Raw genomic sequence first — 41,596 nt, forward strand, 5'->3', positions numbered from 1 at the left:
CTGGAGCGGCGGCGGGATCCCCGGTGGGGGAGTGGACCGGAGGAAGGGCGGCGACCGGCGCAGGAACGCCGGCCGGGACCGGAGCGGTGCCTGGAGCGGCGAGGGTGCCGGGGGCGGCGACGGCGGCGACGGTGGCAGGACCAGGTCCGACGACGGGGACCGGGCCGGGGACGGCGGTTGGAGCGCCGGCCGGGTCTGGAGCGACGACCGGAACGGGAGCGGCGGCCGCGACGGGAGCGATGGGAGCGGCGGCCGCGACGGGAGCGATGGCCGGGACGGCGGTGCCGACCAGGGCGGAAACGTCGGTCGGGGCGGGAACGTCGGTCCCGACGGTGACGGCGGGGCGGAGGAGCCGGCGGACGGCGCCGCCCGCGGTGGACAGGAGATCGCCTCCCCGCCCCGGCCTGCCCAACTTCCGCCGCCCCCGGCCCACTTCACCGGACGCGAGGACGTCCGCGACCGACTGTTCCAGCTCCTGGACCCGGAACGCTCCGTGCGCCTCCCGCGCCCGGAGGAAGAGGCGTACCCGGACGCCGACGCCGACGGCCGGGCATCCGCACATGCGTCCGCCGGTGCGTCCGGAGACGGGCCCGGTGGCGCGACGACCGCCGGGGAGCCCGAGGGGGCGCGGAGGGACGCGCGCGGCCGGTCCTCCGCCGGGGACTTCGCCACCGGGATGCCCCGCGTCGCGGTGATCAGCGGAATGGCGGGCGTCGGCAAGAGCGCGCTCGCGCTGCATGTGGCGCACGGGCTGAGGGAACGATTCACCGACGGCCAGCTGTACATCAACCTGCACGGCGCCACCCCTGGCATGACCCCGCTCACCGCCGGTCAGGCGCTCGCCGCGCTCCTGCGCGACCTGGGGACCGAACCCCGCCGCATCCCCGAACACCCCGACGCGGCGGCGGCGTTGCTCCGGTCGATGCTCGCGCCCACCCGCACCCTCATGGTGCTGGACGACGCGGCGCACGCCGCCCAGGTCCGGCCGCTGCTGCCGGCCGGCGCGGGCTGCGCGGTGATCGTGACGAGCCGCTCGCCGCTCACCGTCCTGGACGGAGCCGACCGTTTCCCGCTCGCGCCGCTGACGGACGAGGACAGCGCGGCCCTGCTCCGCGCGGTCTCCGGCCGCCGGGACGGACTCGACGGCGGTCACCCCCTGGTCGAACTCACCGGCCGGCTACCGCTCGCCCTTCGGGTCGTCGCGGCCCGCCTCGCTGCCCGCCGCGCCCTGACCCCCGATGTTCTCGCCGGTCAACTGGCCGCAACGGAAGGGCGGTTGCACCATCTGGAGTACGACGACCTGAGCGTGCGCCGCTCGCTGGCCGTCGCGCACGACGCGCTGCGCGCCTCCGAGCGCGAGGCCGACCGGGACGCGGCGCTCGCCCTGTGCCGTATCGGCGCGCTCGACCTGCCCGCCTACGGAGCCGCCCTCGTCGCCCACCTCACCGGCACCGACGAACGCCGCGCCGAGGCCGCGCTCGACCGCCTCGTCGACGTCGCCCTCCTGGAGGAGACCGCCTACGGGCGGTACGCGCCGCACGACCTCGTGCGGGATTTCGCCCGGGAGATCGCGGGCGCGGCGGAGTGCGTCCTCGCGACGGCGGGCACGGGCGCCGGTGCGGCCGCCGGGTACGCCGGGGCCGTCCCCGTGGGCGAGGCTGCTCCCGTGGGTGAGACCGTCGCTGTCCTCGGTGGTGCCGGTCCGGTCCTTCCGGGAGGTGTCGGCGGTGCCGTGCCTCCCGGTCGTGACGCGGCCGTCGCCGAGCGGGCCCTGCGCTGGTACGCCGGTGTCGCGGCCCGCTCCCTGGAGGCGATCCTCGAACCCGGTCTCGACAAGGAGGACCGCATCAGGCCGACCACCTCGCAGCCGGCCGGGCACGCGGCGGACGCGGCGGCCACGCCCCCGTTCCGTTCCGGGCGGGAGGCCTTCGCCTGGGGCGACACGGAACTGGCGAACGTCGTCGCGCTGGCGGAGCGGTACGCGCACAGCTCGCCGTACTTTCCCCTGCTGGCCCGCATGCTCAACCCGTACGTCCAGCGCAGTGGCCGCGTGGCCGAGTTGGAGGTCCTCCAGCGGGCCGCGCTCACGGCGGCGCGGCTGCTCGGCGACGAGGCCGCGGAGGCGTACGCGCTCGGCGACCTCGGAGGCCTGCACTTCATGACGGGCCGGGTGGGTGAGGCCCTCACCCTGAACGACGAGGCGCTCGCGATCTGGCGCCGCCTCGGGGCGCGTTCCTGTCTGCGGCGGGCCCTGAACAACCGGGGCATGCTCCTCGAATCCCTCGGCCGTCATGCCGAGTCCAGTGAGGCGCTGCTCCAGAGCCTGGAGTTCTCGCGGGAGTTGGGCGACCCGCACATGGAGGCCATCACCTACAGCCACCTCGGCAACCTGTACGAGCACACCGACCCGCGGGCCGCCATCGATCACCACAAGCGCAGTCTCGCCATCGGTGACGCCGTGCAGGACGTGATCATCCGGCACTCCGCGCACTGCAACATCGGCTACGCCCATCTCACGCTCGGCGAACCGGCCGCCGCCGTACCGCACTTCGAGGAGAGCCTGCGCATCCTGGGCGGCCACGGCGACTGGCACGGCGAGTCACAGACCAGGCTGGGCCTGGTGCGGGCCCTGCGCGGTGTCGGCCACTGGGAACGGGCCGCGCGCGAGTGCGATCTGCTGCGGTGCCGCGCCGACCGTCGCGCCGACCGCTACACCGGAGGCCTGGCCCGTCATCAGAGCGGCCTGCTGCTGCGGGAACGCGGCGACGTCGAAGCGGCCCACCGGGAGTGGGCGTCGGCGCTGGAGGCCCTGGAGGAGACGGACAGCCCGGTGGTGGGCGAACTGCGGAAGCTGCTGACACGGTGATCGCCGGGGCGGCGAACCGGGAAGGCCGCCGGGGCGATGGGCCGCTGGTGACGGGCGGAGCGGGAATCTGCCGGCGTGGCGAACGCCGGGGACGGCGAACCGGGAACACCGCCGGGGCGATGGGCCGCCGGGAGCAGCGAGCTGCGGAAGCTGCCGGGGGCGGGCGAACCGCGGAAGCTGCCGGGGGCGGGCGAACCGCGGAAGCCGCGGTGCGACGGGTCGCCTGGTGCCGGGCGGGCAGCGGAAGCCGTCAGCGTGGCGGACTGACCGGTGACGGGCGGAGGCCAAGGCCGCTTCGGCCCGGGGAGCACCTCATTTGGCGTCCGCGTAGCACCGTACGACCGCCGTCGTGAAGGGGAAGCGCACCGGTGTCCGCCCGAAGGTGAGGCGGCCCGCGAGTTCGGCCGCGTCGCGGATGGCGGCCACCACGGTGTCGGCCTCCTCGGCGGGGCAGTGCACGATCACCTCGTCGTGCTGGAAGAAGACCAGCTCGGCGGCGAGGTCGGAGCAGGTGCGGCGCAGTGCCGCCAGCATCAGCAGGGCCCAGTCGGCGGCACTGCCCTGGACGACGAAGTTGCGGGCGAACCGGCCGCGGGCGCGGGAGTCGGAGGACGAGTGGCCCGGCACCCAGCCCTGGTCGGCGGCGTCGGCGGGGTCGTCCTGCGGGATGCCCGCCTCCTCCCCGCCGCCCTCGCCCGCCCCGGCCGCCGGAGGGCAGGTCCGCCCCAGCCAGGTCCGCACGAGACGCCCCTCCTCTCCCGCGCGGGCCGCGTCGTCGACATAGGCCACCGCCTTGGGGAAACGGCGGCGGAGCAGGGCGAGGTTCTTCAGTCCGTCGCCGGACGTCTGGCCGTAGACGGCGCCGAGCACGGCGAGCTTGGCCTGCGCCCGGTCGCCGGAGAAGGCCTGGTCCGACACCGACTGGTAGAGGTCGCTCTCCCGGCCCGCGACCTCCATGAGACCGGGATCGCGGGAGACGGCCGCGAGGACGCGCGGTTCCATCTGGGAGGCGTCGGCGACGACCAGCCGCCAGCCGGGGTCGGCGACGACGGCGCGCCGAATCACCTTGGGGATCTGGAGCGCGCCACCGCCGTTCGTCACCCAGCGTCCGGTGACGGTCCCGCCCGGCAGGTACTCGGGCCGGAACCGCCCGTCACGCACCCAGTCCTGGAGCCAGGACCAGCCGTGGGCGACCCAGATGCGGTACAGCTTCTTGTACTCGAGCAGCGGTTTCACGGCCGGGTGGTCGATCGACTCGATCTCCCACCGCCGGGTGGACCTGACCTTGATCCCGGCCTGCGCGAACGCCTTGACGACGTCGGCCGGCAGGTCGGGTCTGACCCGCCGCCCGAACGCGGCGGACACCTCCTCGGTGAGCTCGGCCAGGCGCCGGGGCTCACCGCCCCCGGCGTACCGCTCGCCGAGCAGTTCGTGCAGCACGTCCCGGTGGACGTCCGCGCTCCACGGCAGCCCCGCCCGGTTCATCTCGGCGGCGACCAGCATCCCCGCGGACTCGGCGGCCGTCAGCAGCCGCATCCGTTCCGGGTGCGCGGTCGCGTCATGGCGGCGTTGCTGGTCGGCGTAGACCGTGAGGAGATCCGTCAGCGGCACGTGCACCGGGCGGGGTTCGAAGAGGGAGGACTGCGAACCGGGCTCGGCGGCACGCTGCGGCGGGTCCGGCGGCACGGGGCCGCCGCGCAGTCTCGCCAGCGCGGCGGCCGCCGACCGGGGCTCGCCGAGCCGCCCCTCGTGTCCGAGCAACAGGGTCTCGGCGGCCTCCATGTCGTAGCACCGCTCCACTCGCACCCCCGTGGCGAGCAGTCTCGGATAGACATCGGCCGTCGACCGCCACACCCACCGGCTCACGTCCGGCCGGGTCCGTACGGCCTCCGCGAGGTCCGCCTCCCGGCGGACCCCTCCCGTGGGCAGCCCGTCCGGGCCGAGGGCGGCGATCTCCACGCCACCGTCCTCGGCCGGAGCGAGAGCCCAGCGCCCGGTCATGATTCCGAGTCTCGCAGGGGGGTCTGACAATGCCCTCCGGCGGCGCGTCCGGCGGCCGCGCCGCCGGACGGGGACTCCTACGCCTGCTTCTCCGCCTTCTCGTTCACGAGTTCCGTGATCATGCGCGCGATGTGGCCCTCGGCCGCCGCCTTGTCGACGCCCGCGCCGCTGAGGACGCCCTCGCCGTTCTCGAACTCCAGCAGGGCGAGCAGGATGTGCTCGGTGCCGACGTAGTTGTGGCCGAGCCGGAGGGCCTCGCGGAAGGTGAGTTCCAGGACCTTCTTGGCGGCCGGTCCGTACGGGACCAGTTCGGGGACCTCGTCGGCGGCCGGCGGGAGCGCGGCGACGGCCGCCTCGCGGACGGTGTCCAGGGAGACCCCCTGCGCGGTGACGGCCCGCGCGCCGATCGAGTCGGGCTCGCCGAGCAGGCCGAGGACGAGGTGCTCGGGCAGCCCCTCGGTCCCGCCCAGTGCCTTGCACTGTTCGTGCGCGACCATGACGGCCTTCCGGGCCCGCTCGGTGTAACGGCCGAACCCCTGGCTCGGGTCGAGGTCCGCCTCCGCCTTCGGCACGAACCGCTTCTGCGCGGCCTGCCGGGTGACGCCCATGCTCCTGCCGATGTCCGTCCAGGACGCTCCCGAACGCCGGGCCTGGTCCACGAAGTGTCCGATCAGGTGGTCGGCCACGTCACCCAGGTGGTCCGCCGCGATCACCGCGTCCTGGAGCTGGTCGAGCGCGTCGCTGTGGGTCTTCTTGATCGCCTCGATGAGGTCGTCGAGACGCACGGATGCCTTGCCGGGGGAGTTCGTCGTCATGTGTCAACGGTAGGTTGACAGTCCAAGGGTGTCAACCCGGAGTTGACAGTCGGCGCTCGTCGTCGTGCGGGGCGTCGGCGGGGCGCCCGGCATCCTTGAGGCGAGGGCGAGGGCGAGGGCGAGGGCGAGGGCGAGGGCGGGCCCGTGGTCCGGCCCGAGGGCGAGGGCGGCAGGGCGGTAGGGCGAGGGCGGCAGGGTGTCCGGCGTCCCGGATCCGGAGGGCGGGGCACTGTCCACAGGGTGTGGACGGGGCGAGGGCTTCCGCACCGGCCGCGCGCCGGCCCTCCGGTCCGCCCGTGACACGATCGGGGGATGAGTACGTCCAGCACCGTGGAGCGCGCCTTCGCGGCCGCCCTCTACTCCGACTCCGACACGGCCCTCGACACCGGAGCCTCCCTGCTCGCCGCCGACCCGGCCTCCGACGCCGAACTCGCGCGGCGCGGCGAGGAGTTCGTCGCGGCGGCCTGGCGGCGCGGCTGGCAGCCCGCCGATGTCGTACGGATCGCGCGCCGCGACCTGGAGGACGTGCACGTACGCCTGCTGATCTCGTCGATCCTCGACGAGCACAAGGGCGACCGCGCGTCCCGGGGCGCGCGCTGGGCCGCCCAGCTCGACGAACTGGAGGCGGAACCCCACGACCTGCGGGCCGACCGCTTCTCACGCGCCACCGCGGCCCTGGAGCTCTGCCGCCTGCTCCTGCGCCTGCCCTCCATCGAGCCGCTGGACCCGCCCGCGGCGCCGGTCACGGCCGTCGCCCCGCAGGAGACGCGCATGCTCACCCGCATCCGCGCCCTGCTCGCGAAGGCGGAGGCGACCGGGTTCCCGGAGGAGGCGGAGGCGCTCAGCGCCAAGGCCCAGGAGCTGATGGCGCGGCACAGCATCGACGAGGCGCTGCTCGCGGCCCGGAGTCGTGCGAAGGACGCGCCCGGCGCCTGCCGCATCGGTGTCGAGCCGCCGTACGAGACGGCCAAGGCGGTGCTCCTGGACGCGGTCGCGGGGGCGAACCGCTGCCGGGCCGTGTGGAACGAGGCCCTCTGCTTCTCGACCGTCGTCGGCTTCGAACCCGACCTGGAAGCGGTCGAACTGCTCTACACCTCGCTCCTCGTGCAGGCCACGGCGGCGATGGCGAAGGCGGAGGCGGCGCAGCGGGCGGGCGGGCGCAAGCGCACGAAGACCTTCCGGCAGTCGTTCCTGGCCGCGTACGCGCACCGGATCGGCGATCGGCTCGCGTCGGTCGCCGAGGGCCAGGTGAGAGCCACGGAAGGAGAGCTGCTGCCGGTTCTGGCGGCCCGTGACGTGGCGGTCGCGGACCACCTGGACCGGATGTTCCCGGAAACGGTGACGACCCGGATGCGCGGGATCACCGACGAGGCCGGATGGCACGAGGGCGCCGCGGCGGCGGACCGGGCGCAGGTCCGGGGCGGGCGCCCTCTTCCCTAGGGCCGCGGTCGCCGCCTGAGCGCCCGCTCCGGCGGGGCCGGGGGTCCCGGCTCCCGCGGGACCGCGGCGCTCGTCAGTCGCCCGCGTGCTGGAACGGCGTCACGGAGACGTTCGGCTCGCTCGCCGATCCCTTGCCCGCGACCGGACCGTACGACCAGGGGAAGCTCTGCGCGGTGTCGGCGCCGGGCAGGGCGATCTTCAGCGTCTTCACGGCGAGGGTCTTCGCGTCGCCCTCCGCGCCCCGTACGTAGGTGATGGTGAAGGACGCGGTGTCGCCCTCGGCGAGGGTCAGCTCCTCCGGCGCCGCGGACTCGTCCGCCGGGATCTTCGCGGAGGTGCCGCCCGCCTCCACGGAGAGTCCGGGGAAGCCCTTCAGGGTGCACCGGTCGCCCTTGTTGGTGAGGGTGACCGGGATGTTGCCCGTGTCCCCGGCGGCCGTGGCGGCGTTCGCGGGGCCGACCTGGAACCCGGTGTCACCGATCGCACAGGCCGCGACGGCGGCCTTCTTCGCCGAGCCGGCCGTGTCACCGGATTTCCCGGGACTGCCGGAGTCGCCGGAGCCGCCGTCGCAGGAGGTCAGGGCGAGGGCCGCCGCGAGGACGGTGACGGCGATGGGCAGAGCGCGCATGGGTTCCCCTGGGAGTCGTGACGATGTGCATGGATCATCACGCACACCGGTCCACCGGGGTCGCGCGCCCCTGGCCGTTCACCCGCACGGGGCCGATATCGCCTGATATTGTCCGCAGCCCCTCCCGTCCTGTCGCAGGATTGCTCCAGCACTGCTGGAGCACTGCTGGAGCGCTGCCGGAGCAGAGACGGAGCGGACCGCGCGATCTCGCGGGGGCGTGCCGCTCAGGAGCCCAGGCTCGCCGTGGGCAGCCCCGTGGGCAGCTTCCCGCCCTCGCTCTTGGTGTACGTCTCCTTGCCGAGGCCACCCTCCCAGGTGATCTTCAGCGTCGTACCGCTGACGGAGTCGACCATGCCGACGGCGCGCTTCTTGCTGCCGTCCGTGCAGACGAGCCGGATCATCTGCATGCCCGCCTCGTCGGAGGAGGTGCCGCTGCACACGGTGCCGCCCGTCGCGAAGAGGCCCGCCTGCTTGCCGTTGACCATGAGCACCACGGCCTTGCCGCCCGCGGTGGTGAGCCAGCTGCCCTGGAGCTTGCCGCCCGCCGCGGACGTGGCGCCGGAGCCGCCGCCCGTGCCGGCGCCGTCCGTGGCGGACGCGCTCGGGCTCGCCGACGGGTCGCCGGAGTCGTCGCTCCCGCTGCTACAGCCGGTCAGCACGAGCGCGGCCGCCAGTCCGGCGGTCGCGGCCGCTGTGCGCGCGTGGCGGGACGGGAAGGTCGCCGTGGTCACTGAAGCCCCCAAGGGTGGGATGGATGCGGGTCGCCCGAACGATCGCAGCAAGCTATCAGGAGGGCCGCGGGACCCCTCGCGGGAATCCGGCGTGCGGTCGTTCGCGGACGGACGGACGGACGGACGGACGGACGGACGGACGGGCAGGCAGGCAGGCGAGCGGACGGGCAGGCGGGCGGACAGGTGGGCGGGCGAGCGGGCAGGCCAGGGTCGGGCACCTATAGGTAGGAGATTCCCTACGGTTGACGCGTAGGGAATCTCCTACCTATTCTCCTCGTCATGAACATCACCCACGCCTCCTTCGTCACGCTTCCCGTCGCCGACCAGGACCGGGCCCTTCGCTTCTACCGGGACGTCCTCGGGTTCGAGGTCACCGCGGACCTGGACATGCCGCCCGGCCGGTGGCTCCAGGTGGCGCCCGGAGGGGCGCAGACCGTCTTCACCCTCTCGGGCCCGGGGATGGGGGGTTTCACGCCCGGCGAGGCCCGGGGGATCATGTTGGTGACGACCGACGTCGACGCCGACTGCGCGCGGCTCGCCGCCGCGGGTGTCGCGGTGGAGGGTCCCGACGATCTTCCCTGGGGCCGCATGGCCTCGTTCCGCGACCTCGACGGCAACGGTCTGATGCTGATCACGGAGAGGGCCCTGGAGTCGGCCCCGCAGTAGGAGCGAAGGGTGCTGAGCGTGCCATGACGGGGACCGGGGCAGGACCGGAGGCCGCAGCCGGAGTGCGTGCCGGAGCCGGATCTTCCTCCGGTGGCCCCGCCGGGGCGTCCGCCGTGGCCGGCGTTTCCGCCGAAGCCCCCGCGGCCCACGAGGACCGGCTCTTCGCCGCGCTCGCCAACGCCACCCGCCGTGAGGTGCTCCGGCTGCTGCGCGAGCGGGGGCCCCAGCCCGTTCAGGCGCTGGCCGACCACTTCGCCATGCGGCGCCCCAGCCTCTCGGAACACCTCAAGGTGCTCCGAGAGGCCGGCCTCGTGTCCGAGGAGCGCGCGGGCCGGCAGCGCATCTACCGCCTGGAGGCGGCCCCGCTCGCCGACGTCCAGGACTGGCTCCATCCGTACGAGCGGTTCTGGCGCGACAGGCTGAAGGGCCTCGGCGACCTCCTGGACCGCATGCCCGACGATGCCGAGACATGAATTCCGATCCGCAGGACGCGAACCCCGATCCGCAGGACGCGAACCCCGATCCACGGGGCGCGAACCCCGGCCCGGGAAGTCCGGTCCCCGCTTCCGACGGGGACCTCACCACCATCCGCGTCGCCCAGTTCCTGCCGCATCCGCCCGCCAAGGTCTGGCGTGCGCTCACCGAGCCCGAACTGCTCGCGCAGTGGCAGATGCCGGGGTCAGAGGACTTCCGGCTCGAGGTCGGTCACCGGTACACGCTGACCGCGGTCCCGCGCCCCAACGCGAACTTCTCCGGCATCGTCGACGTGCGTGTTCTCGCCTACGAGCCGGAGCGGATGCTGAGCGTCCGGTGGGCCGACGCGAACGCGCCGCGGTCTGCGGACTGGACCATTACCTGGAGGCTGGAACAGGAAGGGCGCGGTACGCGTCTCTTCCTAGTACACGAGGGATTCGATCCGGACGATCCCACACAGATGATGGCGCGGAAGATCATGGACGGGGGCTGGAGGTCGCATGTGATGCGGTCTCTGGGGAATGCGCTGGACCGGATGTAGTGCGTACCGCATTCCGGTGAGCCGCAGGACGTAGTCGGACGGACGACAGCCGGTAGTCAAGGGCCGGTAAAAGCTGTAACCGCAGGACCACCCCGCGTGCACGTGCATCTGCCCATGCATCTGCACATGAACAGAGCTATGATCCGAGTCAGTTGACTACTGCATCTATGGCCACCTCAGCCACTGCACGACCGGGGAGTGACCTGTGGACCACGACGTGTTCGACGTGGATGACGTGTACAACGGTATGGCTGAATTTGTGTACAACGGCATGGCTGCGACCGAGCTCGACGGCGTCGCCTGGCAGAAGAGCCGGCACAGCAACTCACAGGGTTCCTGCGTGGAGTTCGCGCGGCTGCCCGGCGGTGACGTGGCCGTGCGGAACTCGCGGTTCCCCGAGGGGCCCGCGCTCGTCTACACGCGCGCCGAGATCGAGGCCATGCTCCTGGGTATCAAGGACGGCGAGTTCGATCATCTGATCGCGGGCTGACGGCCGTGATCGTCAACCGTCCCGAACCGGCCGGTCACGGAAGGGCCGGTCGCGGAAGGACCGGTCACGGAAGAGCCCGTCGCGCAAGGACCGGCCGCGGGGCGGACGGTGCCGATCTGGGGTGAACTTCACCCAGCGTTCCGTAACGCGCGTAGAACCGCGGCGCCAAAAGGCGCCGCGGTTCGTCATTCGGGGGAGAGCGCGGCCGTCTCCGGCTGCGGTCCCAGCCGGAACAGCGCCCACACGACCTTGCCGCTGAGCGTTCCGGCGAGCGGGTGCCAGCCCCAGCTGTCCGAGAACGAGTCGACCAGGAAGAGGCCGCGTCCCGACTCCGCCGAGAAGTCCTCCGAGTCGCCGGCGACCGGACTGTCGTGGCTGGGGTCGCGCACCGCGCACACCAGGCGCGAGGTCCACCTCATCAAGTGCAGCCTCACGGGCGGCCCTTGGTCGTCCTTGCGGGGGATGTCCGAGGGCAGTGCGTGCCGCAGGGCGTTGGTGACGAGTTCGGAGACCACCAGACAGACGTCGTCGAAACGGTCGCCGATCTCCCACTGGTCCAATGTCGCGCGGGTGAACCGCCGGGCCTCGCGCACCGCTTCGTAGCGGGCGGGCAGGGCGCACGAGGCGGCGCCGGACACGGCCGCGGGATCGAGAGGCGGAAGTCCCTGCCGTAAGGGTTCGAGCATGGTCGATCCATTCGTCCCCATGCGAGGCACTCCCGGGTGTTCGCGGTCGTTGCGATGCAGCGGTGGCGCGGGGACCATGGTTCCGAATGCGTACAGCAGATGCAAGGGCAGATGCACGTGCACGCGCCCGAATTGGACCTTCCTCTGCTACTTCTTGCTCATTTCTTCCTTCACCTTATTCTCAGTTGTTGACGATCCACTGATCCTTTCCTGTGTTCCGGCTTTGGCCGCTTTCCGTTTCCGTAACTGAACGAGTACTGCTTGAAGTGTTTTAGTGGCAGACTGCGGCGTCTGGAAGACGGTTGGGGAGGCTGACGAACGTGAGCGCTGGTGAGTCGAGCGGCTCGGTGGTGCGGCGCATGCTGCTGGGGTCACATCTGCGGCGCCTGCGTGAGGCGCGCAGCATCACCCGTGAAGCGGCCGGCTACTCGATCCGTGCCTCCGAATCGAAGATCAGCCGTATGGAGTTGGGAAGGGTGAGCTTCAAGACCCGCGACGTAGAGGACCTGCTGACGCTCTACGGCATCACCGACGAGGCCGAGCGCGCGTCCCTGGTCTCGCTCGCCAAGGAGGCCAACGTCGCGGGCTGGTGGCACAGTTACTCCGACGTCCTGCCCAGCTGGTTCCCCACCTACGTCGGCCTGGAGGGCGCGGCCCACCTGATCCGGGTGTACGAGGTGCAGTTCGTGCACGGCCTGCTGCAGACCGAGGCGTACGCGCACGCCGTCGTCCGGCGCGGGATGAAGGGAGCCTCCGCCGCCGACATCGACCGGCGCGTGGCCCTGCGCCTGGAGCGGCAGAAGTACCTCGTCTCCGAGAACGCCCCCGAGTTCCACATCGTCCTCGACGAGGCCGCGCTGCGCCGCCCGTACGGCGACCGCGAGGTGATGCGCGGACAGCTCCAGCATCTGATCGACGTCTCCGAACGGCCCAACGTACGACTTCAGGTCATGCCGTTCAGCTTCGGAGGCCACTCCGGCGAGAGCGGTTCCTTCACCATCCTGAGCTTCTCCGAGTCCGATCTGTCGGACGTCGTCTACCTGGAGCAGCTCACCAGCGCGCTCTATCTGGACAAGCGCGAGGACGTCAACCAGTACGAGGGCGCGCTCAAGCAGCTGCAGCAGGACAGCCCCGGTCCGGACGAGAGCCGCGATCTGCTGCGGGGGCTGCTCCAGCTCTCCTGAGGGGCGACTCTCCCGGGAACGGTGACGGACTTCTCTGCTCTCCCTCAACTCCCTTGAAACACAAGTACGATGACATGTGATCAGACCGTGATCGGATGTCTGCTGACCCGGGCCAAGGACTGCCTCGGCAGCACAGGGATTGAGGGAGAACATGTCGTCCTACTTCACCGACCTGGCCCAGCAGTACATCGACGGCGAGTGGCGCCCGGGAACGGGTTCCTGGGACATCATCGATTTCAACCCGTACGACGGCGAGAAGCTGGCGTCGATCACGATAGCCACCGTCGATGAGGTCGACGACGCCTACCGCGCCGCCGAACGCGCCCAGAAGGAGTGGGGCGCGACGAACGCGTACGCCCGCCGCGCGGTCTTCGAGAAGGCCCTCGCCGTCATCGACGAGCGCGAGGAGGAGATCACCGAGGTGATCATCGCCGAGCTCGGTGGCACCCGCCTCAAGGCGGCCTTCGAGCTCCACCTCGTCCGGGAGTTCCTGCGCGAGTCGGTCCAGCTCGCGCTGCGTCCCGAGGGGAAGATCATCCCTTCGCCGGTCGACGGCAAGGAGAACCGCCTCTACCGCGTCCCGGTCGGTGTCGTCGGTGTCATCAGCCCCTTCAACTTCCCCTTCCTGCTGTCGGTCAAGTCCGTCGCCCCGGCCCTCGCGCTCGGCAACGGCGTGGTCCTCAAGCCGCACCAGAACACCCCGATCGCCGGCGGTTCCCTGGTCGCGAAGGTCTTCGAGGAGGCGGGGCTGCCCGGCGGTCTCCTCAACGTCGTCATCACCGACATCGCCGAGATCGGCGACGCCTTCATCGAGCACCCGGTCCCGAAGGTCATCTCCTTCACCGGCTCCGACAAGGTCGGCCGGCACGTCGCCACGGTCTGCGCCGCGAACTTCAAGCGCTCGGTGCTCGAACTGGGCGGCAACAGCGCCCTGGTGGTCCTGGACGACGCGGACGTCGACTACGCGGTCGACGCTGCGGTCTTCAGCCGTTTCGTGCACCAGGGGCAGGTCTGCATGGCCGCCAACCGGGTCCTCGTGGACCGGTCGGTCCAGGCCGAGTTCACCGAGAAGTTCGTCGCCAAGGTCAGGACGCTGAAGACCGGTGACCCGAGGGACCCGCAGACGGTCATCGGCCCGGTCATCAACTCCTCCCAGGCGGACGCGCTGTCGGGCGTCGTCGAGCAGGCGATCGCCGAGGGCGCCACCGCCCTGCTGCGCGGCACGGCCACGGACAACCTGGTCGAGCCCTCCGTCCTGACCGGCGTCCCCGCCGGCTCGGACCTGCTGCGCCAGGAGGTCTTCGGCCCGGTCGTCTTCCTCGTCCCGTTCGACGGGGAGGCGGAGGCCGTCGAGATCGTCAACGACACCCCGTACGGTCTCTCGGGCGCCGTCCACACGGGCGACATCGAGCGCGGGGTGAACTTCGCCAAGCAGATCGACACCGGCATGTTCCACGTCAACGACGGCACCGTCCACGACGAGCCCCTCGTCCCCTTCGGCGGCGAGAAGCACTCCGGCATCGGCCGCCTGAACGGCGAGACGACGGTCGACTCCTTCACCACCACCAAGTGGATCTCGGTGCAGCACGGACGGAGCCGCTTCCCCTTCTGAGGACGTTCCGAGACGTTCCGAGGACGTTGCCCAGAGCGTCCCGAGGACGCCTTCACGTGACCGTTCAGCGCGCCCGGACCCTTGCGGACAGAACCTGACCGCAAGGGTCCGTAGCGTCTTCCTCGTCAGCCAGGAGGACCCGACGGAAGGCGGCCGGTCATGGTCACGCACGTGCGAGCGGAAGAGCAGGGCGACGAGCGCGGGGCGCTGCTCGCCTTCATCGAGGAGCAGCGCGGCGGCATCCGCCGGTCGCTGCTCGGACTGACCGAGGAGCAGGCGGCGAGCCGGCCGAGCGCCAGTGAGCTCTCCCTGTCCGGGCTGCTCAAGCATGTCGCGGAGGTCGAGCAGGGCTGGATCGCGCGGGCCAAGGGCGAGCCGCCCGCCGTGAAGCGGGACGAGTCGAACTGGCACGAGTGCTTCGTCCTCGCCGAGGGCGAGACGGTCGCCTCGCAGCTCGCCCACTGGGAGAAGGTGGCCGCCGAGACGGAGGCCTTCCTGCGCTCGGTGCCGAGCCTGGACGACACCTTCGCCCTTCCGAACGACCCCTGGTTCCCGCCCGAGGGCCGTGTCTCGATGCGCTGGCTGGCGCTCCACCTGATCCGCGAGACGGCCCGGCACGCCGGTCACGCCGACATCATCCGCGAGTCCCTGGACGGGAAGACGGCCTTCGAACTGGTCGCGCAGGAGCAGGGCTCCTCCTGGGGCTGAGCGGGACACCCCTAGGCTGAGCGGTATGTCAGCGATCCGTCTCCTCGTGCTCGGCGCGGTGCGCCAGCACGGGCGGGCCCACGGCTACCAGGTGCGCAACGACCTGGAGTACTGGGGCGCACACGAGTGGTCCAACGCCAAACCCGGCTCGATCTACCACGCGCTCAAGCAGATGGCCAAGCAGGGACTGCTGCACGCCCACGAGATCGCGCCCTCCACGGCCGGCGGACCGCCGCGCACCGAGTACGAGATCACGGCCGCCGGGACCGAGGAGTATCTGGCGCTGCTGCGTGAGTCGCTGACCTCGTACGACCAGAAGATGGACGTCCGCTCGGCGGGCATCGGCTTCATCGTCGACCTGCCGAGAGGCGAGGCGGTGGCGCTCCTGGAGGAGCGGATCCGCGGGATCGAGCAGTGGCGGGCGTCCGTCACCGAGCACTACGTGCCGGAGGACGGCCCCGCCCAGCTCGGCCACATCGGCGAGATCATGGACCTCTGGGTCCACTCCGCCGACGCCGACGCGGCGTGGACCCGCGGCCTGATCGCCCGGATCGAGGGCGGCGCCTACACCTTCGCAGGGGAGGGCGAGCCGTTCGTCGGGGTCCTCCGGGACGGCCAGGAGAACCCCTACGCGACGGGGGAGCGGCACCCGCAGGACGCGCGCTGACCGCGCCGGCCTTCCCACTCATCAAGTTTGACTAATTCCGGGGCCCGGCTTACCCTCCATCGTCATGCCAGTAGTCAAGTTTGATTACTGGCCCTGGCGACCGGCCCGGGAGCGGGCCGGAACGGAGGGAGCGCGATGACCGGGGCGATCGTCGTCGAAGGCGTACGCAAGCGGTACGGGGACAGGCACGCGCTGGACGGACTGGACCTGCTGGTCGGGCGCGGCACGGTGCACGCGGTGCTCGGCCCCAACGGCGCGGGCAAGACGACCCTGGTCCGGGTCCTGTCGACGCTGCTGCGGCCGGACGCCGGCCGGGTGGAGGTCGCGGGGCACGACGTGGTGCGCGAGGCCCGCCGGGTGCGCTCGCGCATCGGTCTGCTCGGCCAGCACGCCGCGCTCGACGAGGAGCTCGGCGGCCGGCAGAACCTGGAGATGTTCGGGCGCCTCCACCACCTGGGCGCCCGCGGGGCACGGGTGCGGGCCGACGAGCTCCTGGAGCGCTTCGGCCTCGCCGACACCGGCCGCAAGGCGGTCCGCGCGTACAGCGGCGGCATGCGGCGGCGCCTGGACCTGGCCGCGTCGCTCATCACCGAACCCGAGGTCCTGTTCCTGGACGAGCCGACGACCGGACTCGACCCGCGCGGCCGGGCGGAGGTGTGGGCGGCGGTGCGCTCGCTGGTCGGCAGCGGCACGACGGTGCTGCTCACCACCCAGTACCTGGAGGAGGCGGACCAGCTCGCCGACCGCATCTCGGTCGTCGACCGCGGACGGGTCATCGCGGACGGCACGGCCGACGAACTGAAGTCCCGGACGGGCGGCGACCGCATCGACGTGGTGCTGCGCGACGCGGGCCTGCTGGGCGCCGCCGTGGCCCTGCTGCCGTTCGCGGGGGACGGGGTCTCGGTCGAGGCCGACCGCCGGCTGCTCAGCGCTCCGGTCACCGACCGCATGGCGGCCCTCGCCGCGGTCGTACGCGTTCTGGAGGAGGCCGGGATCGAGGCGGAGGACATCGCGCTGCGGCGTCCGACGCTGGACGAGGTGTTCCTGCACCTCACCGGGGGCGAGGCGCGAGCGCACCTCGCCGGGGACGAGCGGCGAGCCGAGGAGGCCGTGTGAGCACGACGTACGACACCGTCCACGCAGGGGACCGGGGAACGCGGTGGCCGGGGGAACCCGGTGGGCCGCGCGAACTCCGCGCGGGAACCCGCCTGTTCTCCGACTGCTGGACCATGACCCGCCGCGAGTTCGCCCGCTGGGCACGGCAGCCCGTCCAGGCGGTGGTCGGCCTGGTCTTCCCCGTGATGCTGCTCCTGATGTTCGGCTATCTGGTCGGCGGCGGCCGGGGCGTCGAGGGCGACTACGTCGACTACCTGGTGCCGGGCATGCTCGCCCTGACCATGACGTTCGGCCTGGAGGGCACGATGCTGGCCGTCACCCAGGACCTCGGCAAGGGCGTGATCGACCGCTTCCGCTCCCTGCCGATGGCCAACGGCGCCGTCCTGATGGGCCGTTCGGCCGCCGACATGTTCCAGTCGGCGGTGGGCCTGGCCGTGCTGACCGGGGTCGGGTACGCCCTCGGCTGGCGCGCCGACAGCACCCCCGGCGCGTTCCTCGGGGCGATGGGACTGCTCCTGCTCCTCCGTTTCGCCATGCTGTGGATCGGCATCCATCTGGCGATGGTGGCCGGGAAGCCGGAGCTGGTGCAGGCCGTGCAGATCCTGGTCTGGCCCGTCGGCTTCCTGTCCAACGTCTTCGCCGCCCCCGACTCCATGCCCGGCTGGCTGGGCACGGCGGTCGAGTGGAACCCCATGTCACAGACCGCGACGGCCGTCCGTGACCTGCTCGGCGGACCGGGCGGGGAGCCGGGCCACGTCGCCGCGGCGGTCCTGTGGCCGCTGGCCCTGCTCGCGGTCTTCTTCCCGCTGGCGGTACGGCGATTCGCCCGCCTGAGCCGCTGAACCGGCGGAGCGCCCCCGGGTGAGGCCGCTTCGGAGGCCGGGGCGTTCCGGACCCGGGGCCGCCTGCCTGGCTCCCGGGCGGTCCGTCCCGGAGGCGGCCCGGCCTGGAGGAGGTCCGTCCCGGAGGCGGCCCGACCCCTCGCCGGGACCGGCTGCCCCGGGAGGGCGAGCCGGGTGGGCGGTCAGTGGTGGAAGCTCGTGGCCGCATCCTTGTCGTGGGTCAACGGATGCGGCTGGCGGCGCAGTTCGGGCAGCAGCCGGGTCAGGTCCTCGATGAAGAGGTCGGCGAGGTCGGACGAGAAGCCGTTGCGGCAGACCACGCGCAGCACGGACAGGTCCTCGCGGTTCTCGGGGAAGGTGTACGCGGGCAGCAGCCAGCCGCTCTCGCGCATTCTCCGGGACACGTCGAACACGTCGTACGTGGTCACCTCGGGTGCCGTCGTGAAGGCGAACACCGGCAGTTCGTCGCCCCGGGTGATGAGCCGGAAGTCGCCCATGCAGTCGACGCGTTCGGCGAGTGCGCGTGCCACGTCTCTGGTCGTCTGCTGCACGGCGCGGTAGCCCTCCCGGCCCAGCCGCAGGAACGTGTAGTACTGCGCGACGACCTGGGCCCCGGGGCGGGAGAAGTTGAGGGCGAAGGTCGGCATGTCGCCGCCCAGGTAGTTCACCCGGAAGACCAGCTCCTCCGGGAGTTCCTCCGCCGTCCGCCACAGCGCCCAGCCGACGCCCGGGTAGACCAGGCCGTACTTGTGGCCGGAGGTGTTGATCGACGACACCCTGGGCAGCCGGAAGTCCCAGACCAGGTCCTCGTCGATGAAGGGCGCGACCATCGCGCCGGACGCGCCGTCGACGTGGACCGGGATGTCGAGCCCCGTGCGCTCCTGGAGCCGGTCCAGCGCCGCGCACAGCTCCTGGATCGGTTCGTAGGACCCGTCGAAGGTGGAGCCCAGGATGCCGACGACACCGATCGTGTTCTCGTCGCACAGCTCGGCCGCCGCCTCGGGGTCGAGGTGGAACCGGTCGCCCTCCATGGGGATCTGGCGGGCCTCGACCTCCCAGAAGTTGCAGAACTTCTCCCAGCACACCTGGACGTTCACGCCCATGATCAGGTTCGGCCGGGCGCCCGGGTAGCGGTCCGCGTTGCGCTTGGCCCAGCGCCGCTTCAGCGCCATGCCGGCGAGCATGCAGGCCTCGCTCGACCCGGTCGTGGAACAGCCCACCGCGGCCGACGGGTCCGGTGCGTTCCACAGGTCGGCGAGCATCGACACACAGCGCCGCTCCAGTTCGGCCGTGCGGGGGTACTCGTCCTTGTCGATCATGTTCTTGTCCCGGCACTCCGCCATCAGGAGGCCCGCCTGCGGTTCCATCCAGGTGGTGACGAAGGTGGCCAGGTTCAGCCGGGAGTTCCCGTCCAGCATGAGCTCGTCGTGGACGAGCTGGGCCGCGATCGTCGGCGGCAGCGGACCGTCCGGGAGACGGTGCTTGGGCGGAGCCTCGATCATGCCGCTGACCGGGTTGGCCTCGCCGTAGAAGGGGTTGACGCGGTGCGAGTGGGCATCGGGCTTCTGCTGGCCCTGGTGGAGCGGCATGGGCTTTCTCCCAACGGTTCGGCGGGACGGGTGTCCCATTTGTTCATCGGACGAGGGTGCCCCGGCGGTTCACCGGACGGAGCTCCCGTCCTCGTGCAGTTGCATCTGCGGCCGTCCGGTCACCAGCAGCCAGGCCGGCAGGGAGGCGATGCAGAGCAGGGCGATGATCGTCGGCGAGCTGACCAGGACGGCGGCCGTGAACAGGCTCACCCAGCCCTGCCGGGTGACCGCGAGGAGCGTGCCCAGGACTCCCGCGGCCAGTGCCAGCGACGGAGGGACCGACGGCACCAGTGCGTGGGCGCACAGGCCGAACGAGGCACCCACGAAGACGGAGGGGAAGATCCGGCCGCCCCGGAACCCGCAGCACGTGGCGACGACGAGCGCGGCCAGCTTCACCACGGCCATCAGGGCGAACCGGCCCGCCGACCAGTTGTCCGGGTGCCGGGCGATCTCGGCGACCTGGTCCAGGCCCTTGAACAGCGTCAGCGGCCCGCCCAGACAGCCCAGCAGACCGAGGACGAGCCCGCCGACGGGCAGGGCCGCCATCGGATGACGCAGGAGGGCGAACGCCTTGTGGACGTAGGGGAGGGCGCGGACACCGGCCATGCCGAGCACCGCCGCGGCGGAGGCGATCACCACCGCGGCCAGGACATCGGCCCAGCCGGGACTGCCGAGCGGGGGCAGACCCAGGTCGAAACTCGCGTGTCCCAGCAGCGACGTGACGATCGAGCCCACCGCGGCGGCCGTCAGCGGCCCGAAGAGGTTGTCCCACAGCAGACCCCTCATCTGCCGCCCGGCGAGCGCCTCGGAGACGACCAGCGCCGCCGCGACCGGGGTGCCGAACAGCGCCCCGATCGTCCCCGCCTGGGCCAGGACCACCCACAGCTCGCCGGGCGCGGCGGGCGCGAACCGGCGTCCCGCCCAGAAGGCCAGCGCGACGTTGGTGGCGATGATCGGGTTCTCGGGGCCGAGACTCGGACCGCCCGCCAGCATCAGCACGGTGGCCACCAGCAGTCCGGGCAGGATGTAGGGGGCCATCGGCTTCTCCTGGAGCCCCAGGGTGGCCGGATCGGGGCCCGCGTGCCCGGGCACCTTCCACACCACCAGGCCGACCAGGACGCCGGTGGTGGTGAGCATGACGATCATCCAGAGCGAGGAGTACCCGCCGATGCCGAGCGCGTCCGGCAGGTCCGTCCACAGCACGTCCTTGAGCTGTTCGGCGAGCCTGCTCACGCCCACGTACAGAAGGCTCGCGACCGCGCCCACGACCACGGCGGGGAGGAACAGCGGCAGCAGCGTCCGCGCGGGCGTCGCCCGGGCGGTGGCCGGTCCCGGGGTAGCCGCTTCTTGGGTCACGGGCTCACATTAAGCGCGCCATTCGGACATAACATCCCGAGCGGCGCCGCCGGAGCGGCCCGGGGCTCCGGGCTTGCACCTCACGTCACGTCAGGGCTCATCGTGAAGGGCGTACCGAGGAAGGAGCGGAAGTGAGCTACTCAGTGGGCCAGGTCGCCGGGTTCGCCGGGGTCACGGTGCGCACGCTGCACCACTACGACGAGATCGGTCTGCTCGCGCCCGGCGAACGCAGCCACGCGGGTCACCGGCGCTACGGCGACGCCGACCTCGACCGGTTGCAGCAGATCCTGTTCTACCGGGAGCTCGGCTTCCCGCTCGACGAGGTCGCCGCCCTGCTCGACGACCCGGAAGCGGACCCGCGCGCGCACCTGCGCCGCCAGCACGAGCTGCTGACCGCCCGGATCGAGAAGCTGCAGAAGATGGCCGCGGCCGTGGAGCACGCCATGGAGGCACGCACGATGGGCATCAACCTCACGCCCGAGGAGAAGTTCGAGGTCTTCGGGGACAAGGACCCCGAGGAGCACGCGGAGGAGGCCGAACGCCGCTGGGGCGGCACGGACACGTACGCCGAGTCGCAGCGCCGCACGGCCCGCTACACCAAGGACGACTGGAAGCGCATGCAGGCCGAGGTGGCCTCCTGGGGCGAACGGTACGACGCCCTGATGGAGGCCGGGGAGCGGCCGGACGGCGAGCGGGCCATGGACATGGCCGAGGAGCACCGGCAGCACATCACCAAGTGGTTCTACACGTGCACGTACGAGATCCACCGGGGACTCGGCGACATGTACGTCGCCGACGAACGGTTCAAGGAGTTCTACGACTCCATGAGGCCGGGGCTGGCCGAGCACCTGAGGGACGCGATCACGGCGAACGCCGCCCGGCGTTCCGGGGAGGCCTGACCCGGTCCGGTGCCCGTCCGTGACGGGCGCCGGACCGGTGGGACGCCGTCGGCACCGGTGAGGGGCGCCCGCGAGGACGGATCCCCCTCACCGGTGCCCGGTGTCCGCCGGCGGGCCCGAGGGCCCACCGGCGGGGCCTACTCCTTCACCAGGACGACCGCCGTGCCGTAGGCGCACACCTCCGTGCCCACGTCCGCCGCCTCCGACACGTCGAAGCGGAACATGAGCACGCCGTTGGCACCACGCGCGCGTGCCTGCTCGACGAGCCGCTCCATGGCCTGGTTGCGGGTCTCCACCAGCGTCTTCGTGAGCCCCTTGAGCTCACCGCCGATCATCGACTTCAGGCCCGCGCCGATCTGGCTGCCCAGATGGCGCGAGCGCACCGTGAGGCCGAAGACCTCGCCGATGACCTGCTCGACGCGATGGCCGGGAACGTCGTTCGTCGTCACGACCAGGACGTCCGCGTGCGGACCCTGGCCACCGCCGTATTCATCGATGCCCATGGCCCACAGCTTTGTCCCAGTCGCCGCACAGTGCATCCTGGAGTCACGGGTGGAACCTGGCGTCGGCACACCGCGTTGATAGCTTTGGTCGGCCGTACAAGGACCGCCGTACCTCCCTTCACCCCTCAGGAGCCCGGACCCGTGATGACGCTCGCCCTCGGTCCCAGCTGGCTGGATCCGAACACGCTCCTGGACAACTTCGGCATATGGGGCCTGCTGCTGGTGGTCTTCGCCGAGTCCGGCCTGCTCATCGGCTTCTTCCTGCCGGGTGACTCGCTGCTGTTCACCTGCGGTCTGCTGATCGCCACGGGTGCCATGGACTTTCCGCTGTGGGCGGCGATCCCGCTGATCTGTCTCGCCGCAGTCCTCGGCGACCAGGCGGGCTACCTCTTCGGCAAGAAGGTCGGCCCCTCGCTCTTCACCCGCCCGGACTCCCGCCTGTTCAAGCAGGAGAACGTGGTCAAGGCCAACGAGTTCTTCGAGAAGTACGGCCCCAAGTCCCTGGTGCTGGCCCGCTTCGTGCCCATCGTGCGCACGTTCACGCCGATCATCGCGGGCGTCAGCGGCATGAGGTACCGCCCCTTCCTCACCTTCAACATCATCGGCGGCGTCCTGTGGGGCGCGGGCGTCACGCTGCTCGGCTCCTGGCTCGGCAAGATCGAGTTCGTCAACAAGCACATCGAGCTGATCCTGATCCTCATCGTGCTCGTCTCGGTGGTCCCGATCATGATCGAGTTCCTGCGCGCCCGCTCCCAGGCCAAGAAGAACCCGCCCCAGGAGCCCCACGGGGCCGACGAGCCGGAGGGGGCCCAGGACTTCCCGGACTTCCCCGACTTCCGGGACCGCCCCGCCGCGCCGGTCATGGACGACGCCACCAGGCCGCTGCGCGTGCCGCCGGTCCACGAGGGCCGGGACGCGTCGTACGGCCGCCAGGACAGCGACCGGCCCTACGGTGACCAGGGCCACGGTCAGCAGTACGGGAACCAGGGCGGCCACGGCGGGCCGTACGGGAACCAGAACCAGGGCCGGCCGTACGCGGACCAGGGCCACGGCCAGCCGTACGGCGACCAGGGCCAGAGCCGGTCCTACGGGAACCAGGGCCAGGGCTACGGCCACCAGGGCGACGCCTACCCGTCCCGGCAGCAGCCTCAGCAGCAGTACCAGCAGCCCCAGCAGCAGTACCAGCAGCCGTACGGCTCGGACCAGGGCTACGGCTACGACCAGCAGCAGTACGACCAGGGGTACCAGCAGGGCTACGACCAGGGCCAGGCCCAGCCGCGGCGCGACCCCCGGCAGCAGGACCGGCAGCACCCCCAGGGCCACCCCCGGCGTGAGTACGGCGCCGAGCAGTACCCCTACGGCCAGGGCCCCGCGCAGAACTGAGCCGGCCGCCCGGTTCTCCCGGGCCCGGTCCTTCCGGGGACCGGCCCGCGGGACCGGAGGTCAGAACCCGCGCGTCCGCTTGGCGGCCCGCCGCCCGGCGGCGGAGCCGCCCGGCAGGCGCAGGAACAGCCGCGAGATCTCCGACCCCAGGTTCACCCCGATCGCGATGGCCATGGCGAGGGCCGCGGCCTTGGTGAGCGACACCAGGCCCTTGTCGACGTTGTTCTGGGCGATCGACAGCAGTCCGAAGTAGGTCGCCGAACCGGGCAGCAGCGGCCCGATCGCGGCCGTCGTGTACGGCAGCGCGGAGGCGAACCGGTAGCGCGAGAGCAGTTGCCCGAAGAGGCCCACCAGACCCGCGGCGACGGCCGTGGAGGCCACCGGCGATATCCCGCCCGCGTAGTGCATCGCCCCGTACACCGACCAGGCCACGCCCCCGTTGAGGGTCACGGCGAGGACCGTGGAGCGTTCCTGCTGGAGCAGGATCGCGAAGGTGAGCGACAGCGCCATCGACGCGGCGATCTGGAGCAGCGGCCGTTCGGAGATGTTCAGCGCCGCGTCGGGGTCGAGCTGCGCGCCCAGCTTCACGCCGAAATAGAGCACCACCAGGACGCCGACGACGATCCCCACGAAGAAGTACATGACTTCGAGCAGCCGCGCGGACGCCGTGATGTAGAAGCCGGTCAGTCCGTCCTGCACCCCCGCCACGAGCGCCCGTCCCGGCAGCAGCGCGAAGAGCCCACCGGTGATCACCGCGGACGCCTTCACGTCGACGTGCGCCACCGTGAGCGCCACCCCTATCGCGGCGGGCGGCATCGCGGCCGCCGTGAACTGGTAGAACTCCGGCAGTCCGCGCCCGGCGCACAGCCAGGCGAGCCGGTCGCCCAGCATCGCGCCGAGCGCGGCGGCGACGAACACGATCGCGTCACCGCCGACGAGCACGGAGGCCGCGCCGGCCAGCAGCCCGCCGGAGGCCGTCAGCGCCCAGCCGGGATAGGGATGCCGGTTGCGCCGCATCACCGCGAGGCGCCTGTAGGCCTCCTCCAGGGGGATCGCGGTCTCCGGGTCGCTCAGGTCGTCGACGAGCCGGTAGACGGCCGCCAGGCGCGTGTAGTCGGTGCCCCGGCGGCGGACGGTCCGTGACGCCGTCACCGGGTCGTCCACGAGGGACGGCTGGTGCGAGATCGACAGCAGGGTGAAGGTGACGTTCGGCTCGCAGCGGTCGAGGCCGTAGGCGCGGCAGACGGCGAGCATCGCCGTCTCCACGTCCTCGGCTCCCTCGCCGCCCGCGAGGAGCAGCTCGCCGATGCGCAGGGTCAGGTCGAGGACGCGCGGGACGGCGGGTCCCGACTCGTCCTCCTTGTGCACCGGCTCGGGCGCGGGCCGCTCGGTCACCGGCATGCGCAGCATCGTGCGCATCCGGTCCTGCCACGGCGCGTCCTTGGTCAGGCTGACCAGGGGGACGCCGGTCGCCGGCGTGAAGGCGGGAGGAGCGGTCCGGGCGTTGTAGGTGCGCGGCGCGCTGAACGCCGAGCCCTCCCGCCCCGGCCCGGCGGGCTGCGGTGCGTCGAGGCCCTGGGGGAGCGCGAACTCCGAGGTCGTCGACGAGTCCTCGTCGGCCGCCGCCGGGCCCGCGGGCTCCACACCCGCGGGCGGACTGAAGGCGCTCCTCGCCTCGTCCGAGTGCGGCTTGCGGTCTTCCGCTTCCGGGTCCGCCACCAACTCCAGCCTCGCCTTTCGCTCCTGTGTGGTTCTCCTTCTTGCCTCCCGTACGCCTCAGTATGCGTACGGGCACACGAACGGGCCGCGTGACCCCCGGGGGATCACGCGGCCCGTTTCGAAGAGGGGGAGGTCAGCGACCGCCCACCGGGAGGTCAGTGACCGCCCACGGGGAGGTCAGTGACCGCCCACGGGGAGGTCAGTGACCGCCCACGGGGAGGTCAGTGACCGCCCTGGTCCTTGAAGCGCTTGTAGGAACGCTCGATCTCGGCCTCGGCGTCCGCGCGGCCGACCCAGTCGGCGCCCTCGACGGACTTGCCCGGCTCCAGGTCCTTGTAGACCTCGAAGAAGTGCTGGATCTCGAGGCGGTCGAACTCCGACACGTGGTGGATGTCGCGCAGGTGCTCCACGCGCGGGTCGTGCGCCGGGACGCACAGCAGCTTGTCGTCGCCGCCGGCCTCGTCCGTCATGCGGAACATGCCGATCGCGCGGCACTGGATGAGGCAGCCCGGGAAGGTCGGCTCGTCCAGGATGACCAGGGCGTCCAGCGGGTCGCCGTCCTCGCCGAGGGTGTTCTCGACGAAGCCGTAGTCGGCCGGGTAGCTGGTCGAGGTGAAGAGTCGACGGTCCAGACGGATCCGACCGGTCTCGTGGTCCACCTCGTACTTGTTCCGTGAACCCTTCGGAATCTCGATCGTGACGTCGAACTCCACCGGTGGCTCCTCCATGATCAGCACATAGTTCGGGTGATTAAGTGTCCCTCACGCAGGTGGGTGATCGCGAAAGGGGCTGGTGGTCGTGCCAGAGCTGAGAGCTTGGCGGGCCGCGAGACCGCATGTGGTGCGGGTCGCGCGGACGGTGAGACCGCATGTGGTGCGGATCACCCGAGCCGTGCGGCCGCGTGCCGTGCGGTTGACGACAGTGCAGCTCACAGCCGTCTCCGCCACCCTCGGCCTGGCGCTCGCGGCCGGAGCGGTGACCGTGGCCGGCCCCTGGGACTCCACGGGCCAGCGTACGGCCGAGCGGGACTGGGCCGCATCGCGGACGTCCGAGGGTGGTACACATCACGCACGTACGTCCGGTACGCACCGGACGTCACCCCGGCCCGCCCCCAGTGCCGACTCCGTGCTCACCGGGCTCGGCGGCCCGGCGAGCACCGTGCCCACGCCCGCCGGGAAGGCCCTCGCCGGCGTCCTCGACCCGCTGCTGGCCGATCCCGTCCTCGGTTCGGTGCGCACCGCCGTCGTGGTCGACGTGGCGACCGGCGAGCGGCTCTACGGCAAGGGCGCCGAGCAGGTCCAGACACCGGCCTCCACCACGAAGATCGCGACCGCGGTCGCCGCCCTCGCGGCCCGTGGCCCCGATCACCGCATCCAGACGCGTACGGTCCTGGAGCCGGACACCGAGGAGGTCGTGCTCGTCGGCGGCGGCGACCCGACGCTGACCGCCCGCAAGCCCGCGGACGGCTGGGCCGACCTGGACACCCTCGCCGACCGCACGGCCACCGCCCTGAAGGCCCGTCACATGGACCACGTGACGCTCTCCTACGACACCTCGCTCTACTCCGGCCCCGGCCTTCACCCCATGGGGGTCAACGAGAACATCGCGAAGGTCACCCCCCTGATGGCCGACGAGGGGCGCCTCGACCGTTCGACGAGCGGGCCGGCCGGGCGCGCCGCCGACCCGGCGGCGGACGCCGCGCGGAAGTTCGCGGACCTGCTCCACGACCACGGCGTCACCGCGACGGCTCCCGGCCCCTCGAAGGCGACGGGCCGCTCCCAGGCCCTCGCCTCCGTCTCCTCGCCGCCCCTGTCCGTCCTGGTCGAGCGGATGCTGACGAACAGTGACAACGACATCGCCGAGGCCCTGGCCCGCCAGGTCGCCCTCGCCGCCGGCGAGGAACCCAGCTTCGACGGGGACGCGAAGGCGATCCGCGCCGAGCTGAAGAAGCTCGGACTCCCGCTGGACGGGGCCCGGTTCGCGGACGGCAGCGGTCTGAACCGCGCCGACAGGCTCTCCGCCGACCTGCTCGCCGCCCTGCTGGCCAAGGCCGGTGACCCGGCCCACCCCGAACTGCGCTCCGTGCTCACCGGCCTGCCCGTCGCCGGCTTCACCGGCACCCTCAGCACCCGTTACACCGACTCCCCCACCGCCACCGGGGTCGTCCGGGCCAAGACCGGCACCCTGACCGGGGTCAACACCCTCGCCGGGACCGTCGTCGACAAGGACGGCCGCCTGCTGGCCTTCGCCTTCCTGACCTCCGACGCCGCCAACCCGCCGGACGCCGCGGTGGCGCGGGCGGCGTTGGACCACGCGGCGACGGCACTGGTGGCGTGCGGCTGCCGGTAGCCGCACGCGGGACGGGGAACCCGGCGCGCCGACGGCCGGGCCCGGAACCCCGGCGCGCCCGTGGCCGTGCGCCGGGCCCGGAACCCGGTCCCTCCCGGCCCGTGAGAACCACGAGCACCGTCCGCCTCCCGGCCGGGGCACACGCGGCGCCGGACCCTAACCGCAGCAGGACCCGCTCACGTACGGTTGACGCATGACGAGCATCGGTGGTGCTGCATCTACTGGGATGGTCGACTGGAATCTCGCGGTGGCGACCGCGACCCGGCTCGTGCGGCCGGGCCCGGAGGTGAGCCGCGACGAGGCGAGGGCCATCGTCGCGGAGCTGCGCCGACACGCGAAGGCCTCGGAGGAACACGTCCGCGGCTTCACCCGCATGGGTGAGGACGTCGTCCACGACACCCCCGTCCTCGTCGTCGACCGCCCCGGCTGGGTCCGGGCGAACGTCGCCGGGTTCCGGGAGATCCTCAAGCCCCTTCTGGACAAGATGCAGGAACGGCGCGGGAGCAGCCCGGGCGGAGCCGTCCTCGGCGCCGTCGGCGGCAAGGTCACCGGTGTCGAACTGGGCATGCTGCTGTCGTTCCTGTCGTCGAGGGTCCTCGGGCAGTACGAGACGTTCGCTCCCGCGACCCGCGACCTGCCCGCGGGATCGGCCACCGCCTCCGGCAGCGGCGGCGGCAGGCTCCTGCTCGTCGCCCCGAACATCGTGCACGTGGAGCGCGAACTCGACGTCCAGCCGCACGACTTCCGCCTGTGGGTGTGCCTCCACGAGGAGACGCACCGCACCCAGTTCACGGCCGTGCCCTGGCTGCGCGACCACCTGGAGGGCGAAATCCAGTCGTTCTTGGGAGAGACCGAGGTCGACCCCATGACCGTCCTGGAGCGCATCAGGGAGGCCGCGCAGTCGCTCTCCGGGTCCCGCCCGGACACCGAGGAGGACGACGGCGGCCGTTCCCTCGTGGAAATCGTGCAGACACCCGCCCAGCGGGAGATCCTCGGCCGGCTCACCGCCGTGATGTCCCTCCTGGAGGGACACGCCGACTTCGTGATGGACGGCGTCGGCCCGGCCGTGGTCCCCTCCGTCGCCGAGATCCGCGAGAAGTTCCAGCAGCGCCGCGCCAAGGGCGCCTCCCGCCTCGACCTGGCGCTGCGCAAACTGCTGGGCCTGGACGCCAAGCTCAGGCAGTACAGGGACGGCGAGCGGTTCGTGCGGGCGGTCGTCGACGAGGTCGGCATGGACGGCTTCAACCGCGTGTGGACCTCTCCGAACACGCTCCCGACCAAGGCGGAGATCGCCAAACCGGCGGACTGGGTCGCGCGGGTGCACCGCAAGTCGGAGTCGTGAACCCCGCGGGACGGTCGTGAAACGAATCCGGCCGACGGCAGGCAAACGCTCCTGCTATCACCCGTCCGAGGGACCGTGGAGCATGGGTAGGCGTGCAATGCTCGGGGAACGCCCCGGTTCTGTCACCATCGACACACTCTGAGTGACAGATCCCCGGGCTAACCCCCCGAAAACTTCATGAAGGGAACCGGACATGGGTCCCCATCCTGCGGTCGCGGCGATACGCCTGGCGGTCCGCCGCGTACTCCACGACATCCTGGCCGAACAATCGCCCGCCCACGACACCCGGCGCACACCCGCGCGCGGTGCCGCGCGCCCCTGCGCGCCCGACGCGGAACGCGTCCCCGCCCCCGGAACGCGGCGCAGCCCCGCCGCGCCCGCCCGGGCCCCGCACGACCAGGACCGCGCGAGCTCCCGGCCCCGGCCGGACGAGGACGCCCCCCGGGCGCCGCTCGTGCTCGTCGCCTGCTCCGGCGGCGCCGACTCCATGGCGCTCGCCTCCGCCCTCGCCTTCGAAGCCCCCAAACTCGGCATCCGCGCCGGTGGCATCACCGTCGACCACGGTCTGCAGCCCGGCTCCGACCTGCGCGCCGACGAAGTCGTGCTGCGCCTCACCGAGCTCGGGCTCTCCCCGGCCGAGTCGATCGCCGTCACCGTCGGCCGCGACGGAGGCCCCGAGGCCGCCGCCCGCGACGCCCGGTACGCCGCCCTGGACTCCGCCGCCGAGCGCCACGGCGCCACCGCGATCCTCCTCGGCCACACCCGCGACGACCAGGCCGAGACGGTCCTGCTCGGCCTCGCCCGCGGCTCCGGCATCCGCTCGCTGTCCGGAATGGCCGCGGTCTCGGGGGCCGACGGCCGCTACCGCCGTCCCTTCCTGCACCTGGACCGGCAGACCGCCCGCAAGGCGTGCATGGTCCAGTCGCTGCCCGTCTGGGACGACCCGCACAACGCCGATCCGGCCTACACCCGCTCCCGGCTCCGCCACGAGGGTCTGCCCGCCCTCGAGAAGGCCCTCGGCAAAGGAGTCGTCGAGGCTCTCGCCCGTACGGCCCAGCTCTCCCGGGACGACGCCGACGCCCTCGACGCGTGGGCCAGCCAGGCGGAGGCGTCCGTGCGCGACGCCGCGGGCCTCCTGGAGTGCGCCAAGCTCTACGCCCTGCCGCCCGCCGTACGCCGCCGGATCCTGCGCCGCGCGGCCATCGAGGCGGGCGCTCCGGCAGGTTCGCTGTTCGCCCGGCACATCGAGGAGATCGACCGTCTGATCACCGGATGGCGCGGTCAGGGGGCCATCAATCTCCCGGGCAAAGTCGTCGCCCAGCGCCAGGGTGGCAGACTGGTGATTCGGCAAGGCTGAAACCGGACCCTGCACCGGGGCCGCTCACGCGGCTCCCCGGGACCCCTTCATCCGGGTCGCGGGCGGTCCGAACGGCCGCGCGGGTGAGCCGAAGGGGACCATCGCCGGTTACATGGCGCCCTGTAGGTGACGAGCCCAAAAAAGTGGGACGGACGACCGAAAGTGATGCGGGTGGACGCGAAAGACATGGGCACCGACCTCAAGTCGGTGCTCATCACCAAGGAAGAGATCGACGCGAAGCTGGCCGAGCTGGCCGCGAAGATCGACGCGGAGTACGCGGGCAAGGACCTGCTGATCGTCGGAGTGCTCAAGGGTGCCGTGATGGTCATGGCGGACCTCGCGCGTGCGCTGTCCACCCCCGTCACCATGGACTGGATGGCCGTGTCGTCGTACGGCGCGGGCACCCAGTCCTCCGGCGTGGTGCGGATCCTCAAGGACCTGGACACCGACATCAAGGGCAAGCACGTCCTGATCGTCGAGGACATCATCGACTCCGGGCTGACGCTGTCCTGGCTGATCTCCAACCTCGGCTCCCGCGAGCCCGCCTCGCTCAAGGTGTGCACGCTGCTGCGCAAGCCGGACGCGGCCAAGGTCGCCATCGACGTGGAGTGGGTCGGCTTCGACATCCCGAACGAATTCGTCATCGGGTACGGCCTGGACTACGCCGAGAAGTACCGCAACCTTCCGTTCGTCGGTACGCTCGCGCCTCACGTCTACGGCGGCTGACCGCCCTCTTCCTGAGGGCGGCTCAGCCCTTGTAGGACGATCGGGAACCCCAGCGGGTTTCGCGCCGTTGGAGCATGCGTGGACGGGATTGCCAGCAGTCCCCTGCGGCTTCGGGTGACAATGCTGGGGTACCGTCCGAAGAACAGTCTTTATCAAACTCACTATGGCAGGAGGGACGGGGCGGCACCGCTCCGTATGGATGGACGTGAAGCGATACTTCCGTGGGCCGGTCATGTGGATCGTGCTGGCCGTCCTTGCCGTGGTCGTGTTGATGCAGGTCGTCGGTTCGTCCGGCGGCTACAAGACGGTGGACACCGGCCAGGTCGTCCAGGCGATCAATGACAACAAGGTCGAGTCAGCCAAGATCACCACTGGCGACGAGCAGGTCATCAAGGTCTCGCTGAAGGACGGCGAGAAGGTCGAGGACAGCTCGAAGATCCAGGCGAGCTACATCGGCGACCAGGGCGTGGCCCTCGCCAACACATTGCAGGACAAGTTCCAGAACAAGCAGATCCCGGACGGCTACACCGTCTCGCCGTCCAAGCAGAACCCCTTCGTGGGCATCCTGCTGTCCCTGCTTCCCTTCGTCCTCATCGTCGTCGTGTTCCTGTTCCTGATGAACCAGATGCAGGGCGGCGGCTCCCGGGTCATGAACTTCGGGAAGTCCAAGGCGAAGCTCATCACCAAGGACACCCCGAAGACGACGTTCGCCGATGTCGCGGGCTCGGACGAGGCCGTCGAGGAGCTCCAGGAGATCAAGGAGTTCCTCCAGGAGCCGGCGAAGTTCCAGGCCGTCGGCGCGAAGATCCCCAAGGGTGTCCTGCTGTACGGGCCTCCCGGTACGGGCAAGACGCTCCTCGCGCGCGCCGTCGCGGGCGAGGCCGGCGTTCCGTTCTACTCGATCTCCGGTTCCGACTTCGTCGAGATGTTCGTCGGTGTCGGTGCCTCCCGGGTCCGTGACCTGTTCGAGCAGGCCAAGGCGAACGCCCCGGCGATCGTCTTCGTCGACGAGATCGACGCGGTCGGCCGCCACCGCGGCGCCGGCCTCGGCGGCGGTCACGACGAGCGCGAGCAGACCCTCAACCAGCTGCTCGTCGAGATGGACGGCTTCGACGTGAAGGGCGGCGTCATCCTGATCGCCGCCACGAACCGGCCCGACATCCTCGACCCGGCCCTCCTGCGCCCCGGCCGTTTCGACCGGCAGATCGCGGTCGACCGTCCGGACATGCAGGGCCGTCTGGAGATCCTCAAGGTCCACCAGAAGGGCAAGCCGGTCGCCCCGAACGTCGACCTGTCCGCGGTGGCCCGCCGGACCCCCGGCTTCACCGGTGCCGACCTGGCGAACGTGCTGAACGAAGCGGCGCTGCTCACGGCGCGCAGCAACCAGAAGCTGATCGACAACGGCATGCTGGACGAGGCGATCGACCGTGTGGTCGCGGGCCCGCAGAAGCGGACCCGGATCATGTCGGACAAGGAGAAGAAGATCACCGCGTACCACGAGGGCGGACACGCCCTGGTCGCGGCGGCTTCCCCGAACTCCGACCCGGTCCACAAGATCACGATCCTGTCGCGCGGCCGTGCCCTCGGCTACACGATGGTCCTGCCGGACGAGGACAAGTACTCCACCACGCGCAACGAGATGCTGGACCAGCTCGCGTACATGCTGGGCGGCCGCGCGGCCGAGGAACTCGTCTTCCACGACCCGACCACCGGTGCCGCGAACGACATCGAGAAGGCCACGGCCACCGCCCGCGCGATGGTCACGCAGTACGGCATGACCGAGCGTCTCGGCGCGATCAAGTTCGGCGGCGACAACACCGAGCCCTTCCTGGGCCGGGAGATGTCGCACCCGCGCGACTACTCGGAAGAGGTCGCCGCGCTTGTCGACGAAGAGGTCAAGAAGCTCATCGAGAACGCGCACAACGAGGCCTGGGAGATCCTGGTCGAGAACCGCGACGTCCTCGACCAGCTCGTGCTCCAGCTGCTGGAGAAGGAGACGCTGAGCAAGGAGCAGATCGCCGAGATCTTCGCTCCCATCGTGAAGCGCCCGGCCCGCCCCGCGTGGACCGGCTCCTCCCGCCGCACGCCGTCCACCCGCCCGCCGGTGCTCTCCCCCAAGGAGCTGTCGCTGACGAACGGGGCGAACGGCTCGACGGCTTCCATCGCCACCGCGACGGAGTCCGTCCCGGCCACGGAGACGGCCTCCGAGGACCGCACCGACAGCTGAGTCCGCTCGGCTCCGGGCGGCCTCACCAGGCCCGGAATGGATGCCGCGCCTCCCAGGTTCTAGCCTGGGGGCGCGGCATTTTCGTGTGCCCGCACCTTTTGGACGCGTCGAGGCACGCGCAGGCTCCACAGGAACGAGGACCAGATGACCGACCCCGTGACGCTGGACGGCGAGGCCGCGATCGGCGAGTTCGACGAGAAGCGCGCCGAGAACGCCGTACGGGAGCTCCTGCTCGCGGTCGGAGAGGACCCGGACCGCGAGGGTTTGCAGGAGACGCCGGCGCGGGTCGCGAGGGCGTACAAGGAGATATTCGCGGGCCTGCGGCAGCGGGCCGAGGACGTGCTGACGACCACGTTCGACCTGGGCCACGACGAGATGGTCCTGGTGAAGGACATCGAGGTCTTCAGTACGTGCGAACACCATCTGGTCCCGTTCAGGGGCGTGGCGCACGTCGGCTACATCCCGTCCACCAGTGGCAAGATCACCGGCCTGTCCAAGCTGGCGCGTCTCGTCGACGTCTACGCCCGGCGTCCTCAGGTCCAGGAGCGGCTGACGACACAGATCGCCGACTCCCTGATGGAGATCCTGGAGCCGCGCGGTGTGATCGTGGTCGTCGAGTGCGAGCACATGTGCATGTCCATGCGCGGGATCCGCAAGCCCGGCGCGAAGACCATCACGTCGGCGGTGCGCGGCCAGCTGCGGGACGCGGCGACCCGCAACGAGGCGATGAGCCTCGTCATGGCCCGCTAGACCTCGCGGTCTCACCCGGACCGGTCCGGGTGAGACCGGCAGGGACTGCGCGCCCCGGTGCCGGGCTACGCCACCGGGGCCGTTCCGCCGTGGTGCTCGTCGTCGTCCTCCGGGAGCTTGCAGACGCGTTCCAGGAAGAAGGCGGCCGCTATCACGCCGATTCCGGCGAGGACGGAGAAGCCGGCGTAGATGGCCTGGTCGCGGCGGGCGGGAACCTCCAGGGACTCCAGGAGGAAGACGCCGGTGCCGCCGTACATCCCCGCCACCAGGGCGGCCACCAGGGCGCTCGCCTGGCCGAAGACGACCGCGCGGGCGGCCATCAGCGGATCGACGCCCTTGGCGCCGGGGCGGCGCTCGCGCTGGGCCTTGAGGCGGGAGCGCAGCGACAGGGCCGTCGCGAGGAGGACGATCGCGATCAGGGCGAGGACGATGGGGGCGGCCAGCGGGACCCGGGGCAGCGTGCCCACCGCGTTCCACAGGCGGGCGCCCGCCCAGGACAGCACTCCGGCCACCACGAACACGGCAGCCAGTGTCCTGATCCGCAGCTCTTTCACGTTGCCCCTTCGGTAGCCCGCCTGCGGCCGGGGCCCGTGCCGGGCCGGCCTGTGGTCGTCTTGACCTTAACGACTACTCGGGCAGCCGGAGTTCCAGGTCGGCGCGGGCCGCGACACCGTCGCGGGTGACGGTGCCGAGGAGCTGGGCGACGGAGCCGTGGCCGGGGAGCTGCGCCTCGGGATCCACGTCGTACCAGGGGGCGAGGACGAAGGCCCGCTCGTGGGCGCGCGGGTGAGGGAGGGTCAGCACCGGGTCGTCGGAGACGACATCGGCGTACGCCACGATGTCCACGTCGATCGTGCGCGGGCCCCAGCGCTCGTCCCGCACCCGGTGGAAGGCCTCCTCGACCGCGTGGGCGCGCTCCAGGAGCGAGGACGGCGGGAGGGTGGTCCTGAGCACGACGACGGCGTTGAAGTACGAGGGCTGACTGCCCGGTTCGACGCCCCACGGCTCGGTCTCGTAGACGGGGGAGACGGCTTTGACCCGGACGCCCGGGGTGTCCTCCAGGGCGTCGACGGCTCCCTGGAGGTTCTCCATGCGGTTGCCCAGGTTCGACCCGAGGGAGATCACCGCGCGCTTGGGGTTGCTCAGCGTCGTGTCGGCGGCGTCGACCTGCTCGACCACGGAGGCGGGCACCGGCTGTACGGTCGGGTCGCTGTGACCCTCGGTGAAGGAGGCGGTCATACTCGGCTCCGGATGATCGTGACGGTCACGTCGTCGAAGGGGACCGTGATGGGTGCGTCCGGTTTGTGGACGCAGACCTCGACCTCCTGGACCCCGTCGTGCTTGAGACACGTCTGGGCGATGCGCTCGGCGAGCGTCTCGATGAGGTCGACCGGCTCGCCCTCGACCACGGCGACGACCTCTTCCGCCACGATGCCGTAGTGCACGGTCTTCGCCAGGTCGTCGTCGGCCGCGGCCGGCCGGGTGTCCAGGCCCAGCGTCAGGTCCACGATGAAGGTCTGGCCCTCCTCGCGCTCCTTCTGGAAGACGCCGTGGTGCCCGCGGGCCTTGAGGCCGCGCAGCGCGACACGATCCACGCGAATCACTCCTGCAATCGTCGGTGAAGGCCGTCATGCGCCGGATGCGGTCGGCACACCGGCCTCGAACGAATCTACCTGCGGGCACCGACAACGCTCGCCCGCGGGGACGGACGCCCCGGCGAAGGCCACGAGACTTCACCGGGCGTTCCCCCCGGGGAACGCGGCGGATCACGAGCCGGTAGCGCCGCCCCTACCCCGGACCGGCGATTCCAATCACCTTTTGCTCCCCGAGGGTCACGCGCCCGCTCAGCCGGCGGTGTCCTCGTCCTCCTCCTCGTCGGACTCGGCCAGTACGGGGGAGGCGTGGTGGGACCAGAGCTTCCAGCCGTCGGCGGTACGGCGGAACACGTTGGTGGCGACGACCAGCTGGCCGACGAGCGGGCCGAGCTCGTTGCCGTCGTCGGGGGCGGGGCCGCCGCTGAGGATGTTCTCGGTGCAGGTCACCAGGGCCGTGTCGCCGGACACGCTGACGCGCACGTCGGTGAGGAAGAACTGGATGTACTCCGTGTTCGCCATGATCAGCGCGTACGAGCGGAGCACCTCGCCGCGGCCGCTCAGGACGGGCCAGCCGGGGTGGACGCAGGAGATGACCGCGCCCTCGCCCTCGAAGTCGTCGTCGGACGTGTCCAGCGGGACCAGCCACAGCGAGGACAGTTCCTCGAAGTCCCCCCGTTCCATCGCCTCGTAGTACGCCGTGTTGGCGAGTTCGACCTGCTCGACGTCGGTCCGAGGTGTGCTCACCGGGCACCCTCGACGGCGCGGGCGACCCGTACGGCGTCGGCCGTGGCCCGTACCTCGTGCACGCGGACCGCCCAGGCGCCCTGCTGGGCGGCTATCGCCGAGACGGCGGCGGTGGCGGCGTCCCGCTCGCGCGCGGGGGGCGGGGCGCCCTCGGGGCCGGCCAGGACGCGGCCGAGGAAACGCTTGCGGGAGGCGGCGACCAGCAGGGGGTGGCCGAGGGCGCGGAGACGGTCGAGGTGGGCCAGGAGGGCCAGGTCGTGCTCCGGGTCCTTGGAGAAGCCGAGCCCGGGGTCGACGACGACGCGGTCGGGGGCGATGCCGCCCGCCAGGACGGCCTCCACGCGCGCGTGGAGCTCGTCGAGGACTTCCGTGACCACGTTCTCGTACGTCCCCCGGACGTTCTCGCCGGCCAGGAAGCCGCGCCAGTGCATGACCACGAAGGGCGCGCCCGCGGCCGCCACGGCCGGGATCATCGCGGGGTCGGCGAGGCCGCCGCTGACGTCGTTGACGAGGGCTGCGCCCGCGGCGAGGGACTGTTCGGCCACGGAGGCGCGCATGGTGTCCACGGAGACGGTGACGCCCTCGGAGGCGAGGCCGCGGACGACCGGGATGACGCGCTTGAGCTCCTCGGCCTCGTCCACGCGGGTGGCTCCTGGACGGGTGGACTCGCCGCCCACGTCCACGAGGTCGGCGCCCTCGGCGACCAGGCCGAGCCCGTGCTTGACGGCGGCCGTCGTGTCGAACCAGCGGCCGCCGTCGGAGAAGGAATCGGGGGTGACGTTCACGACCCCCATGACCGCGCAGCGGTCCCACGTCGGCAGTCCCGCGACTCGGCCGCGCCCGCGCTCGATACTCATACGTCCAGCCTAGGCCTCCTGGGGGAGCCCCCATCGCCCGTTGCCCGGTCCCGGCGCCCCGCGGCCCCGCCGCGAGGGCAGGGCCCCGACCGCCGTGGGCCGCCTCGCCGGCCTTCGACAGCGCCCCGGACCGACCACCGGACCCGGAGCGACCCGCCGGCCCCTTCGGGAGAGCTGGCGGGGGAGCCGCCGAGGAAGCATGAGGGGGAGCAGGCGGGAGCCGGCGCCCGCCCGTGGACCGGTCCCGCCCGGGGCTCGCGTTCCCGCCGGTCGCGGAGGTTCTGACGGCACGGGCGCGGCGTCGGCCGTTTCGCGCCGTCCGGTCTCCCTCCGTGCCGTCCGTCCCCGTGCCGTCCGCCCCCGGTCCCCTGCCCGGAGCGGCTGGGCGTTCCGGGCCAAGGTCCCGCGGGGCGGCTTCCCGCTACGCCGCCCTGACCCCCCGCTCCGCGGCCGCGTGGGTGCAGGGACGCGGGGCCGGTGCGCGGCGGCGCAGCACCCGGGGGAGGGCCAGGTTCACGAAGCCCTCGGCCTGCATGGCGGCGAAGCCGATGCGGGGGAGGTCGCGGGAGGAGGCGTAGACCACGAAGCGCGGCTCCCAGCGCGGTTGGAACTTGGCGTTGAACTTGTACAGCGACTCGATCTGGAACCAGCGGGACAGGAACACGAGCAGTCCGCGCCAGGCGCGCAGCACGGGCCCCGCGCCGATCTTCTCGCCGCGCGCGAGCGCCGAGCGGAACATCGCGAAGTTGAGCGAGATCCGTTCGATGCCGAGGCGGGGGGACGCCTGGAGCGCCGCCACGATGAGGAGTTCGTTCATGCCGGGGTCGGCCGCGCGGTCGCGGCGCATGAGGTCGAGCGACACGCCGTCCGGACCCCACGGGACGAAGTGCAGGACGGCCTTCAGGTCGCCGTACGGGCCGGGCGGATCGTCGGCCTTGTGCGCCGTGGCGATCAGACAGTCGCCGTCGGACGGGTCACCGATACGGCCGAGCGCCATGGAGAAGCCGCGCTCGGTGTCGGTGCCGCGCCAGTCCTCCGCCGCGTTCCGTATCCGCTCCAGTTCGCCCTCACCGAGGTCACGGATGCGCCGTACCCGGGTTTCGTAGCCGGCGCGTTCGATGCGTTTGACCATCTGGCGCACGTTGCGCATCGCGCGCCCGGACAGGGAGAAATCCGCGACGTCCACCACCGCCTCGTCCCCGAGTTCGAGAGCGTCGAGGCCGGTCTCGCGGGTCCACACCTCGCCGCCCGTCTCGGAGCAGCCCATGACGGCGGGCGTCCAGGAGTGTGCCCTGGCCTCGTCCATGAAGCGCTCGATCGCACCCGGCCAGGCCTCCACGTCGCCGATGGGGTCACCGCTGGCGAGCATCACCCCGGAGACGACCCGGTAGGTGACCGCCGCCTTGCCGCTGGGCGAGAAGACGACCGCCTTGTCGCGGCGGAGCGCGAAGTGGCCGAGGGAGTCGCGGCCGCCGTGCTTGTCCAGGAGGACGCGCAGCCGGGCCTCGTCGTCCTCCGTGAGGCGGGCGGCGGGGTGTTCGGGCCGGAAGGCGAGATAGATGGTGGTGACGGCGGTGAGCCAGCCGAGCGCGCCGAGGGAGAAGGCGACGGTCCAGGACGTGGGTCCCGCGTAGTCGACGGGGCCCTCGAAGCCGATGAGGCCGTACAGGACGTGACTGATGCGGTCGGCCAGGCTCGGGTCGCCGATCATGCGGTCCTCATGGACGCTGACGATGACGAGTCCGAGGACGAGGGAACCGGCGCCCATGAGGACGAAGTTGGCGAGCGCGCGCCAGCGGCTGCGCGGATCGGGCAGCGCGGCGAACTCGTCGCGGTGGCGCAGCAGCGGTGCGAGCAGCGCGGCCGAGAGGACGACGCCGATCACCGAGTGGCGGTACGCGAACTGCGCGGCGGCACCCGCGGGCAGCAGCAGGACCGCGGCGCGCCACGCCCTGCGCTTGCGGCGCCGCAGCCCGTGGGCGAGCAGCAGCAGGAGCACGCCGGCGCTGAGCGAGAGCGCCGCGGCGAACGGCCCGAACGCGCCGGGCAGCACCTCGGCCAGGGCGTGCATACGGCTGTGACGGAAGCGCGGGAAGACGCCCGCTGCGACGTCCAGGAGGCCTACGAGCGTGCAGGCCCTGGCGACCAGGGTGGGAACGGCCTCCGGGCTCGGACCGCGCAGTACGCGTCGTGTCCGGCCCGTCCGGCCTGGAACCCCACCCGACAATTCCCCATCTACCCTGACAGACATCGCATCCCGTGGTTCCGCGAGAGACCTTGAATCCGGTGCCATTCAGGCATCCGGCGACATTGCGCCCTCTAGGACGGTGTCTTGAGGGGACAGGTTCACTCCCTTCCGGAAAGCCGGTTCAAAAGGCAAGGAAAGTCCAGGGCAAGGACTCGCCAATGCGCGGGACGGACCCGGACGGAAAGCGCAGGCGGAGCAGTCCATGGGTCTCACGAGCAACAAGGTGCTGGCATTGGTGGTCATGCTCGCCGTGCTGCTTTTCATCGGCACGGTGTGGTGGTGGCCGCGGCTCGCCAGGCGTACCTGGTGGTCCGTCGGCGGACGGGTCGGACTGCTGCTGGCCACGCAGGTGATGCTGTTCGCCTCGGTCGGACTGGGCGTCAACCAGGCGTTCGGGTTCTATGCCAGCTGGGCGGACCTCCTCGGCCGTGAGCAGGGTGAGGGCGTGGTCGTCGACCACAACGGCGCGGGTGGTCCGGGCGGCGGTCCCCTCCAGGTCGTGGACACCGAGTCGGTGATCGTCTCGGGCGGGGCCAGGCCGGGGACCGGGGGGCAGATCCAGAAGATCGACATCGTCGGCCGCACGACCCGCATCGCCACGCCGGCGTACGTCTACCTGCCGCCGGAGTACTTCCAGCCGCGGTACCGCACCCGTACGTTCCCGGCCGTCACGGTGCTGACCGGCTATCCCGGCACCGCCCGGGCGCTCATCAAGGGACTGCACTTCCCGCAGACGGCGAATCGTTTGGTCAGGGAGGGCAGGAGCCAGCCGATGATCCTGGTGATGCTGCGGCCGACCGTCGCTCCCCCGCGGGACACCGAGTGCGTGGACGTCCCCGGCGGCCCGCAGACCGAGTCCTTCTTCGCCAAGGACCTTCCCGAGGCCGTGTCGGACCATTACCGGGTGGGCAAGAGTCCCCGGAACTGGGGCGTCATCGGCGACTCGACGGGCGGGTACTGCGCGCTGAAACTCGCCGTCCACCACCCCGGGACGTACGGGGCGGGCGCCGGCCTGTCGCCGTACTACAAGGCGCCGACCGACCGCACGACCGGAGACCTCTTCCACGGCGACAAGCTCCTGCGCGCCAGTGCCGATCTGCGCTGGTACCTGAGGAACAGGCCCGCGCCGGACACCTCGCTCCTCGTCACCAGCAGCAAGGCGGGCGAATCCAACTACAAGGCCACGCTTGACTTCATAGACCTCGTGAAATCCAAGGGGCTCACCAGGATCTCGTCGATCATCCTCGACAGCGGCGGCCACAACTTCAACACGTGGCGTCGGGAGATCCCGGCGACGCTCCAGTGGATCAGCGGGCGGCTGAGCGACCACTGACGCGCGCCGCGCCGACGCGGGTGGCGCCCGATGCCGGGGGCCGCGCGGTGCCGGGGCGTCCCGGAGCGGTGAGCCGGCGGGCGTGTCGTCGCGTACCCGTCCGTGCCGTGCCGGGCGGACGAATTGGGTTGTCCGGCGCGGGGAAATGCCGTCCCGCGGGGGAATGCCGCGTCCCGGTGATTACGATTCGGGAGACCTTCCGGAGCCGTCGGAATTGATCGAGGAGCCGGTGGGACCGGGGGCGTGACGGTCTTTGTGGGACAAGCGGTGTGTCCTGTGGGCGGTCGGTACAGGACAAAGCTTCCGGGGAGACTGTGTTTTTACCGTGCGGGGCACCAAGATTCGCCTACGCGCGGTAAGTTTCTGGCCATGCCACGTGGACGCCACCGCCATTCCCCGCCCTTGCACAGGGTGCTGCCTTCTTCGGCGATCGCCGGCGTGTCGCTCGTTTTCGCCATAGGACCCTGGCTGTTCACGGACGCGTTCGCGCTCCGTGTCCTGGCCGCGGGCGCCGCGGCGACGGCGGTCGTCAGCGCGGTCGTCCTGCGCCGCTGGGACAGTGCGGCGGGCAAACGCGTAGCCGACCTCACGCGCGCGCGGGCGAGCGACGAGTGGCGTCACGAGGAGCGCGTCGCCGAACTGGAGACGGACCTCGAGGAGGCGCGCGAACTGCGCGGCAAGCTGGAGCAGAAGCTGCGCGCCAAGCGCACCGAGCTGGCCGGCCTGCGCAACGAGCACGCGGCGCTGCTGCGGCGGTACGCCACGGCGGAGACGGAGCGGGCCACCGCCCTGGAGGGGCGCCGGCAGCTCGCCATAGAGGCTTCGGTACCGGCCCGCGCCCTGCCGGCCGCGCGGACGGCTCCGGACGCGGTGGAGGACCACGACTCCTCCGACTCGGTGGATTCGCCGGACACTCCCGAGGCGGCCGAGACGACCGGGGGCCCGGACGGGTCCGGGGCGTTCGAGACGTCCGAGAAGACGGCGGAGTCCGGGAGCGGGACGGACGCCATCGAGGCCTTCATGGCACCCGACGACGACGTTTCCCCGGACGGGGAGGACGACGACACGGCTTCCTCCGACGCGGAGGAGGACGAGGTCGAGGCCGAGGCCGACGAGTCCTCCCAGGCCTTCTCCCCGGCCGGTTCGTCGCTC

37 protein-coding genes and 1 pseudogene are annotated in these 41,596 nt (G+C 71.6%); 22 read left to right on the forward strand and 16 right to left on the reverse strand.

Annotated features, from left to right (window positions below):
• The coding region (locus CW362_RS29600; protein ID WP_240658103.1) for a tetratricopeptide repeat protein at window positions 1-2,866 on the forward strand (2,866 nt) is incomplete at its 5' end.
• 312 nt (window positions 2,867-3,178) lie between these two features.
• Here the strand turns inward: CW362_RS29600 and CW362_RS29605 are convergent.
• Window positions 3,179-4,867 (reverse strand): bifunctional 3'-5' exonuclease/DNA polymerase, encoded by a 1,689-nt coding sequence (locus CW362_RS29605; protein ID WP_103552676.1) that lies wholly within the window; start codon window positions 4,865-4,867, stop codon window positions 3,179-3,181.
• A 77-nt stretch (window positions 4,868-4,944) separates the two neighbouring features.
• A complete protein-coding gene (locus CW362_RS29610) occupies window positions 4,945-5,682 on the reverse strand; it encodes a Clp protease N-terminal domain-containing protein (protein WP_103552677.1) in 738 nt (245 codons plus the stop codon).
• Window positions 5,683-5,994: 312 nt separating this feature from the next.
• Here CW362_RS29610 and CW362_RS29615 point away from each other — a divergent pair, with 312 nt between their 5' ends.
• Window positions 5,995-7,122 (forward strand): DUF2786 domain-containing protein, encoded by a 1,128-nt coding sequence (locus CW362_RS29615; protein WP_103552678.1) that lies wholly within the window; start codon window positions 5,995-5,997, stop codon window positions 7,120-7,122.
• Window positions 7,123-7,195: 73 nt separating this feature from the next.
• Here the strand turns inward: CW362_RS29615 and CW362_RS29620 are convergent, their stop codons facing one another.
• Both CW362_RS29620 and CW362_RS29625 read right to left on the reverse strand, forming a co-directional pair.
• The gene (locus tag CW362_RS29620) at window positions 7,196-7,750 is read right to left on the reverse strand and encodes a DUF4232 domain-containing protein (protein WP_103552679.1); all 555 of its coding nucleotides are present in this window, start codon (window positions 7,748-7,750) and stop codon (window positions 7,196-7,198) included.
• Between the two features lie 224 nt (window positions 7,751-7,974).
• Window positions 7,975-8,481 carry a hypothetical protein gene (locus tag CW362_RS29625; RefSeq protein WP_103552680.1) on the reverse strand — a complete coding sequence of 169 codons (507 nt, stop codon included), beginning with the start codon at window positions 8,479-8,481 and terminating at the stop codon, window positions 7,975-7,977.
• 279 nt (window positions 8,482-8,760) lie between these two features.
• Here CW362_RS29625 and CW362_RS29630 point away from each other — a divergent pair, with 279 nt between their 5' ends.
• The 4 genes from CW362_RS29630 (at window position 8,761) to CW362_RS29645 (ending at window position 10,652) form a co-directional block, all read left to right on the forward strand.
• The gene (locus tag CW362_RS29630) at window positions 8,761-9,147 is read left to right on the forward strand and encodes a VOC family protein (RefSeq protein ID WP_103552681.1); all 387 of its coding nucleotides are present in this window, start codon (window positions 8,761-8,763) and stop codon (window positions 9,145-9,147) included.
• 113 nt (window positions 9,148-9,260) lie between these two features.
• Window positions 9,261-9,620 carry an ArsR/SmtB family transcription factor gene (locus CW362_RS29635; protein WP_103552682.1) on the forward strand — a complete coding sequence of 120 codons (360 nt, stop codon included), beginning with the start codon at window positions 9,261-9,263 and terminating at the stop codon, window positions 9,618-9,620.
• Window positions 9,617-10,162 (forward strand): SRPBCC family protein, encoded by a 546-nt coding sequence (locus tag CW362_RS29640; RefSeq protein WP_103552683.1) that lies wholly within the window; start codon window positions 9,617-9,619, stop codon window positions 10,160-10,162. The genes CW362_RS29635 and CW362_RS29640 overlap by 4 nt, the downstream gene beginning before the upstream one ends.
• Before the next feature lie 205 nt (window positions 10,163-10,367).
• Window positions 10,368-10,652: a DUF397 domain-containing protein gene (locus CW362_RS29645; RefSeq protein ID WP_103552684.1), complete on the forward strand. Its 285-nt coding sequence runs from the start codon at window positions 10,368-10,370 to the stop codon at window positions 10,650-10,652.
• Between the two features lie 185 nt (window positions 10,653-10,837).
• On the opposite strand, the gene CW362_RS29650 is transcribed toward CW362_RS29645, so the two are convergent.
• Complete coding sequence (locus tag CW362_RS29650) at window positions 10,838-11,359, reverse strand: ATP-binding protein (RefSeq protein ID WP_162684265.1); 522 nt, start codon at window positions 11,357-11,359, stop codon at window positions 10,838-10,840.
• Between the two features lie 338 nt (window positions 11,360-11,697).
• On the opposite strand from CW362_RS29650, the gene CW362_RS29655 reads away from it, so the two are divergent.
• From CW362_RS29655 to CW362_RS29680, 6 genes are all read left to right on the forward strand, one after another.
• Complete coding sequence (locus tag CW362_RS29655; protein WP_103552707.1) at window positions 11,698-12,522, forward strand: helix-turn-helix domain-containing protein; 825 nt, start codon at window positions 11,698-11,700, stop codon at window positions 12,520-12,522.
• Window positions 12,523-12,673: 151 nt separating this feature from the next.
• Window positions 12,674-14,134 carry an aldehyde dehydrogenase family protein gene (locus CW362_RS29660; protein WP_103552686.1) on the forward strand — a complete coding sequence of 487 codons (1,461 nt, stop codon included), beginning with the start codon at window positions 12,674-12,676 and terminating at the stop codon, window positions 14,132-14,134.
• A 159-nt stretch (window positions 14,135-14,293) separates the two neighbouring features.
• Entirely contained in the window at window positions 14,294-14,842 is a 549-nt protein-coding gene (locus CW362_RS29665; protein ID WP_103552687.1) for a DinB family protein, read from the forward strand.
• 25 nt (window positions 14,843-14,867) lie between these two features.
• Window positions 14,868-15,509 (forward strand): PadR family transcriptional regulator, encoded by a 642-nt coding sequence (locus tag CW362_RS29670; protein ID WP_103552688.1) that lies wholly within the window; start codon window positions 14,868-14,870, stop codon window positions 15,507-15,509.
• Window positions 15,510-15,644: 135 nt separating this feature from the next.
• Window positions 15,645-16,625, forward strand: a complete 981-nt coding sequence (locus tag CW362_RS29675; protein WP_103552689.1) for an ATP-binding cassette domain-containing protein — start codon at window positions 15,645-15,647, stop codon at window positions 16,623-16,625.
• 113 nt (window positions 16,626-16,738) lie between these two features.
• Window positions 16,739-17,467, forward strand: a complete 729-nt coding sequence (locus CW362_RS29680) for an ABC transporter permease (protein ID WP_103552708.1) — start codon at window positions 16,739-16,741, stop codon at window positions 17,465-17,467.
• 182 nt (window positions 17,468-17,649) lie between these two features.
• On the opposite strand, the gene gad is transcribed toward CW362_RS29680, so the two are convergent.
• Window positions 17,650-19,056 (reverse strand): glutamate decarboxylase, encoded by a 1,407-nt coding sequence (gene gad / locus CW362_RS29685; protein WP_103552690.1) that lies wholly within the window; start codon window positions 19,054-19,056, stop codon window positions 17,650-17,652.
• Window positions 19,057-19,125: 69 nt separating this feature from the next.
• Complete coding sequence (locus tag CW362_RS29690; RefSeq protein WP_103552691.1) at window positions 19,126-20,412, reverse strand: ion channel protein; 1,287 nt, start codon at window positions 20,410-20,412, stop codon at window positions 19,126-19,128.
• Window positions 20,413-20,543: 131 nt separating this feature from the next.
• On the opposite strand from CW362_RS29690, the gene CW362_RS29695 reads away from it, so the two are divergent.
• On the forward strand, window positions 20,544-21,311 hold the full coding sequence (locus CW362_RS29695; protein WP_103552692.1) for a MerR family transcriptional regulator: 768 nt from the start codon (window positions 20,544-20,546) through the stop codon (window positions 21,309-21,311).
• Between the two features lie 137 nt (window positions 21,312-21,448).
• On the opposite strand, the gene CW362_RS29700 is transcribed toward CW362_RS29695, so the two are convergent.
• A complete protein-coding gene (locus CW362_RS29700) occupies window positions 21,449-21,814 on the reverse strand; it encodes a YbjQ family protein (protein ID WP_103552693.1) in 366 nt (121 codons plus the stop codon).
• A gap of 141 nt (window positions 21,815-21,955) precedes the next feature.
• On the opposite strand from CW362_RS29700, the gene CW362_RS29705 reads away from it, so the two are divergent.
• The gene (locus CW362_RS29705; protein ID WP_103552694.1) at window positions 21,956-23,197 is read left to right on the forward strand and encodes a DedA family protein; all 1,242 of its coding nucleotides are present in this window, start codon (window positions 21,956-21,958) and stop codon (window positions 23,195-23,197) included.
• 60 nt (window positions 23,198-23,257) lie between these two features.
• Here CW362_RS29705 and CW362_RS29710 read toward each other — a convergent pair whose 3' ends face one another.
• Together CW362_RS29710 and CW362_RS29715 are read right to left on the reverse strand one after the other, a co-directional pair.
• Window positions 23,258-24,916, reverse strand: coding sequence for a threonine/serine exporter family protein (locus CW362_RS29710; protein WP_103552695.1), 1,659 nt, complete (start codon window positions 24,914-24,916; stop codon window positions 23,258-23,260).
• Between the two features lie 221 nt (window positions 24,917-25,137).
• Complete coding sequence (locus tag CW362_RS29715; RefSeq protein WP_037625961.1) at window positions 25,138-25,629, reverse strand: inorganic diphosphatase; 492 nt, start codon at window positions 25,627-25,629, stop codon at window positions 25,138-25,140.
• A 79-nt stretch (window positions 25,630-25,708) separates the two neighbouring features.
• On the opposite strand from CW362_RS29715, the gene dacB reads away from it, so the two are divergent.
• The 6 genes from dacB to folE all read left to right on the forward strand — a co-directional run bounded on the left by dacB (window position 25,709) and on the right by folE (window position 33,667).
• A complete protein-coding gene (gene dacB / locus CW362_RS29720; RefSeq protein WP_103552696.1) occupies window positions 25,709-27,265 on the forward strand; it encodes a D-alanyl-D-alanine carboxypeptidase/D-alanyl-D-alanine endopeptidase in 1,557 nt (518 codons plus the stop codon).
• A gap of 193 nt (window positions 27,266-27,458) precedes the next feature.
• Entirely contained in the window at window positions 27,459-28,607 is a 1,149-nt protein-coding gene (locus CW362_RS29725) for a zinc-dependent metalloprotease (protein ID WP_103552697.1), read from the forward strand.
• A gap of 193 nt (window positions 28,608-28,800) precedes the next feature.
• On the forward strand, window positions 28,801-29,964 hold the full coding sequence (gene tilS / locus CW362_RS29730; protein WP_103552698.1) for a tRNA lysidine(34) synthetase TilS: 1,164 nt from the start codon (window positions 28,801-28,803) through the stop codon (window positions 29,962-29,964).
• Window positions 29,965-30,129: 165 nt separating this feature from the next.
• A complete protein-coding gene (hpt, locus tag CW362_RS29735; protein WP_037625953.1) occupies window positions 30,130-30,690 on the forward strand; it encodes a hypoxanthine phosphoribosyltransferase in 561 nt (186 codons plus the stop codon).
• 199 nt (window positions 30,691-30,889) lie between these two features.
• On the forward strand, window positions 30,890-32,917 hold the full coding sequence (ftsH, locus tag CW362_RS29740; protein WP_103552699.1) for an ATP-dependent zinc metalloprotease FtsH: 2,028 nt from the start codon (window positions 30,890-30,892) through the stop codon (window positions 32,915-32,917).
• Window positions 32,918-33,061: 144 nt separating this feature from the next.
• Entirely contained in the window at window positions 33,062-33,667 is a 606-nt protein-coding gene (folE, locus tag CW362_RS29745; protein ID WP_103552700.1) for a GTP cyclohydrolase I FolE, read from the forward strand.
• Window positions 33,668-33,732: 65 nt separating this feature from the next.
• On the opposite strand, the gene CW362_RS29750 is transcribed toward folE, so the two are convergent.
• The 6 genes from CW362_RS29750 to CW362_RS29775 all read right to left on the reverse strand — a co-directional run bounded on the left by CW362_RS29750 (window position 33,733) and on the right by CW362_RS29775 (window position 39,114).
• The gene (locus tag CW362_RS29750) at window positions 33,733-34,221 is read right to left on the reverse strand and encodes a DUF3180 domain-containing protein (protein WP_103552701.1); all 489 of its coding nucleotides are present in this window, start codon (window positions 34,219-34,221) and stop codon (window positions 33,733-33,735) included.
• A 73-nt stretch (window positions 34,222-34,294) separates the two neighbouring features.
• On the reverse strand, window positions 34,295-34,906 hold the full coding sequence (gene folK, locus CW362_RS29755) for a 2-amino-4-hydroxy-6-hydroxymethyldihydropteridine diphosphokinase (RefSeq protein ID WP_103552702.1): 612 nt from the start codon (window positions 34,904-34,906) through the stop codon (window positions 34,295-34,297).
• Complete coding sequence (folB, locus tag CW362_RS29760) at window positions 34,903-35,262, reverse strand: dihydroneopterin aldolase (protein WP_037625942.1); 360 nt, start codon at window positions 35,260-35,262, stop codon at window positions 34,903-34,905. The genes folK and folB overlap by 4 nt, the downstream gene beginning before the upstream one ends.
• A gap of 249 nt (window positions 35,263-35,511) precedes the next feature.
• The gene (locus CW362_RS29765; protein ID WP_103552703.1) at window positions 35,512-36,006 is read right to left on the reverse strand and encodes a nuclear transport factor 2 family protein; all 495 of its coding nucleotides are present in this window, start codon (window positions 36,004-36,006) and stop codon (window positions 35,512-35,514) included.
• Window positions 36,003-36,863: a dihydropteroate synthase gene (gene folP, locus CW362_RS29770; RefSeq protein WP_103552704.1), complete on the reverse strand. Its 861-nt coding sequence runs from the start codon at window positions 36,861-36,863 to the stop codon at window positions 36,003-36,005. Before folP ends, CW362_RS29765 begins: the two co-directional genes overlap by 4 nt.
• Window positions 36,864-37,284: 421 nt before the next feature.
• On the reverse strand, window positions 37,285-39,114 hold the full coding sequence (locus CW362_RS29775; protein ID WP_376450244.1) for a phosphatidylglycerol lysyltransferase domain-containing protein: 1,830 nt from the start codon (window positions 39,112-39,114) through the stop codon (window positions 37,285-37,287).
• A 199-nt stretch (window positions 39,115-39,313) separates the two neighbouring features.
• Between CW362_RS29775 and CW362_RS29780 the strand changes: the two genes are divergently transcribed.
• Together CW362_RS29780 and CW362_RS44860 are read left to right on the forward strand one after the other, a co-directional pair.
• A complete protein-coding gene (locus CW362_RS29780; RefSeq protein WP_103552706.1) occupies window positions 39,314-40,444 on the forward strand; it encodes an alpha/beta hydrolase in 1,131 nt (376 codons plus the stop codon).
• A 369-nt stretch (window positions 40,445-40,813) separates the two neighbouring features.
• Window positions 40,814-41,596 (forward strand): annotated as a pseudogene (locus CW362_RS44860) (hypothetical protein); the annotation flags it as partial.

Origin of the sequence: Streptomyces populi (assembly GCF_002911015.1) — a bacterium.
GTDB classification, from domain to species: Bacteria; Actinomycetota; Actinomycetes; order Streptomycetales; family Streptomycetaceae; genus Streptomyces; species Streptomyces populi.

Excerpts from the sequence above, each read along its gene's own strand:
- CW362_RS29655 (WP_103552707.1), top strand. The coding sequence starts at position 11,698 with ATGCTGCTGGGGTCACATCTGCGGCGCCTGCGTGAGGCGCGCAGCATC.
- CW362_RS29670 (WP_103552688.1), top strand. The coding sequence starts at position 14,868 with ATGTCAGCGATCCGTCTCCTCGTGCTCGGCGCGGTGCGCCAGCACGGG.
- folK (WP_103552702.1), bottom strand. The coding sequence starts at position 34,906 with ATGACCGCCTCCTTCACCGAGGGTCACAGCGACCCGACCGTACAGCCG.
- CW362_RS29605 (WP_103552676.1), bottom strand. The coding sequence starts at position 4,867 with ATGACCGGGCGCTGGGCTCTCGCTCCGGCCGAGGACGGTGGCGTGGAG.
- hpt (WP_037625953.1), top strand. The coding sequence starts at position 30,130 with ATGCGGGTGGACGCGAAAGACATGGGCACCGACCTCAAGTCGGTGCTC.
- CW362_RS29725 (WP_103552697.1), top strand. The coding sequence starts at position 27,459 with ATGACGAGCATCGGTGGTGCTGCATCTACTGGGATGGTCGACTGGAAT.
- CW362_RS29620 (WP_103552679.1), bottom strand. The coding sequence starts at position 7,750 with ATGCGCGCTCTGCCCATCGCCGTCACCGTCCTCGCGGCGGCCCTCGCC.
- CW362_RS29640 (WP_103552683.1), top strand. The coding sequence starts at position 9,617 with ATGAATTCCGATCCGCAGGACGCGAACCCCGATCCGCAGGACGCGAAC.
- CW362_RS29660 (WP_103552686.1), top strand. The coding sequence starts at position 12,674 with ATGTCGTCCTACTTCACCGACCTGGCCCAGCAGTACATCGACGGCGAG.
- CW362_RS29665 (WP_103552687.1), top strand. The coding sequence starts at position 14,294 with ATGGTCACGCACGTGCGAGCGGAAGAGCAGGGCGACGAGCGCGGGGCG.
- CW362_RS29700 (WP_103552693.1), bottom strand. The coding sequence starts at position 21,814 with ATGGGCATCGATGAATACGGCGGTGGCCAGGGTCCGCACGCGGACGTC.
- CW362_RS29780 (WP_103552706.1), top strand. The coding sequence starts at position 39,314 with ATGGGTCTCACGAGCAACAAGGTGCTGGCATTGGTGGTCATGCTCGCC.
- CW362_RS29615 (WP_103552678.1), top strand. The coding sequence starts at position 5,995 with ATGAGTACGTCCAGCACCGTGGAGCGCGCCTTCGCGGCCGCCCTCTAC.
- CW362_RS29675 (WP_103552689.1), top strand. The coding sequence starts at position 15,645 with ATGACCGGGGCGATCGTCGTCGAAGGCGTACGCAAGCGGTACGGGGAC.
- folE (WP_103552700.1), top strand. The coding sequence starts at position 33,062 with ATGACCGACCCCGTGACGCTGGACGGCGAGGCCGCGATCGGCGAGTTC.
- CW362_RS29630 (WP_103552681.1), top strand. The coding sequence starts at position 8,761 with ATGAACATCACCCACGCCTCCTTCGTCACGCTTCCCGTCGCCGACCAG.
- CW362_RS29680 (WP_103552708.1), top strand. The coding sequence starts at position 16,739 with ATGACCCGCCGCGAGTTCGCCCGCTGGGCACGGCAGCCCGTCCAGGCG.
- tilS (WP_103552698.1), top strand. The coding sequence starts at position 28,801 with ATGGGTCCCCATCCTGCGGTCGCGGCGATACGCCTGGCGGTCCGCCGC.
- ftsH (WP_103552699.1), top strand. The coding sequence starts at position 30,890 with ATGGACGTGAAGCGATACTTCCGTGGGCCGGTCATGTGGATCGTGCTG.
- gad (WP_103552690.1), bottom strand. The coding sequence starts at position 19,056 with ATGCCGCTCCACCAGGGCCAGCAGAAGCCCGATGCCCACTCGCACCGC.
- CW362_RS29650 (WP_162684265.1), bottom strand. The coding sequence starts at position 11,359 with ATGGGGACGAATGGATCGACCATGCTCGAACCCTTACGGCAGGGACTT.
- CW362_RS29775 (WP_376450244.1), bottom strand. The coding sequence starts at position 39,114 with ATGTCTGTCAGGGTAGATGGGGAATTGTCGGGTGGGGTTCCAGGCCGG.
- CW362_RS29610 (WP_103552677.1), bottom strand. The coding sequence starts at position 5,682 with ATGACGACGAACTCCCCCGGCAAGGCATCCGTGCGTCTCGACGACCTC.
- folP (WP_103552704.1), bottom strand. The coding sequence starts at position 36,863 with ATGAGTATCGAGCGCGGGCGCGGCCGAGTCGCGGGACTGCCGACGTGG.